This window comes from Allobosea sp. BE125 (assembly GCF_031456075.1).
In the GTDB taxonomy this organism is placed as follows: domain Bacteria; phylum Pseudomonadota; class Alphaproteobacteria; order Rhizobiales; family Beijerinckiaceae; genus Allobosea.
In genome coordinates this window covers 1-50,473 of record NZ_JAVDTY010000021.1, presented here as the reverse complement: position 1 = coordinate 50,473, position 50,473 = coordinate 1, and the positions used below count along the sequence as shown (strand labels likewise).

Sequence of the window (50,473 nt, the reverse complement as noted above, 5' to 3'; positions counted from 1 at the left end):
GCGGCGGCGCCAGCGGCGTCGCCGTCTCGATGGCCGCTGTATAGGCCCCACCTCCCAATCCTGTCAACACACTCCGTGAAACTTTTTAGACAGCGCAGAAGTTTTTCGAAAACGGGGCCGTTGGGCCGTCGTTTTGGGGCTGAATCGGCCCCTTGGTGTCTCACCTCGCCGGGAGGTGAGCTCCTTTTTTTTGGAAGCGGCGCATTTTTTCTGAAAATGCCGATCGAGCCCCCTCCCCGCGATCAGAAGGAAACCCGGGACCTGGTCCCGAGGGTTTGCAATCGTAGCCACCGCCGACATCTCACGGCCAAGCCAGCGGAAGCATCAGCATAACGGCAAAGCCATCGGCCCTGATTGCGAAGCGGATCGCGCCGCCATGGCTGCGGATCACGTCGGATGCGATGGCGAGGCCGAGCCCCGATCCGCCCTTGCCCGTCGAGCCGGATGTGAACGGCGCGACGATCGAGGCCCATTCGGATGGCGAGATGCCGGGACCATCGTCGAAGACCTCGACCATTGCCTGCTGCCCATCTTGCGAAACCGTCACCGTCAGGGCCGTCACGGCGCCATGGGTCAGGGCGTTGTGAATGACGTTGGACAGGGCCTCCTTCAGGCTGACAGCGTCGGCAGCGATCATGATCGCATGCTCGGGAGCCTGGAAGGCGATGCGCACCTCGCGAGGAAACGACAGCGGAACCGCATCCGCCAGCACCGTCCGCGCGAGAGCGACCAGATCGACCTGCGCCATCGCGACCGCATCCGAGCGATGGATCACCATGGCGTGGCTGAGGAGCTGGTTGGTCAGGCGCCGGAGCTCGGTGCTGCGATGCTGGATGCGCTCGATCTGCGCGTGGCGCTGGGCGGCGTTCCGCGTCGTCGACAGAAGCTCGACCTGGGCGTCGAGCGCCGCCAGCGGCGTCCTGATCTGGTGGGCGGCGTCGCCGATGAAGCGTTGCATGATCCGGATGCGACCGCTCAGGCGTTCCATGAACATGCTGATCGCGCTGACCAGCGTGTGGATCTCGGTCGGCGTCTCGATGCTCAGCGGGCGCAGATCATTGGGATCGCGCGCGGCGAGCTCCTGCTCGATGCGGGCGAGCGGCGCCAGGGCGTAGCGGATGGCAAGCCCCCCAGCGAGCAAGGTCAGCACGCTCATCGCGGCGATGATCAGCACGGCTCTCAGCGTCAGATCGCGCGCGAGCGCGAAGCGCGCCTCGCGCGTCTGCGCCAGAACGACATAGGCCCAGCCGGTGACTGAGGGCGTCGACAGATAGCGGCCGATGGCGGCGATCCGGACGGGCGACCCCTGATAGGCGCCATCCGACAGGATCGCGCCCTTCTGCGCGGCGGTGACGCTCCCGGGAAAGGCCAGGTCCGGATAGCCGGCGACCACGATGCTGCGCGTATCGGTGACGCTATAGAAGACGAGGTCATAGGCGGAGAGCGAGGCGAGAGCGGCGGCCGGCGGATCCAGCGCGATGACGCCGCCCTGGACGAAGATGTTTTCCGCGAGCTGGATCACCCCGCCGACCAGGAGCCGGTCATAGGCTTCGTCGGCCGCGACACGGGCATAGGAATAGGCAGCGACGCTCAACGCGATCGCGCCAACCGAAACGCCCGCGACGATGAACAGCAGGCTGCGCGCATAGAGCGAGGAGCGAAGGCGCTCACGCAACGACAATTTGATACCCCAGCCCGCGCATCGTCCGGATCTCGACCCCGGAGCCGGCGAGCTTGCGGCGCAGGCGGGTCACATATTGCTCGACGGCATTGGGGCTGGGCTCCTGATCGAAGCCGAAGAGCTGGTCGATCAGCTCTTCCTTGGAGAAGATCCGCTGCGGCCGCCCAGCCAGGATTTCGAGAACGGTGAGCTCCCGGCGCGTGAGATCGAGCGAACGGCCGTCGATGGAGGCGATCCGCGCGCTGCGGTCGACCGTGACCTGGCCGCATTGGATGATATTCGTGGCCTCGCCGCCGCCCCGTCGCAGGAGCGCGCGGGCACGCGCCTCGAGCTCGCGATAGTCGAACGGCTTGATCAGATAATCGTCGGCGCCGAGATCCAGCGCGCTGACCCTGTCATCGACCGCCGAACGCGCGGTGAGGATCAGCACGGGCGTTGCCTTCCGCTTCATGCGCAGATCCTTGAGGATCGCAAAGCCGTCCCGCCCCGGCAGCATCACGTCGAGGACGATGAGGTCATAGGCCTGGACCTCGGCCAGATCGCCGGCCACGGCGCCGTCCTGTTCCCAGTCCACGGCATGGCCCATCCGCTCGAAGCGCGCGACGATGGCCTCACCGATATCGACCATGTCCTCGACGACGAGAATGCGCATTCACCGTTTTCCTTGCACCGTTTCCCCGCACCGTTCCCTTGCGCCATCAGGTGAGACAGGCGCCAGTCAGTTTCGTGTCAGTTCGGCCCTGTAAGGTCCAGCCAAGCATCCCGAAACGTGGATGCAAGGCAACGACTTTCGGAGGAAACATGACGCTCCCCGCGCAATCTGCGCCGCTGCTCGATGTCGACGGCGTCACGCTGCAATACAAGACGCGCGATGCGCTGGTCACGGCGACCTATCGGGTCAGCTTCGAGGTCCATCAATCCGACCGCTTTATCCTGCTCGGGCCGTCCGGCTGCGGAAAATCGACCCTGCTCAAGGCGATCGGCGGCTATATGAGCCCGGTCGAGGGGGCGATCCGGCTCAAGGGCCGCGAGGTCAAGGCTCCCGGGCCCGACCGGATGATGGTGTTCCAGGAATTCGACCAGCTCCTGCCCTGGAAGAGCGTGGTCGAGAACGTCGTCTTCGCCCTTGAAGCCAGCGGACGCTCCAGCGGCCGTGAAGCGATGGACAAGGCGCGCCACTATGTCGACATGGTGGGCCTGTCGAAATTCGCCGACAGCTATCCCCATACCTTGTCGGGCGGCATGAAGCAGCGCGTCGCGATCGCCCGCGGCATGGCGATGGAGCCCGACGTCCTCTTGATGGACGAGCCTTTTGCGGCGCTCGACGCCCTGACGCGGCGCAAGATGCAGGACGAGTTGCTGCAGCTCTGGGAGGACACGAAGTTCACCGTGCTGTTCGTGACGCATTCGATCGAGGAGGCGATCCGCTGCGGCACGCGCATCCTGCTGCTGTCGCCGCATCCCGGCCAGGTCCGCGCCGAGCTGAACAGCCTCACCGCGGAAGAGGTCGGCACGGCCTCGCAGGTCGCGCTCGAGGCCCGCATCAACGACATGCTCTTTGCGCATTGAGGTCGACATGAACGCATCCATCTCGCCGCTTCATATTCGCCCCGAAATCATCCGCGACCAGCAGGCGACGGATGTGCCCGCCGTCGAGAAGGCGCTGACGCCGTTCGAGCGGATCTATCGCATCGGTTTCGTCCGCAAGGCCGCCCTGCTGATCACGCTGGCCGTGATCTGGGAGATCTATGGCCGCTGGCTCGGCAACCCGCTGCTGTTTCCGACCTTTACCGCGACAATCGAGGCGTTCTGGGAGAATCTCGCCAATGGCGTCATCCCGGCGCGCGCTCTGTCGTCGATCCAGACATTACTGATCGGCTACGGCATCGGCATCGCCCTGGCCTCGATCCTGACGACGGTCGCCATCGGCTCGCAGATCGGCACCGATCTGCTGGAAACCCTGACATCGATGTTCAACCCGCTGCCGGCGATCGCCTTGCTGCCGCTGGCCTTGATCTGGTTCGGGCTCGGACAAGGCAGCGTCATCTTCGTACTGGTGCATTCCGTGCTGTGGGCGATCGCGCTCAACACGCATTCCGGCTTCCGCTCGGTGTCGAACACGCTGCGCATGGTCGGCATGAACTATAATCTGCGTGGCCTGCGCCTGGTCGGGAAGATCCTGATCCCGGCCGCCTTCCCGAGCATCCTGACCGGGCTGAAGGTCGGCTGGGCTTTCGCCTGGCGCACGCTGATCGCGGCCGAACTCGTCTTCGGCGTCTCCTCGGGGTCGGGCGGTCTCGGCTGGTTCATCTTCGAGAACCGCAATCAGCTCGAAACCGCCAATGTCTTCGCCGGGCTGTTCACGGTCATCATGATCGGCCTGTTCGTCGAGAACGTCATCTTCGCCGCGATCGAGCGCAACACGGTCCAGCGCTGGGGCATGCAGAGCTGAGGCGGCGACATCTCCACAAGACCATAAGGCCGGGCCAATCCGGCATCATCCGGGAGGACAACATGATGACCATCACAAGACGGACCATAACAAGACGCCTGGCCGCCCTTCTGACGGGCGCGGCCCTCACTCTCGCGATCAGCGCGCCCGGCGCCATGGCCGAGGTCAAGGAGGTCCGGATCTCCAAGGGCTACGGCATTCTCTACCTGCCGCTCATCGTGATGCAGGACCAGAAGCTGCTGGAGAAGCAGGCCGCCAAGGCCGGCCTCGGCGATGTCGCGACCAAATGGCTGGTTCTCGACGGCGGCAACGTCATCAACGACGCGATGATGGCCGGCACGCTGGATTTCGCCGGCACCGGCGCACCCGGCTTCGTCACGCTCTGGTCGAAGGCCAAGGGCATCCCCAATGTCGAGGTCATCGGCATCGGCGGCATGAGCGCGACATCGCTTTCGCTCAACTCGATCAACCCGAATGTGAAGTCGCTGAAGGATTTCACCGCGAAGGACAAGATCGCGCTTCCCGGCATCAAGACCTCGCTTTCGGCCGTCGTGCTCCAGATGATGGTGGCCAAGGAGTTCGGCCGTGAGAACTTCGCCAAGCTCGACCCGATGACCGTCAGCCTGCCGCATCCCGAGGCGCTCGCAGCGCTAACCTCCGGCAAGACCGAGATCACGGCGCATTTCACCTCGCCGCCCTTCTCCTTCCTCGAGCTGAACAATCCCAAGGTGCATCTCGTCGCCGATTCCATCGACGTGATCGGCAACATCACGCTCGACGTCGTCTTCGCGCCGAAGAAGTTCGTCGACGCCAATCCGAAGATGACCGCTGCCTTCCTTGCCGCCCTCGACGAGGCCTGCGACTTCATCGCCCAGAACAAGGATGCCGCGGCCGAGATCTTCGTGCGGGGCTCGCCGGTCAAGGTCTCGAAGGACGAGGTCCTGACCATGCTCAACGACAAGGGCGCCAAATTCTCGACCACCCCCGACAAGGTAATGGATTTCGCCGAGTTCATGGGCCTTGCCGGCACGATCAAGGTGAAGCCGGCCAAGTGGACCGACATGTTCATTCCGCAGATTCATGACCGCAAGGGCAGCTGACGCGATCCAAAAGCAGACCTTGCCAAAATCCAGGCGCTGGCGGGCCCGGGGTGCGGCATCGCCCGGGGGTCGTCGAGGCGCCCTCGCCTCCTTGTCTATTGACCCGGAAGCTCTGCCCTTCCGGATTCCGGTCATCGTGCCGTCATGTGCTGCTCGCATGGGGCGAGGATAGTCGCTAGATTCCCGCAATGCGCCCGACACAGATTCGCAGCTGTGACCTTTCAGCCCGACAGAACTCGCCGCGTCGCGAGCCCCGTCATGCCGAGCGCTTCGGCAACAGGGTCGTTACGCTCGCAGCAGCATGCATGGTTGAAACCGAAACCGTGGTTGCGCGTTCCGGTCGCATCACGGAGACGAAACGATGATATGTGAGTTCGTGTCAGCCAGGGCGGGCCGTGACGCCATCCATAGTCACTCTGAGAGGCTTCAATCATGAGACGTGTTATCGCGGCCGCCGGCATGCTGAGCCTGGCCCTTCTGGCAACCGGCTGCGTCCAGCAGAGCCGCGAACGTGTAATCGTGGTGAGCCCCGAGCCCGGTCGCGGTGCCGCAATCACGAAGCGCATTACGCCCGATGGCGTCGGCGGCCTGTTTCTTCCAGACGGATCGCGCGTCGAGCTAGATCGCGCCGGCGGCTTCACGCTCCCCAATGGCGACTATGTCCGCCGAGATGCGTCCGGTGCGCTGAACTTGCCCAATGGTTCGCGCTGCCTGCCCGACGGGCAAGGCGGATTTGGCTGCCCGTAGCAGTCGACGGCCACAGCTTCGCAGATGGTCCGGGCTCGCCACGCTAGCTCGAACCGCCTGCATGCCGGGCGATGTTTAATAGGTCGCCCGGCCGCCTGACAGGTCGAAAATGCCTCCGGTCGAGAAGGAGCATTCGTCGCTGGAGAGCCAGAGCACCAGGCGCGCGACCTCCTCAATCTCAACGAAGCGCCCCATCGGGATGCGGCCTAGAATGTCGGCGCGGCGCTCGGCCGAAATCTCCCTGGCCATCGCCGTCTCTGCCGCCGCCGGGGTGACCGCGGTGACAATGATGCCGTCGAGCGCCGTCTCCTTGGCGACGCTCTTGGTCAGCGCGAGCAGCCCGGCTTTCGAGGCCGAATAGGCTGCGGCCTTGGCCATGCCTTCCTTGCCCTGGATCGAGGCGATGTTGACGACATGGCCGCGCAGGGGATGCGGCGTGATCGCAGAAGCGCGCGCCGGCTGCCGGCGCATCAATCCGACAACCGCGCGGGTGACGAGATAGGAGCCGAACAGATTGACCTGCAGCACGCGCTGGAAATTTTCCGGCGTCGTCTCCCAGACCGACTTCACCTCGCCGAGTATGCCGGCATTGTTGACCAGGATGTCGATGCGACCATGGTCCGCGAAGGCGGCCTGCGCCGCGGCCTCGACCGCGACGGCGTCAGTGATATCGAGCGGGCGCGCGCGGGCGCCCGCGCCCAACTCCGCAACCGCGTCGGCAAGGGCTGCGCTATTGGCGTCCCAGAGCTCGACGATCGCCCCGGCCTCGATCAGGGCGCGTGCAATACCGCGCCCGAGCCCGCCGGCGCCGCCAGTGACAATGGCGCTGCGCCCACCAAGATCATAACGCGCGCTCATCAGCCGGCGCTCCAGGCCGTCTTGGTGCGGGTGATCTGATGGCGGTAGAGGCCCAGTGAATAGGGGCCGCTCCCGCCGATCGCATCGAGCTTCTGGCCGGCCAGCTCCGCCTTGGCCAGCGCGACGAAACCCGCCTCGTCGCCCCAGCCTTCGAGCAGCAGCACCCAGCGCGGCACGGCATTGGCGACACCGCGCGCCTTCTGCTCGGCGGTGGCGACGCCGCTCGCCTCGGCGTCAGCCGTCAGCAGGTGCACGCCGGCGACGCCGGGCTTGGCGAGCAGGTCTGGAATGGTCTGGCGCAGCAGCGCAGCCTTATGCGCGGCAGCATCCGCATCCGGCACGTCGTAGCGCAGCGTCGCGATCAGGCCGCCCTGGGCTGGGCCGGTGCTGTGGGCGACACGGCAGATCGAGCGCGCGACGGAGCGGAAATGCTTCACCGCCGCGAGCGTCCAGGGCGTCGGTGCGTTGACGCGGGCGGTGTAGTCCTGGCTCTTGAGGGTTTCGACGCTCAAGGCCTCGTAGAGATTGAAAAATTCGAGGTCGGCCTCGATTGCGACATAGCGTCGCCCGCGGGTGAAACCGGGAATGCCGAGCCGTTCCGGCATGTGCTCCTGGCCATGCCAGGCATAGAAGATCTCGCGGCCTTCCGGCGCGATGTCGTGCCAGATCGCGACCGCGCCTTCTCCCGATAAGCTCACTGACATCCTCCCGGTCGGGTCTCGTTGGGGCGCGTTGACTCCGCCTCTTGCCGTTCGTATATGAAATTCAATTCTGAATTGGAAATCAATTCCAAAATAAAAATCGCGAGGGACGGCAAGGAGCCTAAGAGTGACGATCGCGGCGGTGGAGCGGGCGTTGAAGGTGCTGGAGGCGTTGTCGGGCGAGCCCGACGGCGTCGATCTCAGCCTGCTCGCAGAACGCCTCGACCTGCCGGCCAGCGCGACGCACCGGCTGCTGGCGACGCTCGCCGAGCGCGGTTTCGTCGCCCAGGATTCAGCCAGCGGCGCCTATGGGCTGACGCTGAAGCTCTCCCAGCTTGCCTTCCGCAATCTCGATCTGCGCGGCCTGCCCGATGCGGGACAGATCGTGCTCGACGGGCTTGCCATCGCGACCCGCGAATATTGCCGCCTCGCCGTGGTCGAGGGCGAGAGCCTGGTCTGGATCGCGCGGTCCCAGGGAGCGACCGCGGGCCTGCGCTATGATCCGCCGATGGGCACCGAGATCGTGCTGCACGCCACCGCGACGGGAAAGGCCTGGCTCGCCTCGTTGCCGGAGGCGCAGGCGCTGCGCATCGTCTGCGCGCGCGGTTTCCGGGCTGACGGCCGCACCGGGCCTAATGCCTTGCAGGATGTCGATGCGCTGCGTGCCCATCTCGACGAAACCCGCCGTCGCGGCGTCGCGCTCGCCGTAGAAGAGGGCGAGGTCGGCACCGTCGCGATGGCGACGACCTTCCGCGCCGGCCCCAATAGTGATGCTCCCGTCGCGGGCACGCTCAGCGTCGCGGGCCCGGCAGCGCGCATGAACGAGAGCCGGCATGGCGAGATCAGCGATGCCTTGCGCCAGGCCGCGCGCGCCATGGCGGAGATCTGGCCGCTGCGGCGCCGCCAAATCCAGAGCCTCGTCCCTGCCGTCGCAGGCGGCGAGCAGCGCCACAGCCTTTCCTCGGGCCACAGTCTTGCCGCAGGGACAAACGCATGACGGACGAGGTCGCAACCCGGCCGACGCAGCAGCCCAATGAGGCCTCCCAGGCGCAGGGGCGAGTCGGCGCATGGACGTCGGCGGTCGCCTGGCCGCTGGCGAGCTTTGCCGTGCTGCTGCTGGCCTGGCAGTGGCTGGTGCCGCTGGCGGGTATCCCCGAATACATCCTGCCCGTGCCGAGCGCCTTCTTCGAGCGGCTCTGGAGCGACCGGGCCCTGATCTTCCAGCACACGCTGGTGACGGGCAACGAGATCGTGCTCGGCTTCCTGATGGCGGCGGTGATCTCGATCCCGCTCGGCTACATCATCGTGTCCGTGAAAATCCTGGAAAAGGCGATCTATCCGGTGATCGTCTTCTTCCAGCTCGTGCCGAAGATCGCGATCGCCCCGCTCTTCGTGGTCTGGTTCGGCTTCGGCCTGTTCCCAAAAGTGCTGCTCACCTTCCTGCTCTGCTTCTTCCCGACGCTGGTCGCCAGCATGACCGGGTTCCGGGCGCTGGATGAGCGCGTGCTCTATCTGACCCGCTCGATGGGCGCCTCGGCCTGGCAGACCTTCCGTTATGTCCGGGTGCCGGCCGCGCTGACCTACATCTTCTCCGGCCTCAAGGTCTCGGCGGTGTTCGCCGCGACGGGCGCGATCGTCGGCGAGTTCGTCGGCGCCAATGCCGGGCTCGGCTATCTCCTGCTGCGCGGCACGAGCTTCCTCGACATGCCATTGATCTTCGCCTGCCTCGTGGCGCTGAGCCTGGTCGGGATCCTGTTCAGCTATCTCGTCGACGGGCTCGAGGTGCTGCTGATGCCCTGGCAGCGCAAAGGCTGACAAGCGAAAGAGCTGACGAGGCCAAGGGCTGACGCGCCGACCCATTCTGTTCACGCGCTAACCATCAACCCGGACCAACCGGGGCATACGGGAGGACCAAGACCATGAACCGACGCATGTTGATCACCACTGTCGCCATGCTCGCACTCAGCGCAGGCAGCGCCTTCGCACAGGGTGCCGGCAAGCCGATGAAGATCACACTGAACTTCCTCGCGGCCGCGCCCAATGCCGGCTTCATGATGGCCAAGCAGCTCGGCCTCTACGAGAAGGCCGGCATCAACCTGACGATCGAGGAGGGCAAGGGCTCGGGCACCACGGCGCAGATGGTCGCCACCGGCCAGACCGACATCGGTTTCGCCGACGCGCCGGCCGCGATGCAGCTGCGCACCAAGGGCGCTCCGGTCAAGATCATCGCCCCCGTGCTCCAGACCAATGGCTTTGCGATCATCGCGCTGGAAGACAGCAAGATCGATGCGCCCAAGGACCTCGTCGGCAAGAAGCTCGCGGTCCAGCCGGGAACGGCGCAGACGACGCTGCTGGAGGCCATCCTCGCCAGCAACGGGATCGACAAGAGCAAGGTCGATGTCATCGCGATCGATCCCGGCGCCTTCGTCGGCGCGCTGCTCGAGAAGAAGGTCGATGCCATTCTGGGCGGCGCCGATTTCCACTCGATCCAGATTCGCGAGCGCGGCTTCAAGGTCCGCGACATCTTCTACCGCGATGTCGGCGTGCCGACGGTGGGCTTGTCGATCATCGCCCGCGACGACCGGGTCAAGGCCGATGCGGAGCTGTTCAAAAAATTCGTCGAGGCGAGCCTCCAGGGTTGGGACGCGGCGCGCAAGAACCCCGAAGCGGCGGCTGACGCCGTCGTGGCGCAGTTCCCGGCGGTGAAGAAGGCGCAGGTGCTGGCGCAGTTCGATGTCGTCAACAAGCTGCTCTGCGCGCCGGGAGCAACCGCGCTCGGCAAGGTGCCGGAAAAGAACTGGACCGTCAGCTACGACCTGCTGACGCAGTATCTCGGCCTGCCCAAGGACAAGCCGATCACCGATTACTACACGACCGAGCTGCTGCCGGCCTCGGCACCGGCCTGCCCGTGAGCCGATGATGCATCCCAGCTCTGCGCAGCCCGGCACCGGGGCCGCCTCCATTTCCGGACGCGGCGTGATCAAGAGCTTCGGCGGCTTCACCGCCGTCGATGGTCTCACCCTCGATATCAGGAGCGGCGAGTTCGTCAGCCTGATCGGCCCTTCCGGCTGCGGCAAGAGCACCTTCATGCTGATGGCGGCGGGGTTGATTCCGATCAGCTCCGGCGAGCTCCTGGTCAATGGCAAGCCGCTGACCTCGCCTTTGACCGATATCGGCATCGTCTTCCAGGACCATCTCCTGCTCGAATTCCGGACGGCGCTGGAGAACGTCATGCTCCAGGCCGAAATCCGCGGCCTGCCGCTCGCGCCTGCGAAGGAACGCGCGCTGGAGCTCTTCGCCAAGCTCGGCATCAGCCACGCCGTCGACCGCTACCCCAAGCAGCTTTCGGGCGGCATGCGCCAGCGTGTCTCGATCGCGCGCGCGCTGATCCACGATCCGTCCGTGCTGATGATGGACGAGCCTTTTGGGGCGCTCGACGCGATCACGCGCACGCAGATCCGCCACGATCTCGAAATGCTCTGGCTGGAGACAGGCAAGACCGTCGTCTTCATCACCCACTCGATCGACGAGGCGATCGGCCTGTCGGACCGCGTGCTGGTGATGTCGCCGACGCCGGGCCGCGTGGTCGATGAGATCGCAATCGAATTGCCCCGCCCGCGCCCCGCGCATCTCGGCGATTATCCGAGCTTCAACGCCTATGCCGACCGCATCCACGACGCGTTCCGGCGCTTCGGCGTGATCAAGTATTAGACGAAGCGCGACGCCAGCCGGACAGGACACGCGCCCTTGCCGTCGCGAGCGCAGCGAAGCAATCCTGGAGGGCTTGCTCCACGTCACCTGGATTGCTTCGCTGCGCTCGCAATGACGATGGAGCCGCGCCGAGGGCACAGCCTCCTGATGCGGAGCATTTGACAACGATCGGATCGTCTTCCACTCTCATTCTTACATAAAACAAGAATGAACAGGGTGGAGATGTGAAGGGGGCATGGAGCCGGCAGGAGACGCGCGCCGCGGTTCTCCGCTATCTCTGGCGATCCGGCGGATCATTCCGGCCGGATGTGATCGCTCATATCGGCCTGACCGATGCGAGCATCTCCCGCATCGTGGCCGATCTCAAAGCGGAAGGGCTCGTCGACGACACCCGGAAACGGGCGCCTTATCGCGGCGGCCCCAGTACGTTTCTGACGCTGAGCGAGAGCCAGTTCGTCGCAACGATCGAGCTCTCCAACAACCGCGCGCATGTCGGCGTCGGAAACCTCAAGGGCGAGGTGCTGTTTTCTGAGCACCACGAGCTGCCCGACGGCACGGCCGCTATGGCGGCGGAAACCATCACTGCCGAAGCCATCACGGGCATGGCGGATTGGTGCATGCGCCACGACATCGCCTTGCGCCAGATCGCCATCTCGATACCCGGCTACCATCCTGGCCAGGCGAGCAACCCGATCGTGGCGCTGCGGCGCGACTTCATCACCCGGACGCTGGAAGCAGCGCTTCCGGACGTACCCGCGACATTCGCCAACTCGATCGTGACGCGCGCCCTGGCGCATCGACTTCAGATCGGCGTCACGCGGGATGAAAGACCCTATTTCTATGTGTTCCTCGGGCATGGGGTCGGCGGCGCCTTCGTCGATGAAAGCGCCGGGAGCGACGATGTGCTCCCCTGCGAAATCGGGCACATGGTCATGGACCGGCAGGGCGCGCAGTGCCGCTGCGGCCATTCCGGCTGTCTCGAAGCCTATGTCTCGACGGGGGCCATGGCTCCGCTCTTCGGCAAAGCGGAGCAGCATATGCTCACACCCCGCGATAGCTGGCGCGAGGGCGTTCGGCAGTCTGATCATGTGCCAAGCCATGCCCGGGCGGAAATCGACCTCCGCCTCACCCAACTCGGCACAGCGATCGGCAATGCCTTGAATCTCAACCGCGTCAGGCGGGTCGTCGTCGCAGGCTGGCCAAGCGCGCTGCAAGACAGGGCCCGCCCGACCGTGCTGGCCGGCATCGATCGCAGCCTGTTCGGCGGCGCGACCGGTGTCGACTTGTCCTTCTCCGCGATGAAACCCGGCAGAGAACCTGCCTCCGGCATCGCGCTCGCCACCTTCGCTTTCATCGGCCGTGGCGGGCACGTGGTCCCGGCGCCCGGCCGCAAGCGAGCCCGGCGCCCGGCGCTGGAAACGTCATGACAAATCACAAGAAAAACGGGAGGACACCATGAAAGCGCATTGGGCAATCGGCGCCGCTCTGCTTGCACTGTCGGCCGGTTCGGCGGCGGCGCAGAGCGTCTTGAAAGTCAGGCCGTCCGGCGACGTCAAGATCCTCGACCCGATGCTGGGCTCGGATTCGATGGCCCGGAACTTCGGCTACATGGTCTACGACACGCTGTTCGCGGTGGACGACACTCTGGCGGTGAAACCCCAGATGGTGGCGGCATGGAGCACATCGGCCGATGGCAAGACGTGGGATTTCACGCTGCGCGACGGCCTGGCGTTCAGCAATGGCCAGCCCGTCACCTCCGACGACGTCATCGCCTCGCTGAAGCGCTGGAGCGGCAATGACAGCATGGGCCAGCAGCTCAATGCGCGCGGCGCAGCCTGGAGCGCGCTCGACGCCAAAAGCTTCAGGCTGACTTTGTCCCAACCCTGGGGCTTCGTGCTCGACGCGCTCGGCAAACCCGGAGCGCCCGTGCCCTTCATCATGCCGGCGCGGATCGCCACGGCGACGCCCGCCAATCAAGGCGTGACCGACCAGACCGGCTCGGGCCCCTTCATCTTCAAGAAGGAGGAGTGGCTCTCGGGCTCGAAACTGGTCTTCGTCAGGAACCCGAACTATGTGCCGCGCACGGAGGCGCCGAGCGGCTTCTCCGGCGGCAAGATCGCGCGCGTGGATCGCGTCGAATGGCAGATCATCCCCGATCAGCAGACGGCGGTGAACGCCGTGCTGAAGGGCGAGATCGACATCAGCGAAGACCTCTCCGCCGATCTGATCGGGCTCGCCAAACCGGCAAAGGACGTCGTCATCGCCCGTCAGGATGAACTCGGCGTGGCGCAGCAGATCCGCATCAACTCGCTGCAGCCGCCCTTCAACAATCCCAGGGTGAGGCAGGCCCTGCTCCATGCCGTCAACGGCTCCGAGTTCCTGGACGCCGTGATCGAGGATCCGAGCCTCGGCAAGACCTGCCGCTCCTTCTATATCTGCTCCTCGCCCTATTTCACGGAGGAAGGCTTTCCCAAGCCGGACCTCGACAAGGCCAAGGCGCTGGTCAAGGAGAGCGGGTATGACGGCACGCCGGTCGTGCTGCTCGACGCCACCGAGAACACCAATATCCACGCCTTCACGATGGTCGCGGATCAATTGCTGCGCAGCATCGGCCTCAAGACGGACGTCCAGGCGATGGATTGGGCCACGGTCGTGAGCCGCCGCGCGAGCAAGGAGCCGGTTGGCAAGGGCGGCTGGTCCATCTTCATTTCGGGACCTGGCGGGCTCGACATGATGGAGCCCCTCAGCCATCTCGGCTTGCGCTCGAACTGCGACAAGGCCTGGTTCGGCTGGCCTTGCGACGCCGAAATCGAGGCCATGCGATCCGCCTTCGCCGATCTCTCCGACCTTGGCGCGCGCAAGGCGCTCGCCGCGAAGATCCAGGCCCGAGCGGTTGAGACGGTTCCCTATATTCCGATCGGCCTGCAATATCAGATCAGGGCCCACCGGGCGAACCTGACCGGGATCCTGACGCCGCCGGCACCGGTCTACTGGAACATCGCGCGGAAATAAGCGGCCACCGCACGCTCATCCGCCTCTATTCACAGCAGGACGATTCGAACCATGTCGTGGCGGCCGCCGTAAGGGCGGGCAAGGCCGCCTGCAGCGCCTGGTAGCGCGGCAGGTTCTTGCGGAGGAGCCCGCGCAGTTCCGCCTCGCATCGCTCGAGCTCGATGCCTGTCGGGCGTCCGTCCCTGACGATCTCCCGCCCGGCCACGACCACGTCGCGGACGCAAGCGGTGTTGCCGCGGGCGAACAGCAGGTCGAGCGGATCGACAGGCATGATCGCGTCACGATCGAGCCGGTCGAGGTCGATCACCGTGAAATCGGCGGCAGCGCCCGCGACCAGCGCGCCCGGCCCCGGCGCGCCCGTGGCCTTGCGGCCGTTCCGGACCGCGAGGGCGAGGAATTCGGCGCGGCCCCAATTGCGCCGGAGGCCCGCGCCGTCATGCATGATCTGGACGAGCCGCATCTCGCGCAGCGCATCGTCGTCTTCGTCGAGCGCCGCGCCATCGACGCCGACAGCGATCGCGCAGCCACGGCGATGGGCTTCGGCGATCGGCCCGAGCCCGGAATGCAGATGCAGATTGGAGCTGAAATTGGTGACGATGGTCGCGCCGGCCTCGGCAATGAGATCGAGCTCCTCAGGCCTCGCATGGGTGCAATGGGCTAGGGTCAGGCGCTCGGACAGCAGACCGATATCCTTGAGGTAGCCAACTATGCCGCCCGGGAAGGTCCTGTCGGCCCAGGCGCGCTGATAGACGGTTTCGAGGAGGTGCATATGCACACGCCGGCCGGTCGCGGCCGAGCGCTCGGCGATGGCCTCGAGCAGGGCCGGCGAGCACCATTGCACGCCGGCGGGCCCGAACTGGACATCGACCATCGGCCCGGCGATCGCGGCGCCGATCTCCTCGACAAGGTCGAGATAAGCGGCCGGCGGCAGCGCCGGCCGGATGAACAGCTCTTCGACCGGCTGCCGCGCCTCGGCCGGGAGAGCCTCGAGCAGGGCGGCGCTGTCGCCGTAGACCAGCGGGTTCTGGTCGCGCACCGCCGGTGCGAAGGCCAATCGGATGCCGACATCGCTGGCCGCGCGCGCGATCTGCCGGGCTTCCTCGACGACCGGCATCGTGCCGCTCGGGCGGGTATAATGGACCATCATGGCGCCGCAGCCGGCCCGTGCCGTCCTGGCCAGCGAGACGGCGGCGGCGAGATAGGGATCGGGCGGCGTGCCGAAGGCCGAGCGCAGCATCCAGGTTTCGAGCGGCAGGTTCGCTGCGCCCAAGGACGTCATGCTCGGCCGGGCATGGTCATGCGCATTGACGAGGGCCGGGATGATCAGCCGGCGCCGATCCTGCGCCGCCTGCCCGTCCAGGACGGCGGTGATTGCCCCGTCCCGGTGCTGGAGCGCGGCATCCGCGACAAGGCCTTGCCCGGTGAACAGGCTCGTCGCGAATGCCGTCCCTGTCATCTCGCCCTCCCGGCGGGTTCAGTTCGCAGTATAGACCAGTTCACGCTCCGCCTTGGGCGGCAGGAACTGGCGCGAGAAGATCTCACCGGGCATCGGCGTGCGCGCGAGCTGGTAACCCTCGACGATGATGCCGATGGCGCGCGCCATGCGCTCATCCTTGGTGTCGCCGATGCCGATCTCCTTCATCTCCGGCGAGACGATAAGCTCGCTGAAGGAATATTGCAGCCGGCGTTTCTCGACCTTTTCGTCGACGAGATTGTCGAAGTTGATCACGCCCTTCATGCCGAGCCCCTGATCCCCGGCGATCTCGATCATCGCCTTGTTGGTGGCGCGGACGAGTCCGGCCACGGCTTTCGGATTCTCCTTGATCAGCTTCTGCGAGACCATCAGGCCGTTCGAGTAGAGGTCGAGGCCATAATCGCCGAACATCAGCCAGTTGAAATCCTTGTCCGGGTCCTGGCGGTTCAGCACGAGGTTGAAATAGCTGGTGATGTTGAAGACCAGCGCGCCGTCGATGTCGCCCTTGATCAGCAGGGGCTCCTGCAGGTTCGGCGCCATGTTGGAGAGCTTGACCTTGTCCATCGCGACGCCGTTCTTGCGCGCAAAGACCTCGAGCAGGCGGGTCGTCGGCGTGCCCTGGGCGCCGCCCAGCGTCTTGCCGACGAGATCGGCCGGCTTGGTCACCCCGGTCGCCTTCTTCGTCACGATCGCAAAAGGCGGCCGGTTCCACATCATGTAGACCATCACCGGCGCTTCGCCCGGCTTGGCCGCGGCGTTCTGGATGATGGCGTTGACGTCGCCGAAGCCGGCATCATAGGCGCCGCTCATGACCCGGGTGACGGTGGCGCCGGAGCCCTCGCCCTGGTCGATGACGACGTTCAGCCCCTCGGCCTTGTAGTAGCCTTTGTCGCGCGCGACGAAGAAGGCTGCATCCGAACCTTGCGTCTTCCAGCCGAGCGTGAACTTGATCGTGGCCTCCTGGGCCAGCGCGGAGCCGGCCCAGGCGAGGCCGGCAAGAAGTGTCGCGGTCCATGTCTTGAGCATCGCGTTCTTCAGCATCGTGGTCTCCCCTTCTGACGATTGCGGCAGGTCTAGGCGGTGGCGAGATCGGTCTTGCGGGTGGCCCAGCCGGTGACGCGCCTCTCGATCAGCGAGAAGGCGACGTAGAGCGCGACGCCGAGCCCGGCGAGAATGAACAGCCCGGCGAAGACCAGCGGCACGTTGAAGTTGGACGAGGCCGACATCATCACATTGCCGATGCCGCGATTGGAGGCGACGGTCTCGGCCAGCACCGTGCCGACGAAGGCGTAGGTGATCGCGACCTTCAGCGAGGCGAAGAAGAACGGCATCGTGCGCGGCAGGCCGACATTCCAGAGAATGTCGAACTTGCTGGCGCCGAGCGCCTTCAGCACGTCCTCCATCTCGGGCTCGGTCGTGGCGAGGCCGGTCGCGATGTTGACCACGATCGGAAAGAAACAGATCGACAGGGAGGTCAGCACGGCCGGCACCGTGCCCGAGCCGAACCAGAGCACGAAGATCGGCACCACCGCGACCTTGGGGATCGAGGAGAAGCCGATCAGCAGCGGGTAGACCGTGTCATAGGCCGTGCGCGAAACGCCGATGACCGCGCCCAGCACGACGCCGAGCGCAACGCCGAGCACGAAGCCGGCCATCGTCGTCGCCAGCGTCTGCAGGATATGTGGCCACAGGATCGGGAAGCGCTGCACCAGCGTCGCGACCACCTGGCTCGGGCGCGGCAGGACCAGGTCCGACATGCCCGAGATGACGCAGAACAGCTCCCAGCCGACGAAGAACAGCACGATCAGCCCGGCTGAGCCCAGCCTCTGCCTGAGACGAATATCGGCCATGTCAGATGCTCTCCTCAAGGACCGGGGCGGAGCGGGCATCGACGATGAGCTCGCGCAAGCGCTGGTTCAGCGCGACGAAGTCCGGCTCGAAGGTCATGGCGATCGTGCGCGGCCGGGCGAAGGCGACCGCGCTATCGTCGAGGATGCGGCCCGGCCGGGCGCTCATCACGCAGATCCGGCTCGCCAGGAAGCCGGCCTCGCGCAGATCATGCGTCACCAGCAGGACGGTGGGGCGGTGCGACAGCCAGAGCTCCTGCAGGATCGCCCAGAGCTCCTCGCGCGTGAACTGGTCGAGCGCGCCGAACGGCTCGTCGAGCAGCAGCATACGCGGCTCATGGATCAATGCCCGGCACAGATTGGCGCGCTGGAGCATGCCGCCCGAAAGCTGCCAGGGATATTTGCCGGCAAAGCCCTTGAGCCCGACCTGGGCGAGCAGCGCATGCGCCTTGTCGCGGAAAGCGCCGCGCTTCTCCCGCGCGAAACGCGAGCGGAACGGCTGCACGATCTTCAGCGGCAGCATGACGTTCTGCTCGATCGTCAGCCAGGGCAGCATGGTCGGATTCTGGAAGGCCATGCCGATCCGGAGCGCCCGCGCGGTGACCTCGCGGCCGCCGACGATGACGACGCCCGCACTCGGCTGCACGAGCCCGCTCACCAGCCGCAGTATGGTGGACTTGCCGCAGCCGGAGGGGCCGACCAGCGCGACGAACTCGCCATCGGGAATGCGCAGGCTCGTCTCGGACAGGGCCGGCACCGCGCCTGCCCCACGGCCGAAGGTGACGGATGCCTGCGAAAGCTCGATCGCCGGAGCAGGGCGTAGCGGCGCATCCGCGCCCGGCAGCGGCGGCGCCGATGGAATGATCGCGGGCTTGGGGCGTGGCAGGCTCATGCCAAAAGTGCATGCAATTGCAGTGCCACATTGTATCCTGATCGACTCGCCCTCCTTGTTCTGATGGCCTCGGCAATCCATCACGGCCAGCACGATCAGCGGCATGCCGAGGCAACCCGGCTGGCCCGCGCACGCATTGCGGAAGCGGCAGACATGGCGCTAAGACGGTCGCCCACGACGTGGAAACCATGATGGCGCGTGAAACGGACCAGGGCCGCACTTCGTCCGACAAGGTCGGAACGATCTGCCGTGCGTTACGCCGCGCGATCATCGAGCAGGCGCTCGAGCCGGGCGCGAAGCTGCCTGAGGATGCGCTGGGCGAGCGTTTCGGCGTCAGCCGCACCATTGCACGCCACGCGCTCGGGCAATTGGCGGCCGAAGGGCTGGTCGAATTGCGCCGCAACCGCATCGCGGTCGTGGCGACGCCGAGCTGGCAGGAGGCGCGCGACACCTTCGACATCCGGATCGAGCTCGAGCGCCTCGTCGTGCGGCAGCTGGCCGGTCGCTTGAGCAGGGCCCAGATCGCCGCGCTCAAGGCCCATGTCGATGCCGAGGATGCAGCGCGCGGCGGCCCCGACGCGGTCTCGATCCGGCTCGCGACCGAGTTTCACATCCTGCTCGCCACGATGACGGAAAGCCCGATCCTGATCCGCTATGTCAGCGAGATCGCCTATCGCTGCTGCCTGATCCTGTCCTTGTTCAGCCGGCCTCATTCGTCCGAATGCGCCATCAACGAGCACCGTCTGCTGATCGACACGCTGGCGGAGGGCGGCGCCGACAAGGTGATGAGCCTGATGCATAGCCATCTCGATTCCGTCGCCGACCGCGCTTTGGTCGCACAGGCCAAGCCGCGCGGCCGCGACATCATGGATATCCTGGCGCCCTATGCCGAAACGCCGCCGGCGCGCCCCGCCGGCAAGGCGGGCCCTGGTCGCAGCTTACGGCGCGACGCGGCGGAATAGCGTTCAGCCCTTCGGCTGCTTCAGTCCCGCGCCGGCCATCCGCTCATCGCCGCCCCGACACGCGTGCAAGCGCACGCGCCGATCAGGTTGCGCTGCAACCTGATCGGATAACGCGTTCGCTATTACATAATGAGAGACGGATTCACCGATCAGGTCGATCCGACCTGATCGGATCCGGCTCTGCGGGATCGGCACACAAAGTGCATGCATGTTTTTTGTACAGCCTGAACTCATTTCCTAGAGCAGGATGCGAAAAAGTGGGAACCGGTTTTTCGCATTGATCCTGCTCTAACTCTTGGATGAGAGACGGATTCAGATTTCAGATGGGATCACGAAGTGACCCCGTCTGAAATCATCCGGCTCTATGCATGCGATGCCCAGCTCCCTCGATCTCATCTTTCGTCAGGCGATCATCCCCAGCCAGGATCAGCCGGTCGATATCGGCATCTCCGCCGGACGCATCTCGGCCATCTCGCCCCGTATCGTCGCCGACGCGCCGGAGATCGTCCTGGACGGCCGCGCCGTGCTGCCGGGCTTCGTCGACAGCCATGTCCATCTCGACAAGGCCTGCCTGCTCGGCCGCTGCGGCCATAGTCATGGCGGGCTCGCAGACGCCATCGCCGCAGTCGCCGCGATGAAGCGCGATTTCACCGTCGACGACGTCTATGAGCGCGGCGCCCGCGTGATCGAGAAAGCGATCGCCAAGGGCACGACCTGGATGCGCACCCATGTCGAGGTCGATCCGCGCGCCGGCCTGCGCAGCCTCAAAGCGATCAAGGCGCTGAAGGCGGCCTATGCCTGGGGGCTGGAGCTTTCGATCTGCGTCTTCCCGCAGGAGGGGCTGACCAACGATCCCGGCACCGAGGAGCTTCTCGTCGCCGCCCTGCGCGACGGGGCGGATCTGCTCGGCGGCTGCCCCTATACCGACAGCGACCCGCTTGCCCAGATCGACCGGCTCTTCACCCTCGCCGGGCGGTTCGACGTCGACCTCGATTTCCATCTCGATTTCGACCTCGACCCGAGCTGGATGCATCTCGACGAAATCTGCCGCCAAGCCGAGCGCCGTGGCTATCAAGGCCGCGTCGCGATCGGACACGTCACCAAGCTCTCGATGGTGGAGCCGGCGAGCCTCGCCCGGATCGGGCAGCGGCTGGCTGAGGCGGGCGTGGCGGTGACGGTCCTGCCGGCGACCGATCTCTATCTGATGGGGCGGGAGGCTTCGCATGCGGTGCCGCGCGGCCTGGCGCCAGCGCATCGTCTCGTGGAGCAGGGCGTGGTCTGCTCGGTCGCGAGCAACAACATCCTCAACCCGTTCACGCCCTTCGGCGACGGCTCGCTGCTGCGCATGGCGAATTTCTACGCCAATGTCGCGCAGATCGGCCCGGACGGGTTCCAGCGCTGCCTCGATCTCGTGACGACGCTGCCTGCGCGACTGATGAACCTCGACGATTACGGGATAGCCATCGGCAACCCGGCCGATTTGATCGTCTTGGACGCGCCGACCGGCCGCGACGCGCTCGCGGAGATCGCCGAGCCGATCATGGGTTTCCGGGGCGGCCGGCAAAGCTTCGCACGCCCGGCCGCGGTGCTGTTCGGCCCTGCACGACCCTCGCGGCACACCCTCTGACCGCATTGATGCGAAAGGCGCGGGGAACCCCTCTCCTTCATCGAAGTCGGGTCTACCCGACTTCGAAACTCTGAGTGCTGAACTCGGGCAGGCCCGAGTTCAGTGAGAGGGGCAGGGGTGAGGTGTCGGCCCCTGGACCAGTTGAGCGCCGAATTCACAGCGTGGCAGCGGTTGGGTTGCAGCGCGAACGTCAAACGGCCGACCCCTCACCTTGCCCTCTCCCTACGGGAGAGGGTTCCCCGCGCTTGTCTCGGCAAGAACGCAGGACCCCGCCCTGTCGGCGCTCCCCCGCCTCGCGCGGGCCAGTCCCAAACGCTCCGCGCCTGCCCGCCGATCGCTCGATCCTGCATTTGACAGCCCAAATACCGGCGTGCAGTATACAGCATACAATAAGGCCGCTGGCTCGAACCGACGGTCATTCAGGGCCAGGAAACCACGGAGGTGCGCCAATGCGCGCTCGCGAATCCGTCATCGCCGATCACGCGATCGATCGCTGCCCCATGCCATGACAATCGCCGGCATGCCTCTGCTCTGGGCAAGGCGATGCCGCTGATCCCGCATGAGCCCGGCGCAGGCCAGCAAAGCCTCCTCGCCACTCTCCAAAGCGTTCCCTGCCCGCTCGACGAGCTGACCCGCGATGCAACTCCCCAAAGCCTTCCTTCGCCTGATCGAGAACCTGCTGATCGCAGCGTTCGTCGTGATGATCATCATGGTCTTCGGCAATGTCGTGCTTCGCTACCTGTTCAACTCCGGCATCACGGTGTCGGATGAAGCTTCGCGGATGATCTTCGTCTGGCTGACCTTTGGCGGGGCTTTCCTGGTCGCGCTGGAGGGCGGGCATCTCGGCATGACGACCGTCGTGCAGATGCTCGGGCTTCGCGGGCGCTGGTTCGCGCGCTTGCTGGCCGAGGGGCTCTCGCTGCTGTGCATGACGCTGCTGGTTTGGGGATGCTGGCTGCAGAGCAGCATCAATTTCAGCAACCTGTCCCCGGTGCTGGGTGTGCCGACCGCGGTCTTCTACCTGGCGGGCCTGGCCTGCGGGCTCGGCATCGGCCTCCTCAACATCGTGACGCTGATCAAGCTGCTGAGCGGACGCCTGCCTCCCGATCAACTGATCACCGGAGCGGAGTCGGAGGAATTGGCCGCCTTCGAGGCGCATAACCAAGAGCGGCCTCGCTCATGACCATTCTCGTCTTCCTTGTGTCGCTTCTGGGCGCCATGGCGCTCGGCATGCCGATCGCGACCTCGCTCCTGGTCTGCGGCGTCGCCTTGATGATCCATCTCGACGCGTTCGACGCTCAGATTCTGGCGCAGAACCTGATTGGAGGCGCCGACAGCTTTCCATTGATGGCCGTGCCCTTCTTCATGCTGGCCGGCGAATTGATGAATGCCGGCGGCCTCTCGAAGCGGATCATCGCCTTCGCAATGGCGCTGATCGGACATGTCCGGGGTGGGCTTGGCTATGTCGCCGTGCTCGCGGCGATCGTGATGGCGAGCATCTCCGGCTCGGCGGTGGCCGACACAGCGGCCTTGGCAGCTCTGCTCATTCCGATGATGCGGCAGGCCGGCTATCGCCTGGACCGCAGCTGCGGCTTGATTGCAGCCGGCGGCATCATCGCGCCGGTGATTCCGCCCTCGATCGGCTTCGTCGTGTTCGGCGTGGCCGCCGGCGTATCGATCACGCGCCTGTTCCTGGCCGGCATCGTTCCGGGCCTGCTGATGGGGCTGGCCCTGGCGCTCACCTGGTATGTCCTGGCAAAGGACGAGCCGGTCTCCAAATTGCCGCGCCCCAGCATGAAGAGCATTGCCAAGGCTGCTCTCGATGGCTTCTGGGCTCTGCTTCTGCCGTTCCTGATCATCGGCGGCATGAAGGTCGGAGCCTTCACGCCGACAGAGGCCGCGGTGGTTGCCGCCGTCTACTCGCTCTTCGTCGGCATGTTCGTCTATCGCGAGCTGAAGGTCGAATATCTGCGCCCGGCCTTCCTGGCGGCGCTGAAAATGTCGGCCTCGGTGATGTTCCTGGTCGCCGCCGCGCTTGTTTCGGCCTGGCTGATCACGATCGCCAACATACCGGCCGAAGTCGGCGCCATGCTCGGCCCGCTGATCGAGTACAAGATGCTCCTGATGATCGCGATGATGCTGCTCGTCGTCGTGGTCGGCACGGCTCTCGACTTCATCCCCACCGTCCTGATCCTGACGCCCGTGCTGATGCCGATCGTCAAGCAGGCCGGGATCGACCCGGTCTATTTCGGCGTCCTCTTCATCATGAACAATGCCATCGGATTGCTGACGCCTCCGGTGGGAACCGTGCTGAACGTCGTCTGCGCGGTCGGCCGCATTCCGATGGACAAGGTCATCCGTGGCGTCATGCCCTTCCTGCTCGCACAGATCGCAGTTCTCGTCCTGCTGACGCTCGTTCCCGAGATCGTCATGGTGCCGGCAAAATGGTTCTACGGGCGCTGAAAAGCCCACTCGCAAAAACAATCCGGAGGAGGCCCCCATGACCATCACCAGACGCACCGCCCTCACGACCGCCGGCGCCGGGCTTGCCCTGTTTTCCATAGGTCGCCCCGCTCATGCGCAAGCCGCCAAACTGCGCTTTGCCCATCCCCATCCCGAGTCGGATAGCTGGCACAAGGCCGCGCTCCAGTTCGCTGAGAAGGTCAAGGCGAAGAGCGGCGGCAAGCTCGAGGTCCAGGTCTTCGCGAACGGGGCTCTGGGCTCGGATTCGCAGACGATCAGCGCGGTTCGCGGCGGCTCGCTCGACATCTGCCTGACAGGCAACCCGTTCTTCACCGGGCTCGCGCCGAAGCTGAACGTCCTGGACCTGCCGTTCCTGTTCCAGAGCCGCAAGCATGTGGCGGCGGTGATGGACGGGCCGATCGGCGATGGCTTGCGCAAGGAGCTCGAAGCGTCGAATCTGAAAGCTCTCGCGACCTGGGAGATCGGCTGGCGCAACCTGACGAATAGCCGCCGCCCTGTCGCCACCGCTGCCGACATCAAGGGCCTGAAGATCCGCACCACGCCCAACCCCGCGCATATCCGCGCCTTCCAGCTGTTAGGGGCCGTGCCGACGCCGATGGCCTTCACCGAATTGTTCTCCGCGCTCGAAACCGGCGCGGTCGACGGCCAGGAGAACCCGGTGACGCTGATCCTCAACGCCAAGTTCAGCGAAGTCCAAAAGCATCTGTCATTGACCCGCCACGCCTTCACCACGGGTCCCGTGGTGATGAACAAGGCCAAGTTCGATGCGATGGCGCCCGACCTGCAAAAGCTCCTTGCCGAGACGGCTCTCGAACTGGCTGTCGTCCAGCGCGGGATGAACGAGGACACGGAAGGGTCGAGCCTGGCGGAACTCAAGAAAGCGGGGATGCAGGCGGTGGAAACGCCGGACCGCGACTCCTTCTCCAGGATCGTCACCGCCGAAGTCGAGAAGGAGTTCGTGACGAAGTTCGGCGGCGAGACGCTCGAGGCGATCAAGAAGGCGACCGTCTGATGGAGATCATCGACCTCTCCATGACGATAGAGCCGCATTTCCGCTGGCCCGTCGAGCTGGCGATCAAGGGCGACATCGCAGCGGGCGACCAGTTCCGCGTCTCGCGGATCAGCATGACCTGCCACGGCTTCTCCCATGTCGATGCCCAGGCCCATGTCATCGCCCATAGCCCGACGATCGAGGCGACGGCGCTGTCGCGCGTCGTCGGCCCATGCCGGGTGCTGGATCTGCGGGACGTCACTGCCAATCAGGCGATCGACGCCGAGCGGCTCGCTGCCGCCGACCCCGGCGGTCCCGACGGCGAAATCCTGCTGCTGGCGAGCGGCTGGGATCAAAAGCGGGACTACAAGACGCGCGAATTCTGGCTCGACGCGCCCTATCTGACCCGCGACGCGGCGCTCTGGCTCAAATCCCGCAACCCGACCGCGCTGGCCTTCGATTTTCCGCAGGATTTCCCGATCAGGCTTCTGCTCGACAACAAGCATGTGCCCTTCGCGGAGCATGTCACCCATGACGTCTGCCTGCGTGCGGGGATCACCCTGATCGAATATGTCGTCAACACGGGAGCCTTGAAGAGCCCAAGGACCTTCCTCTGCGCCGCGCCGCTGAAGCTGCCGAATGCGGATGGCTCGCCGGCACGCATCTTTGCGATCGAAGGGCTGAACTGAGGTTCGCTAGAGCATTTTCGAGCGAAGTGGACACCGGTTCGCGTGAAGAAAATGCGATAAAACAAGGAGCTAGAGCATTTTCGCGATTCGGAGAAACGCGGAAATGCTCTAGCAAAATCAGCCCTCATCCTGAGGAGGCCCATGAGGGCCGTCTCGAAGGATACTCCAGATGGTTCCGGAGCCTCCTGGAGCATCCTTCGAGACGCCGCTCCTGACGGAGCGGCTCCTCAGGATGAGGGCTGAACCCATTTTCCAAACGCTTTCCGAAGCCCGCGGCCTCCATGTCCCGGCACGCCAGGGCGCGCACAAAACTTCGTTAAGACAGCGCCTGTAGAAGCATTGGATCGGATCACAAGACCGGAATGCCGCAGGCCTTCATCTCGGGCCCAGGCGCAACCGGCCGGGGCTGCCAGCGCCTCATGATCTGACGATGAGGAAACGGCCGAACCGACTGCCTCGATCGTCACGATCGAACCAAGCCCGTTCCCGTCGTCACGCCGTCCCGCAGAACCCCGCCGCCGAAAGCTGACCATAGCCATGCTCAAGCACGCCTCCATCGTGTCGAAATCCATCGGCGTCGTCGCCGTGATGAGCGTCGTCGCCATCGTCATCGCCCTTGTCGGCTGGATGGGGCTGACGCAGCTCAAGCGTTCGATGCTCGATGTCGAGCAGACCGGGGGCGTCGCCCGCGAAGCGATGGATTTGCGCATCGACATCATCGCGATCAGCCGGATGACCTATCAGCTCGCGCGCCAGCCTGAAAAATATGCCGAGTTCGCCACCGACACCGAGCTGCGCGTGAAGGAAATGCTGGCACGGCTGCCGATCCTGGAGGCGCAGGCCGATGCCGAGGAGAAGCGCCTGATCGGCGATGTCCGCGCCAAGCTCGGCAGCTATTTCGACCAGATCCGCGCCATGGTCGCCGCCTCCCGGAACAGCACGGCCGATCGCTCGGCGGTCGAGGCCGCGCTGGCTGCCTGCCTCGGCGGGCAGAAGGCCGTCACCGAAGCGGTCAAGGCCTACACCACATATTCCGGCAAGACGATCGAGGCGACCCGCGACACCGCCTTCACCTCCGTCGACCGCTTCCTTCTGGTGCAGATAATCGTCGCCGTGCTCGGCATCCTCGGCGGGTTGCTGCTGAGCCTGTTCGTCGCGCGCCGCGGCATCCTGCTGCCGCTGCGTGGCCTCAACGGCACGATGCATCGCATCGCCGAAGGCGATCTCGACAGCGCCGTCGAAGGCACCGAGCGCCGCGACGAGATCGGCCAGATGGCCGCCTCGCTGCAGATCCTGCGCGACAATCTCCAGAAGATCCGCGCGCTCGAGGAACAGGAGCGCGAGGCCTCGTCGCGCCGTCTGCGTGCGGCGGAAAACATGGCCTTGGTCGTCTCGGATGTCGGCGAGGTCGTCGCCGCTGCGGCGTCGGGTGATTTCTCGGCGCGGCTGCAGATCGACCAGGCCGACGAACAGATGCAGAAGCTCGTCGCCGGCATCAACGAGATCAATGCGGTGGTCGATTCAGCGACGAACGAGTTCGCCCAGGCGCTCTCGGCGGTGGCCGGCGGCGACCTGACAGCTCGGATCGAGACCGCCTATCGCGGCAAGTTCGCCGAGCTCAAGGGCGCGATCAACGAGACGGTGGACCGCCTGTCCACGACGGTGCGCACGATCCAGGTAACCTCGGCGGATGTCGGCCTGGCCGCCCGCGAGATCACCATGGGCGCCGATGATCTGTCGAAGCGCACGGAAGAGCAGGCCTCGTCGCTGGAGGAGACCGCAGCCACGACCGAGGAGCTCGCAGCTTCGGTCAAGGCCTCGGCCCAGGCCTCGAAGGACGCAGCCGGCATCGCCAATGACGCGATGCAGGCGGCCCAGTCGGGCGGCGTGATCGCTGGCCAGGCGGTCGACGCCATGGCACGCATCGAGAGCGCCTCGCAGAAGATCTCCGACATCATCCGGGTGATCGACGACATCGCCTTCCAGACCAATCTCCTGGCGCTGAACGCGGCGGTGGAAGCGGCCCGCGCCGGCGATGCCGGCAAGGGCTTTGCCGTGGTGGCCTCGGAAGTGCGCACGCTGGCGCAACGCTCGAGCGCCGCTGCCAAGGACATCTCCGGCCTGATCTCGTCCTCCAACATGGAGGTCGGCGAGGGTGTCAAACTGGTGCGCCAGGCCGGCGACCAGCTCGACCAGATTCTCAGCCATTCGCGCAAGGTCGCGGCCACCATCGCCGACATCTCCTCGGCCGCCAGCGAACAGGCCAATGGCATCGACGAGATGAGCCAGGCTGTCGCCCATCTCGACGAGATGACGCAGGCCAACGCCGCGCTCTCCGAACAGAGCGCAGCTTCGGCCACCTCGCTGTCCTCGCGCATCGTCGAGCTCAACGACCTCGTCGCCGCCTTCAGGACCGGGCCGGAGGGTGCAGCCGCCTCATCGGCCAGTCATGGCTCGGAGCCCGCCCGCCTGCGCAAGCTCGCCGAGGCCGCTTTCGGCCAGACCAGGGCATCGGCGCCGACAACCCGGGGCCAGGCCGCCGCGCCAGCGCCGCGCGCGCCGGCCAAGAAGGTCGCCAACAGCCGTGCCAGCGATGCCGGATGGGAAGAGTTCTGAGACCCCAGCTGTTTGGAAAGGTGAGCCCTCATCCTGAGGAGCCGCGTAAGCGGCGTCTCGAAGGATGCTCCAGCTCGCAGGGGAACCTCCTGGAGCAGACCGTTCACCCTCGGAACCACGCCGTCATCCCGGACAAGCGGCGAAGCCGCGCCGATCCGGGATCCATGCCGGAGCCTAACCAGGCAGCGCTCCGGCATGGATCCCGGGTCGACCTTCGGTCACCCGGGATGACGGCGCGTGGGTGGTCAGGGCAGAACCATCACCGGAGCCTCCTGGAGCATCCTTCGAGACGCGGGCTGTGCCCGCTCCTCAGGATGAGGGCTCCGGGGTCCAAACAGACTCTTGGCAAATCCGAGCCGACCGTTCAGCCGCTGGTCGCAGGCCTGAGAATGTCGTCGATCTCGTCACGATCGATACGCCGCCGTTCGAACAGCCTTTTGGCAATGGCCTTCTGGGCCGCGAGCATCGGGGGTTGATACAGAATCGCGGCGGCCGCCCTGGCGCAGCGCGCCCGCAAAGCGAGCTCATCGACAGGCCGCAGGAAGGCGATATATGGCCGCATCTGGTCCAGATCATCCGCATGGGACTGGATCGCGCCCGGATACCATCTGAGCCCGCCCCCTCGTTCCAATAGATCATCTCGCCGCAATGGCCGGCGGACAGGATCGTGATCTCGACCTCGGCGCGCCGGATGTCCGCCAGCCGCTCAGCCTGGAAGCCTTTCCGATAGGGCTCGAAACAGGTCTCGCCGGTGAAGCCATAGGGCGGGCGAAGCCAGGCATAGGTGACATATCGCTCATGGTGCCAGCCGACGATAATGTGGCCGGCCTCATGAAATGCACAGGCCGCGCGCCGGATCTCGGCAGGGATGGCGCTGAGCTCGTGATCTCGTCCCACCTTTAGCGGTTCTCTGATGTCTTCGCTTTTTGCTGCGGCTTCGGCAACGCCTCGCACGCAACGGACAGTACCTACCTAGAGCATTGTTGTAGCGCATTGTCTTCACGCGAAGCGGCGTCCACTTCGCTCGAACATGCTCTCGTAACCATCACCGCCAAGGCTCCGGCAGCGCATGGAGCATCGCGGCCGCCGATTGACCTCGATCAAGGCCACGGCGCGGCAGCCGGGGCACACAGGCAGACGCTCGGAGTGCGGATGATGTTTCGGATCGCGACAAGACGACTTCTGATGATCGCGTTCGGTGCGCTCAGTGGCGCTCTGATCACGATGCAACCAGGCTGGGCCATGCCTGCCGATGCGCAGCGGCCGGACAACACTGAGAGCGCCGGGGTCGGCAAGCGCGTTGCCCAGCGCTACTGCGGCGGTTGCCATGCGATCGAAGCGACCGGCCTCAGCCCCAATCCGAAATCACCGCCCTTTCCGCTGATCGCCGAGCGCTATCCCCGCAACAACCCGGCGCCCGTCCTGATCGACGGCACTGTCGTTCGCCATCCCGGTATGCCCGAGTTCAACCTGCTCGAGAACGAGACCGACGGTCTCGTGGCTTATATCAGGCGGATTTCGCGCAAGTGGACGCCAACGCCCTGACGGAAAAGACCTTCTGCGGCAAAAGGAGCTGGGCGCGATGACGGCGATCAGGACCAGGCGGCAAAGACCCATGATGACGTCCCACGGCCGCTGGGGATCGTTTGCGCTCTGCGCCGCCCTGTTCGGCGCGGCACCTGCTCTGGCAGAAGGCATCGGCGATGCACGTGCAGGCCGGGAGATCGCCACGTCGCTGTGCAGCCAGTGCCATCAGATCGACGGTTCTGGTCGCGATTCCAGCCGGGTTCCACCCGGTTTCGGCGCCGTCGCCGACATGGCGTCGCAGACCGAGCTGTCGCTGCGTGTCTTCCTGCAGACGCCGCATGGCAACATGCCGCGCTATCAGCTCACGAGAGACGAAACCGAGGACGTCATCGCCTATATCCTGAGCCTCAGAGCGCGCTGAAGCCCAAGCGCAGCGACGGCCTCAATCGAACGGACGCCCGGCACCGCATTGGCGTCCACGCCGACCCGCTACAGGCGCGGCGATTCGAACCTGTGACCTTTGCCGTCCCCGGGCGCCGCGCCATTGCAAAACCCCTCGTTGCCGAGCTCCCGGCTATCCCCCCTTCCAGGGATTGCGCCCAGCTCAGCTGGATAGAGTGTTGCCCTCCGAAGCTGGGTTTCGCCGAAGGCGCTGCCAAAACCGCCCGACATTGACAGCAGCTTGCGCTTCGAATTCGCGCGTGAGATCCGATCACAACTCGGTTCGGCACGACAGCGCCACATTCAACTGATCACCGGCTCGAATGTCCGAAAAATTTCAGCGCGGCCCATCACCGCTGGATGATACCCTTGCTTTCGATTCGCCGAAGTCGGCACGGAGAGTCTCAACCTTGAATAGCATTCCCGGCGGTCGCTTCGTCGTCCTCGATTTCGAGACGACCGGACTCAGCCCGGCAATGGGCGCACGGGTGATTGAAGTGTCAGCCCGCGAAGTGGTGGATGGTCGGGCAGGCCAAGAATTCCTGACCTTCGTCGACCCAGGCGTCCGCGTGCCGGCCGAGATCACCCAGATCACCGGCATAACCACTGCGATGCTGCACGGCGCACCGACCTCGGCCATAGCCATGTGTCAGCTGGCGTCTTTCATCGGCTCATCGCCGATCGTTTGCCATAACGCGGGCTTCGATCGGAAATTTTATGAGCACGAGGCCGGAAACTTCCTGGAAGGGCGGCCCGTTCGCACTCTTTGCACTCTGCTGTTGGCTCGGCGGATGTTCCCGGGCCGGAAAAGTTATCGATTGGGCGGACTCATCGAAGAGATGGGAATCTCGTCCCCGGGACGGCTCCATCGAGCCAGCGCAGATACGTTCGTGACCGCGCACCTATTCGATCGCATCTGCGCAGATGCACGCTCTTATTGTCGCGCCGAGCATTTCGATCACGATGTGCTGCACCAGCTCCAGCGTGTCCGGGTTGCGGGGGCACGTGATTGGCTGGCAGCGTTGGGTAATCCTGACGCTAAATCGCACAGCAAATTTGGCTCAACCGAGGCTGTCGCGCAGAGCATCAGCACGGTGAACTTGCTCCTGGACCATCGCCGTCCTCGACGCTCTCAGTAAGCCGCCTGGAGATCAACGTTGGGGGCCGGCGTCGGAGATTTCTGACGCCAACGCCGAGACGCAATGAGCTGTCAAACCGCCCACCACAGCCGCGGCGCGCCCGACACGGTTCGAACGTGCGCCGTCGCCTGAGGGGCGGTGCTCCTTCACAACGGCTTCCGTCCTTGCGGTCAACTAAGAGTAAGCCCCAAGCAGCAGCCGTTTTGACCAGCCAACTCGGGAAGCGTAGCGTCGGAGCAATGTCTCATTCCTGGAGTGGGTCAATGAAGCGTTGGATCGTAGCGTGCGCCGCCCTTCTCACGATTGCCTCGCCCACGATCGCACAGGAGGTTCTGAAGCGAGAGCCTGCTCGTGGTGGCCTCCGATACGGGGAGAAGGTTCTCGTCGAGAGCCGGAAATGTTCGAAGGGTCAGGTGATGGAGGTCACAGGGGGACGTATACCGAGCCGTGGCACTCGAAATACACAGGCCCCGCCTACGCCTCGGGAGCGACGCTGCGTGCCGCGCGCCTGATTGAGCACCACAGCCACGGCCCGACACGGTTTGAACATGGGACCCTCGCCTGAGGGGCGTTTGCCCATTCGCAATTGCTGCGGGCGCTCGACCACCGGCAGTCCAGCTCGGCCGCGCTAAAGAAGATGCGGTTGCCCTGCGATCTTTTACAATTGGATCGGCCATCTTCAAGAGGCCGTCTGGGAACGGTCCCTACTGCGGGACGTTGTCTTCTCATTGCCATGTGCCCCTCAAGCCCGAGGGATGTCGCCGCACAAAGAGGACGCCACCATGAAGACCCTCCAGGACGCTTTTCAGCACACACTTCAGGACATTTACTGGGCCGAGAACGCGCTTCTCAAGGCCCTGCCCAAAGTCGCGAAAGCAGTAGGCAGCGCCGAGCTGAAACAGGCCTTCGATGATCACCTGAAAGAAACGAAAGGCCATGTGTCGACACTCGAATCCGTGTTCAAATCGTTGGGCCTGAAGGCCAGCGGCGAGAAATGTGATGCGATGGCCGGCCTCCTGAAGGAGGCGGACGGTCTTATCGACGAGGCAGAAGGCCACGCACGCGACGTCTGTCTGATCGGCGCCGCCCAAGCCGTCGAGCATTACGAGATTGCCCGCTATGGAACACTGCGCGAATGGGCGAAAGTCCTGGGGCACACCGAAGCGCACGAGCTGCTGACATCGATCCTCGACGAGGAAAAGGCGGCAAATGCCAAACTGACGACGCTGGCGGTGACGACGATCAACGGGTCAGGGTCAACCAGCAAGGCAAAGTGACGAACTGACGCTCGCCATCAATGCAGGACAGTTCGCTGTGGCGGCATATCGCCGCCACAGCCGCGGCGCGCCCGACACCGTTCGAACATCGGACCGTCGCCTGAGGGGCCCTTGCTCCCTCGCAAAATCCCTCGTTGCCGAGCGCCCGGCAATCAGCTATCCACCATCCACGGATTGCGCCCGTAGCTCAGCTGGATAGAGCGCTGCCCTCCGAAGGCAGAGGTCACACGTTCGAATCGTGTCGGGCGCGCCATTTCCTTAAGCCGCTTTCATGACCCGGCTTTCATTCTTATCATCCAGACAGTGTTGCGTGCCGGCCGGCATGCGCGATCGCACATGGCGCGCTCAACGAGCGACCTTATTGGCCCGCCTCATTCCGCCGCTGCAGCGACGCATCCGTCCATCACCGCCGCGATTTCGGCAGCGGACAGTGCCTCCAGTTCGGCAATGAACACGATCCGCGAGCGCGGCAGCCCCGATGCCGGCGCGCCAGCCGGGACCAGGGTCGCCCGGCCGCCGGCGAGCTGAAACAAGAATTGCCGGCCCGGCTGCTCCACCGTCTCGAACAGCCCCTTGGCGCGGGCGAGGTTTGGGGCGAGCCGGGCGATCGCCTGCTGCAGGAGCGGCAGCGAGACCGGCAAATCGGAGGTCCAGCTCAGGCTCTCGAACCGCTCGAAGCTCGGGCGACGGCTGCCCGGCATGCGCGGGACGGGCGGCCGGTCCAGACTATCAGGGAAAACCAGCTCCAGCGGCACCTGGCCGTGCGGGGCCTCGATCTGGAGCACGCCCGGGCGGATCGCCGCGACGGCAGCGCGAACCCGCTGCCTCTGCGTATCGTCGACGAGATCGACCTTGCTCAGCGCCACCATAGTGGCGGCGCGAAGCTGCGCGCGCAGCAGGAGATCGTCCAGCCCTGTGGGAGACATCGTCGCATCCACCACGCACAGCACCGTCTCCAGCGGCGCCTCCTGGAAGGTCACGGGATCCAGGAGATTGCGGACGATATCCTCGGGGTCGGCGACGCCGCTCGTCTCGATCAGGATGGCGTCCGGCCTGGGCTTGCGCCGCAGGATCATCGCCAGCGTGCGCAGCAGGTCGCCCTCCAGCGAGCAGCAGATGCAGCCATTGGCCAGGCTGACGACCCCGTCGCTGGCCCCAGTGATGAGCTCGGCGTCGATATTGATGGCGCCGAAATCATTGACCACGGCGGCGATGCGCCGCCCTCCGGCATGGGCCAGGATATGGTTCACCACCGTCGTCTTGCCGGCTCCCAGAAAGCCGGCCACGAGCAGGATCGGGACGGGCATGCCGGCTCAGGCACCGGCCGTGACAGGCCGGCGCACGGGCTGGCCGGGGCGCGCCGCCACCTCCATGACGCCGTCACTGATCACGGCCTGCCCATTGACCAGAAGATGCTTCACGCCCTCGGCCGGGCGGTTCATCGCCGTGAATTCGGCCCGGTCGGTCAGCGTCTCGAAATCGAACATGACGATATCGGCATCGGCGCCGCGCCGCAGCCGCCCCTTGTCGCGCATGGCCGGCGTGCTCGCCGCCAGGATCTCCGCCGGGATCAGCGTGCATTTGGCGATGCCGTCCAGCAGCGAAACCGCCTGGCGCTCCCGCACCCAGTGGCGCAGGAAGCGGGTGAAGGTTCCGGCCGAGCGCGGATGCGAGGTCGCGTCCTCAGGCAGTGGCCAGGCATCGCCGGTATAGATCGAGGCATCCGGCAAGCTCCAGGGCATGGCGTCGGAGGCGATCGCGCCGCCGGGATAGAGCACAGAGAGATCGAGCATGCGGCGGTGCTGTTCGTTGTTCTCGGTGTCGAGGATGTGCCAGAGCACCAGCGTGGAGGGCTCCTCGGCCTGCGCCGCCAGCAGCTCCTGCCGGTCGCGGAAGCGGCGGCCATCGGCGACGCGCTGTACGGAATCATAGCCGGTGCCGTTGCGCGTCTCGAATTCGGGATCGCTGAAGAAGGCGGCCGCCAGCACGGTGGAGCCGGTGCCATAGGGATAGGCTTCGACCGTGATCGGCAGGCCCTGTGCCTGCGCCTTCATCACCAGCTCGGCGCAGCGTTCCACATCGGTTTTGCTGGAGCTGTTGAAATGGCAGATATGCATATGCGCGCCGGTCGCGCCGGCATAGCCGATCAGGCGGATATAGGCCTCCACCGCGCTTTTCGGGTCGATGCGCGACATATAGGCGATATGGGTGAATGTCGGCACGCCCTGCGCCGCTGCGAGCTGGCAGACCGCCGTCAATTCCTGCACGCCGGCGCCCGGCGCATAGGCGTTCAGGATGCCGATGCCGATGCCGCCTTCGTCCAGGCCCTGCGCGATGCGCGCGATGATCCCGGCCTGCTCGCTGTCGCTGGCGATATTGTCCATCCAGCGCGGGTCGCGCATGGCGCGGCCGAACGCCTCCAGGGACGATTCCTCGTTGATGCCGACCATGGCGCCGATCCGGGCGAAGGCCCAATTCGTCGAGGCGCCATAATTCAGGATCCGCCCCTGCTCGGCCTGGCGCCGATACCAGGAGGCGACCGGCATCACGCCGGCTTCCAGATCGAGCGTCGTGGTGACGCCGTCGAAGGCCTGCATGCGGTCGGCGGGGATGGACTGGCCATGGGCGTGCAGGTCGATGAAGCCAGGCGCCACGACCAGCCCTGTCGCGTCGATGACCCGTTCGGCCTCGCCGAGCCCGGTTCCAACAGCGGCGATCTTGCCGTCGAGCACCGCTATCTCGGCCACCGCATCGATCCCGCTTTCAGGATCCACCACCCGGCCGCCCCGGATCACCAAACCGCTCATATCGCCGCTCCGCATGCCAAAACCCTGCGCCTCGGGCCGGCGTCGCCCTCCGGCGACGCATTCGACCGGCCATGGGCGAACAGGGCCGGCAGTAGAGGCAGATTCTCCGGCGACCGCAATCGGCTGGCGGCGCATGACATGGCCGCGGATTTGCTTTCGCAGCGTGACGCAGCAGCGCTCGCGCTGACGGGGCTGACCTTACAGCCAACCGCTCAGCCGCTTTGGGCCAATGCCGCAGGAATCAGGAGAACAGATCAGCATGAAACGCCGTCACTTCCTTCTGGGCGCAGGCGCCGCCCTGGCCGGCAGCCGCCTCACGGCTCCCAGCATCGTCCGCGCGCAAGACGCCAAGGTGCTTCGCTTCGTGCCCCAGGCCGACCTGCCCAATCTCGACGCCGTCGCCGGCACGCAGCTCGTGGTGCGCAATGCGAGCCTCTTGGTCTTCGACATGCTCTACGGCATCGGCGCCGACCTCACCCCGAAACCGCAGATGTGCGAGGGCCATGAGGTCTCTGCCGACGGCAAGACCTGGACGCTGAAGCTGCGTGCCGGGCTGAGATTCCATGACGGCGAGCCGGTGCTGACCAGGGACGTCATCGCCAGCATCAACCGCTGGATGCCGCGCGACGGCATGGGGCAGATGATCCAGTCGCGCCTGGATGCGCTGGAGGCGGTCGATGACCGCAGCTTCCGCTTCCGCCTGAAAGCACCGTTCCCGAAGCTGCTTTACGCACTCGGCAAGAGCAACACGCCGCTGCTGGTGATTATGCCGGAGCGGATCGCCAGGACCGACCCCTTTACCCAGATCAAGGAGTATATCGGCTCCGGCCCGATGGCCTTCAAGCGCGACGAATGGGTCTCAGGCTCGCGCGCCATCTTCCAACGTTTTGCCGGCTATCAACCCAGGCCGGAGAAAAGTGATTGGCTCGCCGGCGGCAAGGTGATGAAGGTCGACCGCGTGGAATGGATGACCATGCCCGACCCCGGCACGGCCGCGAGCGCGCTGCAGAACGGCGAGATCGACTGGTGGGAGAACCCCATCGCCGATCTCGTTCCGTTGCTGGCCAAGAACCGCGCCATCAAGGTCGGCATCGCCGATCCGCTGGGCAATGTCGGCGCCATGCGCATCAACCATCTGCTGCCGCCCTTCAACAACAAGCTCTGCCGCCAGGCGCTGCAATGGGCGGTCAGCCAGGCCGACTACATGCAGGCCATCGTCGGCGAGGACACCGCGCTGTGGAAGGAGATGCCGAGCTTCTTCACGCCGGGCACGCCGCTCTACACAGAAGCCGGCGCCGAGCGCCTGAAGGGCCCGCGCCAATACGACAAGGCGAAGGAGCTCCTGAAGCAGGGCGGCTATAACGGCGAGAAGGTGGTGATGCTGGTCGCCGCCGATGTGCCGATCACCAAGGCCCAGGGCGACGTCACCGCCGACATGCTCGGCCGCATCGGCGTCAATGTCGATTACCAGTCGCTGGACTGGGGCACGGTCGGCTCCCGCCGCACCAGCAAGAAGGCTGCCACCGAGGGCGGCTGGAACATCTTCTTCAGCTGGCATTCCGGCGTCGATTGCATCAACCCCGCGCCTTACAAGGGCGTCAGCGCCAGCGGCGACAAGGCCTGGTTCGGCTGGCCGAGCAATGACGAGGTCGAGCGGAACATCGCCGCCTGGTACGATGCGCCCGACCTCGCCGCCGAGAAGAAGGCGATCGAGGCGGTCAATCGCGCCGGCATGGACGATGTCACCTTCGTGCCGACCGGCTTCTTCCTCGGCCATTCCGCCTGGCGCAATGCGCTCTCGGGCGTGGCGCAGGCACCGTTTCCGCTGTTCTGGGACGTCAGCAAGGGCTGAGCAGAACATCTCGCCAGATCTCCGTTCCGGAGCCGGGATCTCGCGTCCGCGGTCTCCGGAACGGACGCTTCTGCAACGCGAAGCAGGCTTTCCGTTCAGGCGACGCTGTCCGCGTCTTGGCGATAGCCGAGCCGTTCGCTGATCTGCCTGCAGGCCTGCTTCAGCATCGCAACCAGCTCGTGGCTGCGGGCGTGGTAGCGCATCGTCACCACGCCCAGATTGAGCGCCGCCACGACGCTGCCGTCCCGGCCGTGGATCGGCGCGGCGAGGCCTGTCGAGCCGGTGACATGCTCTTCGTCGCAGACGGAAACGCCCTCCGCGCGTATCCTCACGAAGAGAGCGCGGATCGCGTCGGGGTCGGTCACGGTCTTCGGTGTCCGCGCGATCAGGGGAACGCGCGCCAGATAGGCATTGGCGAGACCGGCCTCCCAATGCGCCAGCAGCAATCTGCCCGTCGCTGTGCAGTAGGAATCGCTCTGGCCGTCGAGATCGACATCGAAACGGATGGCCTGGCGGCTGACGCATTTCGCCAGACGCTTCGATTCACCCCGGGTGGTGCGCACCGCCAGGACGACGGTCTCGCCAGACATGTCGCGCAACCGCTCCATGATCGGATGCGCGGCGGACAGCAGCCTTGCCTCATGGGCGCGGGTCGCGGAACGATGGCGGCTGGCGTGGACCAGCACATAGCGTTCGGTGGAATCCTGGATGGCGTAGCCGCGGGAGACCAGCGTCTGAGCGAGCGCATGGGCGCTGCTTTTGGGGAAGCCCAGAGCGGCGACGATCTCCTTGAGTTTCACCGGCTCGGCGCAGCCTGCCAGATACTCCAAGAGGTCGAGGATCCGGGCCGCCGATTTCACTTCGGTATTCATATATGTGAACCTGATCCTGCTTGTCGAACAAATTAGCCGACGATACGCTCCCCTTCAATCCGGATGAATTCAACAGGTTCAAGCGGAGTGAATTCTGCGCATGACGGCGGCGAGCGAAAGATCAGTGGCGATCGTGACCGGTGGCGCGCGCGGCATCGGCCGGGCTTGCGCCAAGGCGCTCGCCGGAGCCGGCTTCGACATCGCGCTCGTCGATCTGCTGCGGCCGGAGCTTGACCGCACCGCCGATGAAATCCGCGGGCTCGGCCGGGAGGTCCTGACCTTCGAGGCGGATGTCTCCTCTTTCGCGGAGGCGCAGCGCATCGCCACGGAGGTCGTCGGGGAATTCGGCCGCATCGACGTGCTCCTGAACAATGCCGGCCGCTCGATGGCCAAGGGTATCCTCGAAATCACCGAAGACGAGTTCGACCGCACCATCGCGATCAATCTGAAGAGCTGCTTCAACTATGTCCGCGCGGTCGCCCCGGCCATGCTGGCGCAGGGCGGCGGCCGCATCGTCTCGATGTCGTCGCTCAACGCGCATTCCGGCGGCGTCACCGCGGCCGTCAGCCGCTTCGCCTATGCCTCGGCGAAGGCCGGCATCATCGGCATGACCAAGGCCCTGGCCAAGGAACTGGGGCCGACGATCCTGGTGAATGCGATCTGCCCGGGCGTGATCGAGACCGAACTGGGCAATGTGCTGACGCGCGAGCGTGGCGCCGCCATCGCCGCAAGCGGCATCGCGCTGCATCGGCTCGGCACTCCGGAGGATGTCGCGCAACTCGTACTGTTCCTGGCCGCCTCGAAACCCTGCTTCATCACGGGCCAGGCGATCACCATCGACGGCTTCCAGTATCAATGGTGAGCGCCCGCCAATGACCTTCTCCACCCGAAGCGAGCCCCGGATCTGGTCGACAGATGCCCGACGCAACCCGGCCGGTCCTGTTCGCGCCGGCACGCCACGCATCCCTGCGACGCTGAACGGGCGGAGCTGAATCATGGGCTATCGCGTCGGCGTCGATATCGGCGGCACCTTCACCGATTTCTGCGTGTTCGACGAGGACAGCTACGCGCTGCGCACGCTCAAGGTGCTGTCGCGGCCGGACGCGCCGGGAGCCGAGGTGCTGCAGGGGCTCGACGAGATCGAGCGCCGCTTTGCGATTCCACCCGGCGCCATCTCCTATTTCACCCATGGCTCGACCGTGGGCGTGAACAGCATCATCCAGGGCACCGGTGCGAAACTCTGCCTGTTCGTGACCGAAGGCTTCCGCGACGTGCTGGAATTGGCGCGCCTGAAGATCCCCGATCCTTACGACCTGTTCTCGCGAAGGCCGCCGCCGCTGGTGCCGCGCGACCGCGTGATCGAGCTCGGCGAGCGGATGAACGCGGCAGGCGAGGCCGAACGCGTGCCCAGCGATGCGGCCATCACCGACGCGTTGCGGCAGGCCGAAAAGGCGGGCGCGGAAGGCATCGTTCTCGCCTTCCTGCACAGCTACACCAATCCGGCGCATGAACGATTGGTCAAGGCCCGCATCGCAGAGCTCAACCCGTCACTGCCGGTGTTCTGCTCGGCCGATGTCTGGCCGATCGTGCGCGAATATGAGCGCACCATCACGGCCTGCATTCATGGCTCGGTGCAGCCGCGCGTGTCGCATTATATCGGCCGGCTCGAGGCGGCGCTCACCGAGCGCGGCGTTGCGCCAGCGCCGATGATCACCAAGTCGAATGGCGGCGTCATGACCGCCGCCGCCGGCAAGGATCGCAGCATCGAGATGCTGCTCTCGGGCACGGCGGCGGGCGTGATCGGCGCCGGCTTCGTGGCGCAGCGCTCCGGTTTCAGCCGGGTGATGAGCCTCGACATCGGCGGCACCAGCGCCGATGTCGCGCTGCTGCGCGACGGCATGCCGGATTTTCGCTCCGGCGAGCTCGTCGGGCGTTATCCGATCTATCTCCCGACCGTCTCGGTCTCGTCGATCGGGGCCGGGGGCGGCTCGGTCGCCAGCGTCGATACGCTCGGCGTGCTGCGCGTCGGGCCGGAAAGCGCGGGATCGACGCCCGGCCCGGCCTGCTATGGGCGCGGCGGCGAGCGCGCGACGATCACCGACGCTTTCGCCGCCATGGGCGTGCTCGGCACTGGGGGGCTCGGCTATGGCGCCGTCAATGTCGACCGGGAGCGGGCGCTTGCGGTCCTCGCGCCGCTGGCGGCGGGGCTTTCACGCGATGTCGCGGCAACGGCCGAGGCGATCGTCGATCTCGCTGTGGCCAATATGTATCGCGAGATCAGCCGCCTGTTCTCGCAGGTCGGCGAGGAGCCGAGCGGTTATGCGCTGCTCGCTTTCGGCGGCGCCGGGCCGATGCTGGGCTGCCTCGTCGCCGAGGCGATCGGGATGGAGGCGGTGATCATCCCGGAGACGCCCGGCGTGCTCGCCGCGCTCGGCGGTCTGCTCGCCGATCTGCGCTCCGATTTCGTGCGCGTGGTCTTTCTGGACATGACGGCCGGGGCGATGGGTGCTTTGGCCAACGCGTTCGAGGGGCTCGCCGCCGAGGCACGGGACTGGCTCCATGGCAGCCAGGGCCATTCCGGCGAGGCCGCGCTGACCATCTCCGGTGACATGCGCTATCGCGGCCAGTCCTACGAGATCGAGACGCCGCTGGAGGCGGCCTGGATCAGCGCGGGCGACCAGGCTGCGATCACTGCGGCCTTCCACGCCAAGCATGCCGAGATCTATGGCCATGCGGATGACAAGGCGGCGGTGCAGATCGTCGCATTGCGCGTCGTCATCACCGGCCGCACGCCCAAGCCCTCCTTGCCGGAGCGAGAGCTGACCAGGACCCATGTCGTCGCTCACCGAAGGCTGACCGTCACGCATCGCGGCGCGGAGATTGCGGCGGGCCTGTTCGAACGTCGCGAACTGCCGCCCGGCAGCCGCTTCGATGGGCCGGCCGTCGTGATCCAGGACGACACCACCACATGGGCCCCGCCCGGCTTCACCGGTGAGGTCGATGCCTACGCCAACCTCATCCTGCGACGGAGCGGCATGGAACGGAGCAGCATGACATGAGCACGCTCGACCCGGTCACGCTCCAGATCCTGAAGAGCCATTTCGAGGCCGCAGCCGAAAGCATGGCCTATACGCTGCTGCGCACGGCCCATTCCGCCTTCGTCAAGGAGACCGAGGATTTCACCAGCGGGCTGACCACGCCATGCGGGCAGACCTTCGCCAGCCCGAAGGATCTCGGCGCGACCTGGTTCATCGGGCTCGACTATGCCGGCGCCATCGAGGCGATTCCCGATTACCGCCCCGGCGACATCTGCGTCACCAACGATCCCTATTCCGGCTTCGTCTGCACCCATGCGCCCGATATGCATCTGTGGATGCCTATCTTCGCGGGCGAGCGACTGATCTGTTTCGCCGTCGGCCATATCCACAACACCGATATGGGCGGCGCGGTGCCCGCCTCGCTGTCGCGGGCGCTGACGGAGGTCCATCAGGAGGGCATCCGGATTCCGCCGATGAAGCTCGTCGATGCCGGCGTGATGAACGATCAGGTGCTGCAGATCATGCTGCGCAATGTGCGCATGCCGGATCAGAACTGGGGCGACCTCAAGGCCCAGATCGCCTCGCTCAAGACTGGCGAGCGCAAGATCATGGACGCGGTCGCCCGCTTCGGCACTGAGACGGTCTGCGATGCGATGTATGGCGTGCTCGACCTGGCCGACCGGCAGGCCCGGCGCCTGTTCGCGGAGATGAAGGACGGCGACTACGTCTTCACCGACTATATCGACGAGGACAGCCCCGGCGGCGTGCCATGCCGATTGAAGCTCTGCGTGCAGGTGCGCGGCGACGAGGCGGTGTTCGATTTCAGCGGCAGCGACCCGCAATTGCAATCGGCGCTCAACATGCCGACCGGCGGGCTGCCAAGGCATATCCTGCCGCTGGTCGGCTACAACTATGTCGTCTACTCGCTCGACACGACGGTGGCGCTCAATGCCGGGCTGCTGCGGCCCGTGCGCTGCATTCTGCCGGAAGGATCGGTGGTCAATCCGGTCTATCCGGCGGCGACCGGCATGCGCAGCCTGACCTGCACCCGGATCCAGGGCATGGTCGTGGGCGCCTTCTCGCAGGCCATGCCGGACCGGCTGCCGGCAGGCCCCGCCGGCGGCGGCGGCATCCTCAATGTGCGCACCACCGACAGCCGAACCGGGCGCCTCGCCATGGCCTCGATCAATCCGATCACGGGCGGCGGCGGCGGCTCGGCGCGCGAGGACGGACAGGACGGCTCCAACTCCTTCCTCAAGAACACGCCGATCGAGATCACCGAAGCCGAGGTGCCGATCAAGGTGCTCGGCTACGGCCTGGTGCCCGATAGCGGCGGCGCCGGGCGCCATCGCGGTGGGCTGGCGGCGCAGATGACGTTCCAGCTGTTCTCGCCGAATTCGGTGGTCACGGCGCGCAACCGCGACCGCGTGCGTTTTTCCTGCTGGGGCTTGGAGGGCGGCCAGCCCGGCGCGACCTGCGGCTTCCTGCGCAACCCCGGAACGGCGGGCGAGGAAGCGCTCGGCAACACCGATGTGGTGCGCTGCGCGCCCGGTGACGTGCTGATGATCTCGGCCTCGGGGGCCGGCGGCTGGGGCGATCCATTTACCCGGCCGCTGGCCGAGGTGCTCGACGATGTCGCGCAAGGCAAGGTCAGCGAAGCCGGCGCCTTGGCCTATGGCGTGGTGATCGCAGCAGGCGTCGTCGATCAGGACGAGACAGCCGCCTTGCGCGTCCGGCCGCGACCGGCACCGAACGGCCTGACGCTCGATCCGGCGCGCCTCGCCTTCGAGACGGTCTGGTCCGATGCCGCCTGGGACCAGCTCTCGGAGAGGCTCTTTGCGCTACCCGTCGAATGGCGCTTCTTCATGAAGCACCAGGTCTTCGCGGCCGTGAGCATCGACACTGCCGCCGCAAGCGACCCCGTCGCCGCGATCGAACGCGCCTATGCGAGCCTTCTGCTGTTGTATCCGCAGATGGCGCCTCGGACGATCGGAGCAGCGGCATGAACATCACCTTCGAGGGCCAGAGCGTGCTGATCGCCGGCGCTGCGCGGGGCATCGGGCGCGGCATCGTCGAGAGTTTCGCCACACGTGGGGCCAGCGTCTTTGCCGGCGACCGGCTAGCAGACGAGATGACCGGGCTCGAGGCGCACAAGACCGCGCTCGACCTACGCGACAAGAGTCAGGTTCAGGCCTGGGTCGCCGGGAGCGAGACGATCGCCGGCCGGCCGGTCGATGTGCTGGTCTATGTCGCCGGCGGCGTGCTCGGCCAGAGCGCCAAGCCGCTCGAAGAGGTCGATGAGGCAGATTGGCGCGCCATTCTGGACGTCAACCTGACCGGGGCCTTTCTCGCCGCGCAGGCGGTCGCGCCCGGCATGAAGTCACGCGGCAAGGGCCGGATCGTGCTCATCGCCAGCGGGGCGGGCCTGCGTACCTCGCTCACCGGCATCCAGGCCTATGCCTCGGCCAAGGCCGGCGAGATCGGGCTCGCGCGCCAGCTGGGCCAGGAGCTCGGCCCCTTCGGCATCACGGTCAATGCGGTGGCGCCGGGCTTCCAGCGCACCAGCCCCGATTACGAGCGCCAGTGGAATTCCTATTCGCCCGAGCGCCAGGCCGGCATGATCGAGAACACGGCGCGCCGGCGGGCGGGGACACCGCAGGATATCGCGCATGCCGTGATGTTCCTGGCCTCCGACTACGCCGACTTCATCACCGGTCAGGTGCTTTCGGTCACGGGAAGTCCTTGACCCCAACAGAAGCCCCCGGACCCCAGCAACAGAGGAGGATGGCATGACCAAGACACGCAGAGATGCTCTGAAGACGGTTCTGGGTTCGGTCGCCCTCTCCTCGGCCGGATGGAGCGGCGCCTCGGCGCAAAGCGGCGGCAAGTTCGTCTATGCGAATAACAGCCCCTACGACAATCTCGACCCCCATACGATCTTCGACACCGCCCGGGCCGCGTCGCGCTTCAACCTCTATGACGGGCTCTATCGCTGGGTCGACAATCCCCCGAAGATGATCCCCTGGCTCGCCGAGAGCCACAGCATCTCCGGCGACGGCAAGGTCTACACCTTCAAGCTGCGCCAGAATGCGAGGTTCCATGACGGAAAACCCGTCACCGCCAACGATGTGGTCTATTCGATCGAGCGCATCATCGCGCTGAAGAAGGGCGCGGCCAGCCTCTATCTCGATGCGATCAAGCCCGGCTCGACCAAGGCGCTCGACGCCCACACGGTCGAATTCAATCTCAGCCAGCCCTCCGCGATCTTCCTGACGACGGTGCCCGACATCCTCGTCGTCAACAGCGAGCTGGTGAAGGCCAATGAAAGGAACGGCGACTGGGCCGAGGCGTGGCTCGCGCGCAACGAGGCCGGCAGCGGCTCCTATGCCCTGCGCCGGCATGATCCGGCGGTCGGCTGGACCGGCCGGCGCTTCGTTGAGCATTTCGCCGGCTGGACCGGGCAGCCCTTCGACGATGTCGAGTTCCGCACCGTGCTGGAGACCAATACCCGCGTGCTCGGGCTGATCCGCGGCGATTATCAGGGCGCCGACGGCTATCTGCCCTATGACCAGATCCAGCGCCTCAAGCAGTCACCCAATGTCCAGATCATCGACCAGGAGTCGATGCGCGTCTTCATCCTGGCGCTGAACACCAGCAAGCCCCTGATGAACAACGTCCATTTCAGGCGGGCGCTGGCCTATGCCTTCGACTATGACGGCTTCATCGCCAACATCATGAAAGGCTCGGTCAACCGCAATCCGGGTCCGAACCCCAACAATATCTGGGGCACGCCGCCGGGGCTGAAGGGCTACAGCTACAATCTCGACCTGGCTCGCGAGGAGCTGAAGAAGGTGACCGAGCCCTTGCGGCCGATCACCATCAACGCGCTGGCGGGCTTCAGCGAGTCCGAACAGGCGGCGACCTTGTTCCAGAACACGCTGCGGCAGATCGGCGTCGAGGTCGTGGTCGAGGTCTCGCCCTGGTCGGTCGTCTCGAGCCGGATGCGCAACGCCCAGACGCAGGCCGACATCATCCCGCTCTGGAAGAGCACCTATTATGTCGACCCCAATAACTGGGTCGGCGAGCTCTATGGCACGCGCTACCACGGCACGCGGACCTTCTCCTATTACAGCAACCCCGAGATCGACAGGCGGCTCGACCGCGCTTTGGTCTCGAGCGACCAGGAGGAGCGCCGCAAGCTCTATGAGGAGATGACCCAGATCGTCAGCGACGAGGCGGCGGGCATCTTCGTCTACAACACCAAATGGTACGGCCCCTATTCGAGCAAGGTCGAGGGCATCCGCTTCTCGCCCGTCAGCAACGGGCAGGACATCCGCTGGGCCTCGTTGAAACGAGGTTGAGCAGGCGATGCGAGCGGAGGCGACTGCATGAACTGGCTGTCCCTGGTGGCGAACCGACTGATCTGGTTTCTGCCGACCATGCTTGGCCTGCTTGCGATCGTCTTCGTCCTGTCGCGCGTCGTGCCGATCGACCCCGCGCTTCTCGCCGCCGGTGAAAACGCCACCGCCGAGCAGCTGCAGCAGGTGCGGGAGCGCTTCGGCTTCGACAAGCCGCTGCCGGTGCAGTTCCTGCGCTATGTCCTCGATGTCGCCCAGGGCAATTTCGGCGTCAGCCTGTTCACGCAGCAGCCGATCATCCACGACCTCGTCGCGCGCCTGCCGGCGACACTGGAACTGACGCTGGTGGCGGTGCTGATCGCGGCGCTGGTCGGGATTCCGCTTGGCGTGCTCTGCGGGCTCAACCGCAATTCCTGGATGGACCACATCCTGCGTGTCGTCACGGTGTCGGGGCTTGCCGTCGCCTCGTTCTGGTTTGCGATGCAGCTCCAGTTCCTGTTCTCGATGAAGCTCGGCTGGCTGCCGCTTTCGGGGCGGATCGAGGGCTTTCCGCCGACCCCGGTGACGAATCTCATGGTCGTCGACGCCCTGATCGAAGGCGATGGCGAAATGCTGGGCGACGCGTTACGCCACCTCGCTTTGCCGGCGCTCACGCTGGCCTTGCCGGCGGCCGCGACGGTGGTGCGCTTCACCCGCAACGGCGTCATCGGCGTGATCAACTCGCCCTCCGTCGCCTATCAGAAGGCGATGGGCTTTCCGCGCCGGGTGATCGTCTGGAAATATGTGCTGCGCATGGCGATGACGGCGACGGTGACACAGCTCGGCCTGATCTTCGGCATCCTGCTCGCCGGGGCCGTCGTGGTCGAGACGGTGTTCGATTGGCCCGGGCTCGGCGCCTATGCGGTGCGCTCCATCCTGCAATCCGACTACAACGCCGTGATGGGCTTCACGCTCTGCACCGGGGCGCTGTTCGTCTTCATCAACCTGCTGGTCGACCTGCTGCAGGCGGCGATCGACCCGCGCGGGGCAGCCTGATGCTGGCGCTGCTCAAACGCTTCGCGCGCGACAAGGCGGCCCTGCTCGGCGCTTGCCTGCTCGGGCTCCTCGTCATCGCGGCGATCTTCGCGCCATGGTTTGCCCCCCATCCCGGCGACGTCACCGATTTCCACATCGAACGACGCCTGCAAGCGCCAGCCGCCGCAGCGCTGTTCGGCACCGACCGGATGGGCAGCGACATCTTCAGCCGCCTGCTCTTCGGGGCGCGCATCACCTTGATGCTGGCCGCCATCGCCGTCGGCTCGGCGCTGCTCATCGGCGTCCCGATCGGCCTTGTCGCCGGCTACTACAAGAACTGGGTCAGCGACGCCCTGATGCGCGTCGCCGAGATCTTCCTGGCGGTGCCGCAGATCGTTCTCGCCATCGCCATCGCGCAGACGCTCGGCCCCTCCATCGAGAACGTCATCCTGGCGCTGTCGCTGACCTATTGGCCGTTCTGGGCGCGGCTCGTCTATGCCGAGACACGCTCGATGCGAAACGAGGTCTTCATCGAATCCGCCGTGGCGCTGGGCGCCTCGCCCTGGCGGGTCATCGTACTGCATATCCTGCCCAACATCGCCTCGCCGATCATCGTGCGCACCTCGATCGGCATGGGCGCGACGATCCTCACCGCCGCGACGCTCGGCTTCCTGGGCCTGGGCGCTCCGCCGCCGACCCCGGAATGGGGCCGCATGATCGCCGAAAGCCGCGAATATTTGCCCGAGGCCTGGTGGTATGCACTCGCGCCGGGCATCGCCATCTTCCTGACCGTGCTCGGCTTCAACCTGTTCGGCGACGGGCTGCGCGACATTCTCGACCCACGCACGCGGCGGAGCGTCTGAGGCGATGGCGCCGCTGCTCGACATCGCGAAACTCTCCCTCAGCTTTCGCACCGAGAGCGGCCCGGCGCGCGTGCTCGACCAGATCGACCTTGTCGTGCAGCCCGGCGAGATCGTCGGCCTCGTCGGCGAATCCGGCTGCGGCAAGACCACCCTGGCGCGCGCGATCCTCGGCACCTTGCCCGAACGCCTGACCGAGATCGGCAGCGGCCATATCCGCCTCGACGGCGTCGACATGCTCCGCGACGACCGGGCCACTGAGCGCCTGCGCGGCCGGGTCGTGACCTTCATTCCCCAGGACCCCTTCGCCAGCTTCAACCCGCTGTTCCGCATCAGGGCCCAGATCGGCGACCTGATGCGCTGGAAGACGCCGCGCAGGACGGCCTCGCGCTTCGGCTGGCGTTCGCGCGCGGAGCAGAAGGCCGACGATGAGGCCGTGCTCGCCATGCTCGACACGGTGCAATTGCCGCAGCCGCGCCGCATCCTGGAGAAATACCCCCATGAGCTCTCCGGCGGCCAGCGCCAGCGCGTGATGATCGCGATGGCGCTGCTGCCGGAGCCGCGCCTGATCATCGCCGATGAGCCGACCACGGCGCTCGACGTCACCGTCCAGGCGCAGATCCTCGGCCTGCTGCGCCGGCTGGCGGTCGAGCGCGGCGTCTCCGTGCTGTTCACCACCCATGATCTCGGCGCCGCCTGGGAGATCTGCGACCGCGTCGTGGTGATGTATGCCGGGCAGACCGCCGAGATCGCGCCGCGCGAGGCCTTCTTCGCCCATCCCCGCCACCCCTATACCCGCATGCTGCTGCAGAGCCTGCCGGAAGAAGGGCGCGACGCGGTCGGCATCCCCGGCGCGGTGCCAAGCCCATTGCAGCCGCCGCCGGGCTGCCGCTTCAACCCGCGCTGCCCGCAAATGACCGGGATCTGCCGCGACGAGCGCCCTGTGCTGTCCGGACAGCACGGCGCCCATCAGGTCGCCTGCCATCATCCTGTCGAGGCAAGCGAGGTCGCTGGGAATGTCTGAGGTCCCGGTGCCGGCCCTGCTCGAGGTTGATCGGCTCGGCCGCCATTTCCCGGTGCGCGGCTTTCTCAACCGCCGCGTCGGCACATTGCGGGCCCTGGACGATGTCAGCTTCTCGGTCAGGGAAGGCGAGGTGCTCGGCATCGTCGGCGAATCCGGCTGCGGCAAATCCACCCTCGGCAAGACCCTGATGGGCATTCACGAGCCGACCAGCGGCGAAGTCCGCCTGCAGGGCGAGCGCATCGCCGCGCCCGGCCAGCAGCGCGCCGCGGCAGTGCGGGCCAAGCTGCAATATGTCTACCAGGATCCCGGCGCCTCGCTCGATCCGCGCTGGACCTTGCGGCGCTCGCTGCATGAGCCCTTGATCATCCACACCGACTGGTCCCGGGCCAAGCGCGAGGAGCACGTTCAGGCGATCGTCAGCGCGGTCGGCCTGCCGCAGGCGCATCTCGACCTCTATCCGCACGAGATCAGCGGCGGCCAGCAGCGCCGCGTCGGCCTGGCGCGCATCCTCGTGCTCGGCCCACAACTGATCATCTTCGACGAGCCGACCTCGGGCCTCGACGTCTCCGTGCAGGCGACGGTGCTGGCGCTGTTTCGCGACCTGCGCGCAGAGTTCGGGCTGACCTATCTCTTCATCAGCCACGACCTCGCCGTCGTTCGCTCGATCTGCAACCGCATCGTCGTGATGTATCTGGGTCGCATCGTCGAGATCGGCGACACCGCAGAGGTCTTCCGCGCCCCACGCCACCCCTATACCCGCTCGCTGCTCGCCGCCGCCCCGCGCATCGGCGGGCCGCGCGTCACCGAGAGCTTCACGTTGCAAGGAGAGCCGCCGGACCCGTCCAATGTGCCCTCCGGCTGCCGCTTTCGCACGCGCTGCCCGCTCGCAATCGACAAATGCGCAACAACAGAGCCGGCTATCGATTTTGAAAACGGCCATGGCGTTGCCTGTCTGCGCTGGCGCGAATATGCCGCGTGATGTCATCGATCACGCAACCCATTCCCATCTCCCCTGACCCGACGGGCTGACCCAAGCGATGTCTTCAGACGAGGTACAGCCGGCGGCCGAGAGCAAGCCTTCCGCCGACAGCAAGCCTTGCGATGCTCCGCCGCAATGGATCTCGGCGCTCGTGACCATGACCGCCGTCCAGGCGGCGACCGCGTTCCTGACGCGCATCCCGCCGACGCTCGCGCCTGCCTTCACAGCGGAAAGGGGCTGGTCTGATGCGATCATCGGCTATCTGGCGAGCCTGGGCACGCTCGGCTCGATCATCTTCCTGACGCTCGGCGCTCCGATGCTGCGCCGGCTCGGCTCGGTACGCGCGCTGCAATGCGGGCTCTGCCTCGGCGTCATCGGATTGCTGCTGCTCCTGCCGCCCTTCTGGCCGGCCGCCGCCGCGGCCTCGCTGCTGATCGGGCTCGGCTACGGCCCGTCCTCGCCGGCGGGCAACGATGTGCTGCACCGGACAGCGCCTGTGCGCCACCGCGCGATGATCTTCTCGATCAAGCAGGCTGGCGTACCGGCGGGCGGCATCGTCGCCGGCCTGATCCTGCCGCCGGTCGTGGAGGCCTTTGGCTGGCGCGCCTCGCTGCTGGTATCGGCTGTTCTGGTCATGCTCGTGCTGCTCGCCGTGCAGCCCATGCGCGAGCGGCTGGACGCAGGCAGGACGCGCGACCAGGCGGTGACGGTGCGGGCCTTCCTGTCGCCGGCGAATATCCGGGCGCCGCTTGCGGCGCTGACCAGCTCGGCCTCCATCGTCAGGCTCGCCATGGCAGGGGCGTGCCTGGCGCTCGGCCAGGGCATCTGGTTTGCCTATCTGATGACGTTCTCGGTTTCGGCCATGGGGCATGATCTCCGCGCGGCCGGCATCGCCTTCGCGATCATGCAAGCGAGCAGCGTCGTCGGCCGCATGCTGCTCGGCTGGCTGGCGGACCGGCTCGGTTCGCCGCGGCAGCTTCTCGGCCTGATGGGGCTGGCCTCCGGCCTGACCTCGCTCACCATGGCCTTCGCCGGGCCGGAATGGTCCTACGGGCTTTTCTGCATTCTCGCAGCGGTGGCGGGTGTCACCGTATCGAGCTGGAACGGCGTCCAGTTGTCGGAGGTCGCCCGGGCCTGCCCGGCCCATCTCGTGAGGGAAGCCTCCGCCGGTGCGACCTTGATCATCTTCCTGGGCTATGTCGTGGGTCCATCCGTCTTCGCGGTTCTGCTGATGCTCACGCAGCGTTTCGATATCGGCTTCCTCGTCTGCGCCCTCTTCGGCGTCATCTGCTTCGCGATCATGCCGCGTCGCGCCTCGACCCCACCTGGCGGCCATGGCTAGATCATTTTCGACCTGACTGAACCGTCATTGCGAGCGCAGCGAAGCAATCCAGGAGCGGCAGAGCTCTACGTCCTCCTGGATTGCTTCGTCGCTTCGCTT

The 50,473-nt window shown here is 65.8% G+C and carries 45 protein-coding genes and 1 tRNA gene; 34 read left to right on the top strand and 12 right to left on the bottom strand.

Going from position 1 to position 50,473, the window contains the following annotated elements:
- Positions 1-301 precede the first annotated feature (301 nt).
- Together J2Y55_RS29670 and J2Y55_RS29665 are read right to left on the bottom strand one after the other, a co-directional pair.
- Positions 302-1,675, bottom strand: a complete 1,374-nt coding sequence (locus J2Y55_RS29670; RefSeq protein ID WP_310160467.1) for a sensor histidine kinase — start codon at positions 1,673-1,675, stop codon at positions 302-304.
- Positions 1,668-2,333, bottom strand: coding sequence for a response regulator transcription factor (locus J2Y55_RS29665; protein ID WP_310160465.1), 666 nt, complete (start codon positions 2,331-2,333; stop codon positions 1,668-1,670). Before J2Y55_RS29665 ends, J2Y55_RS29670 begins: the two co-directional genes overlap by 8 nt.
- Positions 2,334-2,482: 149 nt before the next feature.
- On the opposite strand from J2Y55_RS29665, the gene J2Y55_RS29660 reads away from it, so the two are divergent.
- From J2Y55_RS29660 to J2Y55_RS29645, 4 genes are all read left to right on the top strand, one after another.
- Positions 2,483-3,250 (top strand): ABC transporter ATP-binding protein, encoded by a 768-nt coding sequence (locus J2Y55_RS29660; RefSeq protein WP_310160462.1) that lies wholly within the window; start codon positions 2,483-2,485, stop codon positions 3,248-3,250.
- Positions 3,251-3,257: 7 nt separating this feature from the next.
- Positions 3,258-4,133 (top strand): ABC transporter permease, encoded by an 876-nt coding sequence (locus J2Y55_RS29655; protein ID WP_310160461.1) that lies wholly within the window; start codon positions 3,258-3,260, stop codon positions 4,131-4,133.
- A gap of 65 nt (positions 4,134-4,198) precedes the next feature.
- A complete protein-coding gene (locus J2Y55_RS29650; RefSeq protein WP_310160460.1) occupies positions 4,199-5,233 on the top strand; it encodes an ABC transporter substrate-binding protein in 1,035 nt (344 codons plus the stop codon).
- A gap of 432 nt (positions 5,234-5,665) precedes the next feature.
- Positions 5,666-5,980, top strand: a complete 315-nt coding sequence (locus J2Y55_RS29645) for a hypothetical protein (RefSeq protein WP_310160459.1) — start codon at positions 5,666-5,668, stop codon at positions 5,978-5,980.
- A 75-nt stretch (positions 5,981-6,055) separates the two neighbouring features.
- On the opposite strand, the gene J2Y55_RS29640 is transcribed toward J2Y55_RS29645, so the two are convergent.
- Together J2Y55_RS29640 and J2Y55_RS29635 are read right to left on the bottom strand one after the other, a co-directional pair.
- On the bottom strand, positions 6,056-6,838 hold the full coding sequence (locus J2Y55_RS29640) for an SDR family NAD(P)-dependent oxidoreductase (RefSeq protein WP_310160457.1): 783 nt from the start codon (positions 6,836-6,838) through the stop codon (positions 6,056-6,058).
- Positions 6,838-7,536, bottom strand: coding sequence for a hypothetical protein (locus tag J2Y55_RS29635; RefSeq protein ID WP_310160456.1), 699 nt, complete (start codon positions 7,534-7,536; stop codon positions 6,838-6,840). The genes J2Y55_RS29640 and J2Y55_RS29635 overlap by 1 nt, the downstream gene beginning before the upstream one ends.
- A 130-nt stretch (positions 7,537-7,666) precedes the next feature.
- Between J2Y55_RS29635 and J2Y55_RS29630 the strand changes: the two genes are divergently transcribed.
- From J2Y55_RS29630 to J2Y55_RS29605, 6 genes are all read left to right on the top strand, one after another.
- Positions 7,667-8,536 (top strand): IclR family transcriptional regulator, encoded by an 870-nt coding sequence (locus tag J2Y55_RS29630; protein ID WP_310160455.1) that lies wholly within the window; start codon positions 7,667-7,669, stop codon positions 8,534-8,536.
- Positions 8,533-9,354 carry an ABC transporter permease gene (locus tag J2Y55_RS29625; protein ID WP_310160454.1) on the top strand — a complete coding sequence of 274 codons (822 nt, stop codon included), beginning with the start codon at positions 8,533-8,535 and terminating at the stop codon, positions 9,352-9,354. The genes J2Y55_RS29630 and J2Y55_RS29625 overlap by 4 nt, the downstream gene beginning before the upstream one ends.
- 104 nt (positions 9,355-9,458) lie before the next feature.
- Positions 9,459-10,451, top strand: a complete 993-nt coding sequence (locus tag J2Y55_RS29620) for an ABC transporter substrate-binding protein (protein WP_310160453.1) — start codon at positions 9,459-9,461, stop codon at positions 10,449-10,451.
- A gap of 7 nt (positions 10,452-10,458) precedes the next feature.
- Positions 10,459-11,250 (top strand): ABC transporter ATP-binding protein, encoded by a 792-nt coding sequence (locus tag J2Y55_RS29615; protein ID WP_244546662.1) that lies wholly within the window; start codon positions 10,459-10,461, stop codon positions 11,248-11,250.
- A gap of 308 nt (positions 11,251-11,558) precedes the next feature.
- Positions 11,559-12,677, top strand: a complete 1,119-nt coding sequence (locus J2Y55_RS29610) for an ROK family protein (RefSeq protein WP_310160452.1) — start codon at positions 11,559-11,561, stop codon at positions 12,675-12,677.
- Positions 12,678-12,705: 28 nt separating this feature from the next.
- On the top strand, positions 12,706-14,262 hold the full coding sequence (locus J2Y55_RS29605; protein WP_310160451.1) for an ABC transporter substrate-binding protein: 1,557 nt from the start codon (positions 12,706-12,708) through the stop codon (positions 14,260-14,262).
- A gap of 25 nt (positions 14,263-14,287) precedes the next feature.
- Here J2Y55_RS29605 and J2Y55_RS29600 read toward each other — a convergent pair whose 3' ends face one another.
- The 4 genes from J2Y55_RS29600 to J2Y55_RS29585 are packed head-to-tail and all read right to left on the bottom strand — an operon-like array spanning position 14,288 to position 18,475.
- A complete protein-coding gene (locus tag J2Y55_RS29600; protein ID WP_310160450.1) occupies positions 14,288-15,718 on the bottom strand; it encodes an amidohydrolase family protein in 1,431 nt (476 codons plus the stop codon).
- Positions 15,719-15,736: 18 nt separating this feature from the next.
- Positions 15,737-16,762 (bottom strand): ABC transporter substrate-binding protein, encoded by a 1,026-nt coding sequence (locus J2Y55_RS29595; RefSeq protein WP_404979071.1) that lies wholly within the window; start codon positions 16,760-16,762, stop codon positions 15,737-15,739.
- 47 nt (positions 16,763-16,809) lie between these two features.
- On the bottom strand, positions 16,810-17,586 hold the full coding sequence (locus J2Y55_RS29590) for an ABC transporter permease (protein ID WP_310160448.1): 777 nt from the start codon (positions 17,584-17,586) through the stop codon (positions 16,810-16,812).
- Position 17,587: 1 nt separating this feature from the next.
- A complete protein-coding gene (locus J2Y55_RS29585; RefSeq protein WP_310160447.1) occupies positions 17,588-18,475 on the bottom strand; it encodes an ABC transporter ATP-binding protein in 888 nt (295 codons plus the stop codon).
- A gap of 188 nt (positions 18,476-18,663) precedes the next feature.
- Here J2Y55_RS29585 and J2Y55_RS29580 point away from each other — a divergent pair, with 188 nt between their 5' ends.
- The 7 genes from J2Y55_RS29580 (at position 18,664) to J2Y55_RS29550 (ending at position 27,844) form a co-directional block, all read left to right on the top strand.
- A complete protein-coding gene (locus tag J2Y55_RS29580; RefSeq protein ID WP_310160446.1) occupies positions 18,664-19,437 on the top strand; it encodes a GntR family transcriptional regulator in 774 nt (257 codons plus the stop codon).
- Between the two features lie 364 nt (positions 19,438-19,801).
- Entirely contained in the window at positions 19,802-21,064 is a 1,263-nt protein-coding gene (locus tag J2Y55_RS29575) for an amidohydrolase family protein (protein WP_310160445.1), read from the top strand.
- A 637-nt stretch (positions 21,065-21,701) separates the two neighbouring features.
- Positions 21,702-22,247 carry a TRAP transporter small permease gene (locus tag J2Y55_RS29570; RefSeq protein WP_310160443.1) on the top strand — a complete coding sequence of 182 codons (546 nt, stop codon included), beginning with the start codon at positions 21,702-21,704 and terminating at the stop codon, positions 22,245-22,247.
- Positions 22,244-23,527: a TRAP transporter large permease subunit gene (locus tag J2Y55_RS29565; RefSeq protein ID WP_310160442.1), complete on the top strand. Its 1,284-nt coding sequence runs from the start codon at positions 22,244-22,246 to the stop codon at positions 23,525-23,527. The genes J2Y55_RS29570 and J2Y55_RS29565 overlap by 4 nt, the downstream gene beginning before the upstream one ends.
- 37 nt (positions 23,528-23,564) lie before the next feature.
- Positions 23,565-24,560, top strand: a complete 996-nt coding sequence (locus J2Y55_RS29560; RefSeq protein ID WP_310160441.1) for a TRAP transporter substrate-binding protein — start codon at positions 23,565-23,567, stop codon at positions 24,558-24,560.
- Entirely contained in the window at positions 24,560-25,228 is a 669-nt protein-coding gene (locus J2Y55_RS29555) for a cyclase family protein (protein WP_310160440.1), read from the top strand. The genes J2Y55_RS29560 and J2Y55_RS29555 overlap by 1 nt, the downstream gene beginning before the upstream one ends.
- A gap of 537 nt (positions 25,229-25,765) precedes the next feature.
- The gene (locus tag J2Y55_RS29550) at positions 25,766-27,844 is read left to right on the top strand and encodes a HAMP domain-containing methyl-accepting chemotaxis protein (protein WP_310160438.1); all 2,079 of its coding nucleotides are present in this window, start codon (positions 25,766-25,768) and stop codon (positions 27,842-27,844) included.
- Between the two features lie 364 nt (positions 27,845-28,208).
- On the opposite strand, the gene J2Y55_RS29545 is transcribed toward J2Y55_RS29550, so the two are convergent.
- Positions 28,209-28,406 carry a hypothetical protein gene (locus J2Y55_RS29545; protein ID WP_310160436.1) on the bottom strand — a complete coding sequence of 66 codons (198 nt, stop codon included), beginning with the start codon at positions 28,404-28,406 and terminating at the stop codon, positions 28,209-28,211.
- 431 nt (positions 28,407-28,837) lie between these two features.
- Between J2Y55_RS29545 and J2Y55_RS29540 the strand changes: the two genes are divergently transcribed.
- The 6 genes from J2Y55_RS29540 (at position 28,838) to J2Y55_RS29520 (ending at position 32,481) form a co-directional block, all read left to right on the top strand.
- Entirely contained in the window at positions 28,838-29,389 is a 552-nt protein-coding gene (locus J2Y55_RS29540) for a cytochrome c (protein WP_310160435.1), read from the top strand.
- Between the two features lie 37 nt (positions 29,390-29,426).
- Positions 29,427-29,792: a c-type cytochrome gene (locus J2Y55_RS29535; protein ID WP_310160433.1), complete on the top strand. Its 366-nt coding sequence runs from the start codon at positions 29,427-29,429 to the stop codon at positions 29,790-29,792.
- 430 nt (positions 29,793-30,222) lie between these two features.
- Complete coding sequence (locus tag J2Y55_RS29530; RefSeq protein ID WP_310160432.1) at positions 30,223-30,951, top strand: 3'-5' exonuclease; 729 nt, start codon at positions 30,223-30,225, stop codon at positions 30,949-30,951.
- Positions 30,952-31,190: 239 nt separating this feature from the next.
- Complete coding sequence (locus tag J2Y55_RS30190) at positions 31,191-31,463, top strand: DUF6719 family protein (RefSeq protein WP_404979070.1); 273 nt, start codon at positions 31,191-31,193, stop codon at positions 31,461-31,463.
- Positions 31,464-31,733: 270 nt separating this feature from the next.
- Positions 31,734-32,228: a YciE/YciF ferroxidase family protein gene (locus J2Y55_RS29525; protein ID WP_310160430.1), complete on the top strand. Its 495-nt coding sequence runs from the start codon at positions 31,734-31,736 to the stop codon at positions 32,226-32,228.
- Between the two features lie 176 nt (positions 32,229-32,404).
- Positions 32,405-32,481 (top strand) — tRNA-Arg (locus J2Y55_RS29520).
- Between the two features lie 118 nt (positions 32,482-32,599).
- On the opposite strand, the gene J2Y55_RS29515 is transcribed toward J2Y55_RS29520, so the two are convergent.
- Together J2Y55_RS29515 and J2Y55_RS29510 are read right to left on the bottom strand one after the other, a co-directional pair.
- Positions 32,600-33,535, bottom strand: a complete 936-nt coding sequence (locus J2Y55_RS29515; RefSeq protein WP_310160429.1) for a CobW family GTP-binding protein — start codon at positions 33,533-33,535, stop codon at positions 32,600-32,602.
- 6 nt (positions 33,536-33,541) lie between these two features.
- On the bottom strand, positions 33,542-35,035 hold the full coding sequence (locus J2Y55_RS29510) for an amidohydrolase family protein (protein WP_310160428.1): 1,494 nt from the start codon (positions 35,033-35,035) through the stop codon (positions 33,542-33,544).
- 259 nt (positions 35,036-35,294) lie between these two features.
- Here J2Y55_RS29510 and J2Y55_RS29505 point away from each other — a divergent pair, with 259 nt between their 5' ends.
- Positions 35,295-36,887 (top strand): ABC transporter substrate-binding protein, encoded by a 1,593-nt coding sequence (locus J2Y55_RS29505; RefSeq protein WP_310160427.1) that lies wholly within the window; start codon positions 35,295-35,297, stop codon positions 36,885-36,887.
- Positions 36,888-36,982: 95 nt separating this feature from the next.
- On the opposite strand, the gene J2Y55_RS29500 is transcribed toward J2Y55_RS29505, so the two are convergent.
- Positions 36,983-37,759, bottom strand: a complete 777-nt coding sequence (locus J2Y55_RS29500; protein WP_310160426.1) for an IclR family transcriptional regulator — start codon at positions 37,757-37,759, stop codon at positions 36,983-36,985.
- Positions 37,760-37,883: 124 nt separating this feature from the next.
- On the opposite strand from J2Y55_RS29500, the gene J2Y55_RS29495 reads away from it, so the two are divergent.
- The 10 genes from J2Y55_RS29495 (at position 37,884) to J2Y55_RS29450 (ending at position 50,374) form a co-directional block, all read left to right on the top strand.
- Positions 37,884-38,621, top strand: coding sequence for an SDR family NAD(P)-dependent oxidoreductase (locus J2Y55_RS29495; protein ID WP_310160425.1), 738 nt, complete (start codon positions 37,884-37,886; stop codon positions 38,619-38,621).
- Between the two features lie 133 nt (positions 38,622-38,754).
- Entirely contained in the window at positions 38,755-40,818 is a 2,064-nt protein-coding gene (locus tag J2Y55_RS29490) for a hydantoinase/oxoprolinase family protein (RefSeq protein ID WP_310160424.1), read from the top strand.
- Positions 40,815-42,803, top strand: a complete 1,989-nt coding sequence (locus J2Y55_RS29485) for a hydantoinase B/oxoprolinase family protein (protein ID WP_310160423.1) — start codon at positions 40,815-40,817, stop codon at positions 42,801-42,803. The genes J2Y55_RS29490 and J2Y55_RS29485 overlap by 4 nt, the downstream gene beginning before the upstream one ends.
- Positions 42,800-43,543: an SDR family NAD(P)-dependent oxidoreductase gene (locus tag J2Y55_RS29480; RefSeq protein WP_310160422.1), complete on the top strand. Its 744-nt coding sequence runs from the start codon at positions 42,800-42,802 to the stop codon at positions 43,541-43,543. Before J2Y55_RS29485 ends, J2Y55_RS29480 begins: the two co-directional genes overlap by 4 nt.
- A 43-nt stretch (positions 43,544-43,586) precedes the next feature.
- Positions 43,587-45,158 (top strand): ABC transporter substrate-binding protein, encoded by a 1,572-nt coding sequence (locus J2Y55_RS29475; protein WP_310160421.1) that lies wholly within the window; start codon positions 43,587-43,589, stop codon positions 45,156-45,158.
- Positions 45,159-45,185: 27 nt separating this feature from the next.
- Positions 45,186-46,190: an ABC transporter permease gene (locus J2Y55_RS29470; RefSeq protein ID WP_310160420.1), complete on the top strand. Its 1,005-nt coding sequence runs from the start codon at positions 45,186-45,188 to the stop codon at positions 46,188-46,190.
- Complete coding sequence (locus J2Y55_RS29465) at positions 46,190-47,032, top strand: ABC transporter permease (RefSeq protein WP_310160419.1); 843 nt, start codon at positions 46,190-46,192, stop codon at positions 47,030-47,032. Before J2Y55_RS29470 ends, J2Y55_RS29465 begins: the two co-directional genes overlap by 1 nt.
- A 4-nt stretch (positions 47,033-47,036) precedes the next feature.
- Positions 47,037-48,053, top strand: coding sequence for an ABC transporter ATP-binding protein (locus J2Y55_RS29460; protein WP_310160418.1), 1,017 nt, complete (start codon positions 47,037-47,039; stop codon positions 48,051-48,053).
- Complete coding sequence (locus J2Y55_RS29455; RefSeq protein WP_310160416.1) at positions 48,046-49,032, top strand: ABC transporter ATP-binding protein; 987 nt, start codon at positions 48,046-48,048, stop codon at positions 49,030-49,032. The genes J2Y55_RS29460 and J2Y55_RS29455 overlap by 8 nt, the downstream gene beginning before the upstream one ends.
- A gap of 58 nt (positions 49,033-49,090) precedes the next feature.
- Positions 49,091-50,374 (top strand): MFS transporter, encoded by a 1,284-nt coding sequence (locus tag J2Y55_RS29450; RefSeq protein ID WP_310160413.1) that lies wholly within the window; start codon positions 49,091-49,093, stop codon positions 50,372-50,374.
- The last annotated feature ends 99 nt before the right edge of the window (positions 50,375-50,473 follow it).

Bases quoted from the DNA above. Each gene is read 5' to 3' on its own strand.
- J2Y55_RS29665 (WP_310160465.1), bottom strand. From the start codon at position 2,333: ATGCGCATTCTCGTCGTCGAGGACATGGTCGATATCGGTGAGGCCATC.
- J2Y55_RS29660 (WP_310160462.1), top strand. From the start codon at position 2,483: ATGACGCTCCCCGCGCAATCTGCGCCGCTGCTCGATGTCGACGGCGTC.
- J2Y55_RS29655 (WP_310160461.1), top strand. From the start codon at position 3,258: ATGAACGCATCCATCTCGCCGCTTCATATTCGCCCCGAAATCATCCGC.
- J2Y55_RS29650 (WP_310160460.1), top strand. From the start codon at position 4,199: ATGACCATCACAAGACGGACCATAACAAGACGCCTGGCCGCCCTTCTG.
- J2Y55_RS29645 (WP_310160459.1), top strand. From the start codon at position 5,666: ATGAGACGTGTTATCGCGGCCGCCGGCATGCTGAGCCTGGCCCTTCTG.
- J2Y55_RS29640 (WP_310160457.1), bottom strand. From the start codon at position 6,838: ATGAGCGCGCGTTATGATCTTGGTGGGCGCAGCGCCATTGTCACTGGC.
- J2Y55_RS29625 (WP_310160454.1), top strand. From the start codon at position 8,533: ATGACGGACGAGGTCGCAACCCGGCCGACGCAGCAGCCCAATGAGGCC.
- J2Y55_RS29620 (WP_310160453.1), top strand. From the start codon at position 9,459: ATGAACCGACGCATGTTGATCACCACTGTCGCCATGCTCGCACTCAGC.
- J2Y55_RS29615 (WP_244546662.1), top strand. From the start codon at position 10,459: ATGCATCCCAGCTCTGCGCAGCCCGGCACCGGGGCCGCCTCCATTTCC.
- J2Y55_RS29605 (WP_310160451.1), top strand. From the start codon at position 12,706: ATGAAAGCGCATTGGGCAATCGGCGCCGCTCTGCTTGCACTGTCGGCC.
- J2Y55_RS29600 (WP_310160450.1), bottom strand. From the start codon at position 15,718: ATGACAGGGACGGCATTCGCGACGAGCCTGTTCACCGGGCAAGGCCTT.
- J2Y55_RS29595 (WP_404979071.1), bottom strand. From the start codon at position 16,762: ATGCTCAAGACATGGACCGCGACACTTCTTGCCGGCCTCGCCTGGGCC.
- J2Y55_RS29590 (WP_310160448.1), bottom strand. From the start codon at position 17,586: ATGGCCGATATTCGTCTCAGGCAGAGGCTGGGCTCAGCCGGGCTGATC.
- J2Y55_RS29585 (WP_310160447.1), bottom strand. From the start codon at position 18,475: ATGAGCCTGCCACGCCCCAAGCCCGCGATCATTCCATCGGCGCCGCCG.
- J2Y55_RS29580 (WP_310160446.1), top strand. From the start codon at position 18,664: ATGATGGCGCGTGAAACGGACCAGGGCCGCACTTCGTCCGACAAGGTC.
- J2Y55_RS29575 (WP_310160445.1), top strand. From the start codon at position 19,802: ATGCATGCGATGCCCAGCTCCCTCGATCTCATCTTTCGTCAGGCGATC.
- J2Y55_RS29570 (WP_310160443.1), top strand. From the start codon at position 21,702: ATGCAACTCCCCAAAGCCTTCCTTCGCCTGATCGAGAACCTGCTGATC.
- J2Y55_RS29565 (WP_310160442.1), top strand. From the start codon at position 22,244: ATGACCATTCTCGTCTTCCTTGTGTCGCTTCTGGGCGCCATGGCGCTC.
- J2Y55_RS29560 (WP_310160441.1), top strand. From the start codon at position 23,565: ATGACCATCACCAGACGCACCGCCCTCACGACCGCCGGCGCCGGGCTT.
- J2Y55_RS29555 (WP_310160440.1), top strand. From the start codon at position 24,560: ATGGAGATCATCGACCTCTCCATGACGATAGAGCCGCATTTCCGCTGG.
- J2Y55_RS29550 (WP_310160438.1), top strand. From the start codon at position 25,766: ATGCTCAAGCACGCCTCCATCGTGTCGAAATCCATCGGCGTCGTCGCC.
- J2Y55_RS29545 (WP_310160436.1), bottom strand. From the start codon at position 28,406: ATGCGGCCATATATCGCCTTCCTGCGGCCTGTCGATGAGCTCGCTTTG.
- J2Y55_RS29535 (WP_310160433.1), top strand. From the start codon at position 29,427: ATGACGGCGATCAGGACCAGGCGGCAAAGACCCATGATGACGTCCCAC.
- J2Y55_RS30190 (WP_404979070.1), top strand. From the start codon at position 31,191: ATGTCTCATTCCTGGAGTGGGTCAATGAAGCGTTGGATCGTAGCGTGC.
- J2Y55_RS29525 (WP_310160430.1), top strand. From the start codon at position 31,734: ATGAAGACCCTCCAGGACGCTTTTCAGCACACACTTCAGGACATTTAC.
- J2Y55_RS29515 (WP_310160429.1), bottom strand. From the start codon at position 33,535: ATGCCCGTCCCGATCCTGCTCGTGGCCGGCTTTCTGGGAGCCGGCAAG.
- J2Y55_RS29510 (WP_310160428.1), bottom strand. From the start codon at position 35,035: ATGAGCGGTTTGGTGATCCGGGGCGGCCGGGTGGTGGATCCTGAAAGC.
- J2Y55_RS29505 (WP_310160427.1), top strand. From the start codon at position 35,295: ATGAAACGCCGTCACTTCCTTCTGGGCGCAGGCGCCGCCCTGGCCGGC.
- J2Y55_RS29500 (WP_310160426.1), bottom strand. From the start codon at position 37,759: ATGAATACCGAAGTGAAATCGGCGGCCCGGATCCTCGACCTCTTGGAG.
- J2Y55_RS29490 (WP_310160424.1), top strand. From the start codon at position 38,755: ATGGGCTATCGCGTCGGCGTCGATATCGGCGGCACCTTCACCGATTTC.
- J2Y55_RS29485 (WP_310160423.1), top strand. From the start codon at position 40,815: ATGAGCACGCTCGACCCGGTCACGCTCCAGATCCTGAAGAGCCATTTC.
- J2Y55_RS29480 (WP_310160422.1), top strand. From the start codon at position 42,800: ATGAACATCACCTTCGAGGGCCAGAGCGTGCTGATCGCCGGCGCTGCG.
- J2Y55_RS29475 (WP_310160421.1), top strand. From the start codon at position 43,587: ATGACCAAGACACGCAGAGATGCTCTGAAGACGGTTCTGGGTTCGGTC.
- J2Y55_RS29470 (WP_310160420.1), top strand. From the start codon at position 45,186: ATGAACTGGCTGTCCCTGGTGGCGAACCGACTGATCTGGTTTCTGCCG.
- J2Y55_RS29465 (WP_310160419.1), top strand. From the start codon at position 46,190: ATGCTGGCGCTGCTCAAACGCTTCGCGCGCGACAAGGCGGCCCTGCTC.
- J2Y55_RS29460 (WP_310160418.1), top strand. From the start codon at position 47,037: ATGGCGCCGCTGCTCGACATCGCGAAACTCTCCCTCAGCTTTCGCACC.
- J2Y55_RS29455 (WP_310160416.1), top strand. From the start codon at position 48,046: ATGTCTGAGGTCCCGGTGCCGGCCCTGCTCGAGGTTGATCGGCTCGGC.
- J2Y55_RS29450 (WP_310160413.1), top strand. From the start codon at position 49,091: ATGTCTTCAGACGAGGTACAGCCGGCGGCCGAGAGCAAGCCTTCCGCC.